Annotated in this window: 49 protein-coding genes; 20 read left to right on the top strand and 29 right to left on the bottom strand. The window is 59.8% G+C overall.

Annotation, left to right across the window (positions count from 1 at the left end; genetic code table 11):
- Positions 1 to 61 precede the first annotated feature (61 nt).
- Positions 62 to 1,015: a chemotaxis protein gene (locus F8N36_RS10270; RefSeq protein WP_291332719.1), complete on the bottom strand. Its 954-nt coding sequence runs from the start codon at positions 1,013 to 1,015 to the stop codon at positions 62 to 64.
- Positions 1,016 to 1,138: 123 nt separating this feature from the next.
- On the bottom strand, positions 1,139 to 1,816 hold the full coding sequence (nth, locus tag F8N36_RS10265) for an endonuclease III (protein ID WP_291332718.1): 678 nt from the start codon (positions 1,814 to 1,816) through the stop codon (positions 1,139 to 1,141).
- A gap of 118 nt (positions 1,817 to 1,934) precedes the next feature.
- Here nth and cutA point away from each other — a divergent pair, with 118 nt between their 5' ends.
- From cutA to F8N36_RS10240, 5 genes are read left to right on the top strand one after another with little or no spacing between them, the layout of a single operon-like run.
- Positions 1,935 to 2,279 (top strand): divalent-cation tolerance protein CutA, encoded by a 345-nt coding sequence (gene cutA / locus F8N36_RS10260; protein ID WP_291332717.1) that lies wholly within the window; start codon positions 1,935 to 1,937, stop codon positions 2,277 to 2,279.
- A 34-nt stretch (positions 2,280 to 2,313) separates the two neighbouring features.
- A complete protein-coding gene (locus tag F8N36_RS10255; RefSeq protein ID WP_291332716.1) occupies positions 2,314 to 3,264 on the top strand; it encodes a carbohydrate kinase family protein in 951 nt (316 codons plus the stop codon).
- A gap of 37 nt (positions 3,265 to 3,301) precedes the next feature.
- Positions 3,302 to 3,760, top strand: a complete 459-nt coding sequence (locus F8N36_RS10250) for a VOC family protein (RefSeq protein ID WP_291332715.1) — start codon at positions 3,302 to 3,304, stop codon at positions 3,758 to 3,760.
- Between the two features lie 14 nt (positions 3,761 to 3,774).
- Positions 3,775 to 4,203 carry a DMT family transporter gene (locus tag F8N36_RS10245; protein ID WP_291332714.1) on the top strand — a complete coding sequence of 143 codons (429 nt, stop codon included), beginning with the start codon at positions 3,775 to 3,777 and terminating at the stop codon, positions 4,201 to 4,203.
- 26 nt (positions 4,204 to 4,229) lie between these two features.
- Positions 4,230 to 4,700: a YbaK/EbsC family protein gene (locus F8N36_RS10240; RefSeq protein WP_291332713.1), complete on the top strand. Its 471-nt coding sequence runs from the start codon at positions 4,230 to 4,232 to the stop codon at positions 4,698 to 4,700.
- A gap of 133 nt (positions 4,701 to 4,833) precedes the next feature.
- Here F8N36_RS10240 and F8N36_RS10235 read toward each other — a convergent pair whose 3' ends face one another.
- Both F8N36_RS10235 and F8N36_RS10230 read right to left on the bottom strand, forming a co-directional pair.
- Entirely contained in the window at positions 4,834 to 5,217 is a 384-nt protein-coding gene (locus F8N36_RS10235; RefSeq protein WP_291332712.1) for a DUF134 domain-containing protein, read from the bottom strand.
- An 88-nt stretch (positions 5,218 to 5,305) separates the two neighbouring features.
- Positions 5,306 to 5,731: a hypothetical protein gene (locus F8N36_RS10230; RefSeq protein ID WP_291332711.1), complete on the bottom strand. Its 426-nt coding sequence runs from the start codon at positions 5,729 to 5,731 to the stop codon at positions 5,306 to 5,308.
- A 132-nt stretch (positions 5,732 to 5,863) separates the two neighbouring features.
- Here F8N36_RS10230 and F8N36_RS10225 point away from each other — a divergent pair, with 132 nt between their 5' ends.
- Positions 5,864 to 6,691 (top strand): Mrp/NBP35 family ATP-binding protein, encoded by an 828-nt coding sequence (locus F8N36_RS10225; RefSeq protein ID WP_291332710.1) that lies wholly within the window; start codon positions 5,864 to 5,866, stop codon positions 6,689 to 6,691.
- Between the two features lie 200 nt (positions 6,692 to 6,891).
- A complete protein-coding gene (gene aldA / locus F8N36_RS10220; RefSeq protein WP_291332709.1) occupies positions 6,892 to 8,325 on the top strand; it encodes an aldehyde dehydrogenase in 1,434 nt (477 codons plus the stop codon).
- Positions 8,326 to 8,406: 81 nt separating this feature from the next.
- Here aldA and F8N36_RS10215 read toward each other — a convergent pair whose 3' ends face one another.
- Both F8N36_RS10215 and F8N36_RS10210 read right to left on the bottom strand, forming a co-directional pair.
- Positions 8,407 to 8,754, bottom strand: coding sequence for a cupin domain-containing protein (locus F8N36_RS10215; RefSeq protein ID WP_291332708.1), 348 nt, complete (start codon positions 8,752 to 8,754; stop codon positions 8,407 to 8,409).
- A 135-nt stretch (positions 8,755 to 8,889) separates the two neighbouring features.
- A complete protein-coding gene (locus F8N36_RS10210; RefSeq protein WP_291332707.1) occupies positions 8,890 to 11,754 on the bottom strand; it encodes a mechanosensitive ion channel domain-containing protein in 2,865 nt (954 codons plus the stop codon).
- 132 nt (positions 11,755 to 11,886) lie between these two features.
- Between F8N36_RS10210 and F8N36_RS10205 the strand changes: the two genes are divergently transcribed.
- Both F8N36_RS10205 and thiE read left to right on the top strand, forming a co-directional pair.
- The gene (locus F8N36_RS10205; RefSeq protein WP_291332706.1) at positions 11,887 to 12,909 is read left to right on the top strand and encodes a DUF362 domain-containing protein; all 1,023 of its coding nucleotides are present in this window, start codon (positions 11,887 to 11,889) and stop codon (positions 12,907 to 12,909) included.
- 17 nt (positions 12,910 to 12,926) lie between these two features.
- Entirely contained in the window at positions 12,927 to 13,574 is a 648-nt protein-coding gene (gene thiE, locus F8N36_RS10200; RefSeq protein ID WP_291332705.1) for a thiamine phosphate synthase, read from the top strand.
- 98 nt (positions 13,575 to 13,672) lie between these two features.
- Here thiE and F8N36_RS10195 read toward each other — a convergent pair whose 3' ends face one another.
- From F8N36_RS10195 to F8N36_RS10170, 6 genes are all read right to left on the bottom strand, one after another.
- Positions 13,673 to 13,996 carry a hypothetical protein gene (locus F8N36_RS10195; RefSeq protein WP_291332704.1) on the bottom strand — a complete coding sequence of 108 codons (324 nt, stop codon included), beginning with the start codon at positions 13,994 to 13,996 and terminating at the stop codon, positions 13,673 to 13,675.
- Between the two features lie 16 nt (positions 13,997 to 14,012).
- The gene (locus F8N36_RS10190; RefSeq protein WP_291332703.1) at positions 14,013 to 14,618 is read right to left on the bottom strand and encodes a hypothetical protein; all 606 of its coding nucleotides are present in this window, start codon (positions 14,616 to 14,618) and stop codon (positions 14,013 to 14,015) included.
- A gap of 59 nt (positions 14,619 to 14,677) precedes the next feature.
- A complete protein-coding gene (locus tag F8N36_RS10185; RefSeq protein ID WP_291332702.1) occupies positions 14,678 to 16,411 on the bottom strand; it encodes a glycosyltransferase family 9 protein in 1,734 nt (577 codons plus the stop codon).
- A 12-nt stretch (positions 16,412 to 16,423) separates the two neighbouring features.
- Positions 16,424 to 17,551, bottom strand: coding sequence for a hypothetical protein (locus F8N36_RS10180; protein WP_291332701.1), 1,128 nt, complete (start codon positions 17,549 to 17,551; stop codon positions 16,424 to 16,426).
- A 201-nt stretch (positions 17,552 to 17,752) separates the two neighbouring features.
- Positions 17,753 to 18,400 carry a complement resistance protein TraT gene (gene traT / locus F8N36_RS10175; RefSeq protein WP_291332700.1) on the bottom strand — a complete coding sequence of 216 codons (648 nt, stop codon included), beginning with the start codon at positions 18,398 to 18,400 and terminating at the stop codon, positions 17,753 to 17,755.
- 117 nt (positions 18,401 to 18,517) lie between these two features.
- Positions 18,518 to 19,237 (bottom strand): hypothetical protein, encoded by a 720-nt coding sequence (locus tag F8N36_RS10170; RefSeq protein ID WP_291332699.1) that lies wholly within the window; start codon positions 19,235 to 19,237, stop codon positions 18,518 to 18,520.
- A 420-nt stretch (positions 19,238 to 19,657) separates the two neighbouring features.
- Between F8N36_RS10170 and topA the strand changes: the two genes are divergently transcribed.
- The 7 genes from topA to F8N36_RS10135 all read left to right on the top strand — a co-directional run bounded on the left by topA (position 19,658) and on the right by F8N36_RS10135 (position 30,919).
- The gene (topA, locus tag F8N36_RS10165; RefSeq protein ID WP_291332698.1) at positions 19,658 to 21,898 is read left to right on the top strand and encodes a type I DNA topoisomerase; all 2,241 of its coding nucleotides are present in this window, start codon (positions 19,658 to 19,660) and stop codon (positions 21,896 to 21,898) included.
- The gene (locus tag F8N36_RS10160; protein ID WP_291332697.1) at positions 21,891 to 23,066 is read left to right on the top strand and encodes an XdhC/CoxI family protein; all 1,176 of its coding nucleotides are present in this window, start codon (positions 21,891 to 21,893) and stop codon (positions 23,064 to 23,066) included. The genes topA and F8N36_RS10160 overlap by 8 nt, the downstream gene beginning before the upstream one ends.
- 142 nt (positions 23,067 to 23,208) lie before the next feature.
- Positions 23,209 to 23,850: a thioredoxin gene (locus F8N36_RS10155; RefSeq protein WP_291332696.1), complete on the top strand. Its 642-nt coding sequence runs from the start codon at positions 23,209 to 23,211 to the stop codon at positions 23,848 to 23,850.
- Positions 23,851 to 24,207: 357 nt separating this feature from the next.
- The gene (locus tag F8N36_RS10150) at positions 24,208 to 25,320 is read left to right on the top strand and encodes an efflux RND transporter periplasmic adaptor subunit (RefSeq protein ID WP_291332695.1); all 1,113 of its coding nucleotides are present in this window, start codon (positions 24,208 to 24,210) and stop codon (positions 25,318 to 25,320) included.
- A 7-nt stretch (positions 25,321 to 25,327) separates the two neighbouring features.
- Positions 25,328 to 28,534 (top strand): multidrug efflux RND transporter permease subunit, encoded by a 3,207-nt coding sequence (locus F8N36_RS10145; protein WP_291332694.1) that lies wholly within the window; start codon positions 25,328 to 25,330, stop codon positions 28,532 to 28,534.
- Positions 28,531 to 30,072: an efflux transporter outer membrane subunit gene (locus tag F8N36_RS10140; protein WP_291332693.1), complete on the top strand. Its 1,542-nt coding sequence runs from the start codon at positions 28,531 to 28,533 to the stop codon at positions 30,070 to 30,072. The genes F8N36_RS10145 and F8N36_RS10140 overlap by 4 nt, the downstream gene beginning before the upstream one ends.
- 175 nt (positions 30,073 to 30,247) lie before the next feature.
- Positions 30,248 to 30,919: a hypothetical protein gene (locus F8N36_RS10135; protein WP_291332692.1), complete on the top strand. Its 672-nt coding sequence runs from the start codon at positions 30,248 to 30,250 to the stop codon at positions 30,917 to 30,919.
- Between the two features lie 261 nt (positions 30,920 to 31,180).
- Here F8N36_RS10135 and F8N36_RS10130 read toward each other — a convergent pair whose 3' ends face one another.
- From F8N36_RS10130 to F8N36_RS10065, 14 genes are all read right to left on the bottom strand, one after another.
- Complete coding sequence (locus tag F8N36_RS10130; protein WP_291332691.1) at positions 31,181 to 31,606, bottom strand: hypothetical protein; 426 nt, start codon at positions 31,604 to 31,606, stop codon at positions 31,181 to 31,183.
- Positions 31,603 to 31,923, bottom strand: a complete 321-nt coding sequence (locus tag F8N36_RS10125; RefSeq protein ID WP_291332690.1) for a hypothetical protein — start codon at positions 31,921 to 31,923, stop codon at positions 31,603 to 31,605. Before F8N36_RS10125 ends, F8N36_RS10130 begins: the two co-directional genes overlap by 4 nt.
- 119 nt (positions 31,924 to 32,042) lie before the next feature.
- A complete protein-coding gene (locus tag F8N36_RS10120; protein ID WP_291332689.1) occupies positions 32,043 to 32,708 on the bottom strand; it encodes a flagellar basal body-associated FliL family protein in 666 nt (221 codons plus the stop codon).
- Between the two features lie 256 nt (positions 32,709 to 32,964).
- On the bottom strand, positions 32,965 to 33,345 hold the full coding sequence (locus F8N36_RS10115) for a chemotaxis response regulator CheY (RefSeq protein WP_022657629.1): 381 nt from the start codon (positions 33,343 to 33,345) through the stop codon (positions 32,965 to 32,967).
- Between the two features lie 77 nt (positions 33,346 to 33,422).
- Positions 33,423 to 34,205, bottom strand: a complete 783-nt coding sequence (locus F8N36_RS10110) for a FliA/WhiG family RNA polymerase sigma factor (RefSeq protein ID WP_291332688.1) — start codon at positions 34,203 to 34,205, stop codon at positions 33,423 to 33,425.
- A gap of 159 nt (positions 34,206 to 34,364) precedes the next feature.
- Positions 34,365 to 35,177 carry a MinD/ParA family protein gene (locus F8N36_RS10105; protein WP_291332687.1) on the bottom strand — a complete coding sequence of 271 codons (813 nt, stop codon included), beginning with the start codon at positions 35,175 to 35,177 and terminating at the stop codon, positions 34,365 to 34,367.
- A gap of 32 nt (positions 35,178 to 35,209) precedes the next feature.
- Complete coding sequence (locus F8N36_RS10100) at positions 35,210 to 36,253, bottom strand: flagellar biosynthesis protein FlhF (protein WP_291332686.1); 1,044 nt, start codon at positions 36,251 to 36,253, stop codon at positions 35,210 to 35,212.
- A 260-nt stretch (positions 36,254 to 36,513) separates the two neighbouring features.
- Positions 36,514 to 38,619, bottom strand: coding sequence for a flagellar biosynthesis protein FlhA (gene flhA / locus F8N36_RS10095; protein ID WP_291332685.1), 2,106 nt, complete (start codon positions 38,617 to 38,619; stop codon positions 36,514 to 36,516).
- 83 nt (positions 38,620 to 38,702) lie between these two features.
- Positions 38,703 to 39,782 carry a flagellar biosynthesis protein FlhB gene (gene flhB, locus F8N36_RS10090; RefSeq protein WP_291332684.1) on the bottom strand — a complete coding sequence of 360 codons (1,080 nt, stop codon included), beginning with the start codon at positions 39,780 to 39,782 and terminating at the stop codon, positions 38,703 to 38,705.
- A gap of 186 nt (positions 39,783 to 39,968) precedes the next feature.
- Positions 39,969 to 40,700, bottom strand: coding sequence for a prephenate dehydrogenase/arogenate dehydrogenase family protein (locus tag F8N36_RS10085; RefSeq protein WP_291332750.1), 732 nt, complete (start codon positions 40,698 to 40,700; stop codon positions 39,969 to 39,971).
- A 137-nt stretch (positions 40,701 to 40,837) separates the two neighbouring features.
- Complete coding sequence (locus tag F8N36_RS10080; protein WP_291332683.1) at positions 40,838 to 42,274, bottom strand: 3-phosphoshikimate 1-carboxyvinyltransferase; 1,437 nt, start codon at positions 42,272 to 42,274, stop codon at positions 40,838 to 40,840.
- Positions 42,271 to 43,497, bottom strand: a complete 1,227-nt coding sequence (gene pheA / locus F8N36_RS10075) for a prephenate dehydratase (RefSeq protein ID WP_291332682.1) — start codon at positions 43,495 to 43,497, stop codon at positions 42,271 to 42,273. Before pheA ends, F8N36_RS10080 begins: the two co-directional genes overlap by 4 nt.
- Position 43,498: 1 nt before the next feature.
- A complete protein-coding gene (locus F8N36_RS10070) occupies positions 43,499 to 44,482 on the bottom strand; it encodes a 3-dehydroquinate synthase II family protein (protein WP_291332681.1) in 984 nt (327 codons plus the stop codon).
- A gap of 5 nt (positions 44,483 to 44,487) precedes the next feature.
- A complete protein-coding gene (locus F8N36_RS10065) occupies positions 44,488 to 45,285 on the bottom strand; it encodes a 2-amino-3,7-dideoxy-D-threo-hept-6-ulosonate synthase (RefSeq protein WP_291332680.1) in 798 nt (265 codons plus the stop codon).
- 41 nt (positions 45,286 to 45,326) lie between these two features.
- Here F8N36_RS10065 and F8N36_RS10060 point away from each other — a divergent pair, with 41 nt between their 5' ends.
- Positions 45,327 to 45,608: a hypothetical protein gene (locus tag F8N36_RS10060; RefSeq protein ID WP_291332679.1), complete on the top strand. Its 282-nt coding sequence runs from the start codon at positions 45,327 to 45,329 to the stop codon at positions 45,606 to 45,608.
- A gap of 15 nt (positions 45,609 to 45,623) precedes the next feature.
- Here F8N36_RS10060 and F8N36_RS10055 read toward each other — a convergent pair whose 3' ends face one another.
- From F8N36_RS10055 to F8N36_RS10045, 3 genes are read right to left on the bottom strand one after another with little or no spacing between them, the layout of a single operon-like run.
- On the bottom strand, positions 45,624 to 46,685 hold the full coding sequence (locus F8N36_RS10055; RefSeq protein WP_291332678.1) for a phosphoesterase: 1,062 nt from the start codon (positions 46,683 to 46,685) through the stop codon (positions 45,624 to 45,626).
- Between the two features lie 15 nt (positions 46,686 to 46,700).
- Complete coding sequence (gene cbiR, locus F8N36_RS10050; protein WP_291332677.1) at positions 46,701 to 47,576, bottom strand: cobamide remodeling phosphodiesterase CbiR; 876 nt, start codon at positions 47,574 to 47,576, stop codon at positions 46,701 to 46,703.
- A 34-nt stretch (positions 47,577 to 47,610) separates the two neighbouring features.
- Positions 47,611 to 50,523: an insulinase family protein gene (locus F8N36_RS10045; protein ID WP_291332676.1), complete on the bottom strand. Its 2,913-nt coding sequence runs from the start codon at positions 50,521 to 50,523 to the stop codon at positions 47,611 to 47,613.
- A gap of 242 nt (positions 50,524 to 50,765) precedes the next feature.
- Here F8N36_RS10045 and F8N36_RS10040 point away from each other — a divergent pair, with 242 nt between their 5' ends.
- From F8N36_RS10040 to tsf, 3 genes are all read left to right on the top strand, one after another.
- Positions 50,766 to 52,295 carry a DUF2079 domain-containing protein gene (locus F8N36_RS10040; protein WP_291332675.1) on the top strand — a complete coding sequence of 510 codons (1,530 nt, stop codon included), beginning with the start codon at positions 50,766 to 50,768 and terminating at the stop codon, positions 52,293 to 52,295.
- Positions 52,296 to 52,524: 229 nt separating this feature from the next.
- Positions 52,525 to 53,298, top strand: coding sequence for a 30S ribosomal protein S2 (rpsB, locus tag F8N36_RS10035; protein ID WP_291332674.1), 774 nt, complete (start codon positions 52,525 to 52,527; stop codon positions 53,296 to 53,298).
- Between the two features lie 168 nt (positions 53,299 to 53,466).
- Positions 53,467 to 54,324 carry a translation elongation factor Ts gene (tsf, locus tag F8N36_RS10030; protein WP_291332673.1) on the top strand — a complete coding sequence of 286 codons (858 nt, stop codon included), beginning with the start codon at positions 53,467 to 53,469 and terminating at the stop codon, positions 54,322 to 54,324.
- Positions 54,325 to 54,454: the final 130 nt, after the last annotated feature.

The raw sequence follows: 54,454 nt of genomic DNA, 5'->3' as shown, positions 1-54,454 counted from the left end.
CCCATCCCACTGGGGGGTTGGGGCATGCCCCACCGCCGCTGAAATCTGTTGCGCCGTTTTTTTACTTGTGCAGCTTTTCAGCTATGACTTCGCGGATGATCTTGTTCAGGCCCGGAAGGTCGGGCTTGGAAACCTGCCTGTCCGCGCCCATTTTGACGCCCTTTTCGTACAGCGCGTCTGTAATGAGCGAAGAGAACAGAATGACCGGCAGGGTGCTGAGGCCGGGGGTTTCGCGAATTTTTGCCGTCAGCATGTGTCCGTCCATTTCCGGCATTTCAATGTCGGAAATGATCAGGTGCAGCACGTCGGTAAGTTCTTTGCCCTTGGCTTGGGCTTCCTCACGCGTGCGCATCAAAAATTCCCATGCGGCACGGCCACTGCCCACGGCAGTAACCTGAAAACCCGATTTTTCGAGCGACGACTGCATAACGTTGCGCAGCGAGCTCGAGTCGTCCGCCACCAGCAGGTGGAACTGGCCCGCGCCTTCAACCGGGCTGGTGTCTACCTCAACCTGCGACATGTCGAGCGTGCTGTCGAGGCTGGCGAGGATTTTTTCCATGTCCAGAATAAAGAGCACGCGGTCCTGAATGCGCAGCACGCCGGTGATGGTCTCGCGCGAGTATGTCTGCACGTACTGGTTCGGCGGTTCAATGCGGTCCCAGGTCATGCGGTGGATGCTCGTGACGGCAGAAACCATAAAGGCAGCCTGCACGCCGCTGAACTCGGTAACAATGACCTTGGTGTTTTCTTCCGTTGCCATTTCCTTGCCCAGCCATGCGGCCAGGTTGAGGATGGGCAGCACCTTGCCGCGCAGGTTGAACGTGCCAAGCACGGAAGGGTCGCACTTGCTGGGCACACTGGTGATGTTGGGCAGGCGGATGATTTCAAGCACCTTGGCTACGTTGATGCCGTAATGCCCGCTGTAGACCTTGCCGTCTGGCTGCTTCTCGTCGATAATGAATTCAATGATTTCAAGTTCGTTATTGCTAACGTTCAGCAAGCTGTTTTGCGACATGGCGTTCCATCCTGTGCTGCGAAAGGCGTGGCTTTCCACCGAGATCGGGTGTTCCGGTTACGGGAACTGCTGCCTAGATGTATCGGCTGAATATATATTCTCTTAAGGCTTCTGCTCAAAAACCTATTTGCGGCGGGCTGCAGCCTTTACCGCCCTGGGCGGTTCGCGGCGGGGGCAGAATGGCCGCATTTCGCATACATCGCACAGTGGTTTGCGGGCATCGCACACCTCGCGTCCAAACCAGACCATGCGATGGTTGACGTCGCCCCATTCCTCGCGCGGAAAAAGCTTCATGAGGTCGCGCTCAATGGGCACGGGGTCGGTTTCGTCGGTCAGGCCCAGCCGGTAGGCAATGCGTTTTACATGGGTGTCGACCGCCAGCCCCTCGTTGATGCCGTATGCGCCAAACAGCACCACATTGGCCGTTTTGCGAGCAACACCGGGTATGGTGACGAGGTCTTCAATGCTTTTGGGAATCTGCCCGTCAAAAACATCGCGCACACGTCGTGCAGCGCCCAGCAGGTTTTTTGCCTTGCTGTGGAAAAATCCCGTGGGGCGGATGACGCCCTCAAGTTCTTCAATCGGAGCCTCTGCCAGTGCGGCAGGCGTGGGCCAGCGGCGAAAAAGCTCTGGCGTGACTGTGTTGACCCGCGCGTCTGTGCACTGGGCTGCAAGTACGGTGGCCACCAGCAGTTCCCATGCGTTCTGGGCATCCAGATGGGTTCGCGGGTGGGGGTAACGCTGTTGCAGGGCCGCAAGCACCTGCCTGGCAGTTGCCTCTGGTGAAGATTTAACGCTCATGCCTCTTTATGCCACAGGCCGGGCAGCCTCGCAAGCCAAGGCCGGGGCGTTGGCTCGTACCGCCCTTTTCAGCTTTGGGGCTCTTTGTTTTTTGGGCAGCAGGGTGTATGCTGTCTCAATGGAACAAAATGAAACCCACAGGGTTTTTCTGGTCTATATGACCGCGCCCACAGAGCAGGAGGCCCTGCATCTGGCACGCGAGCTGGTGCGTTTGCGGCTGGCCGCCGGGGTCAACATGATGCCCGGTGCCCGCTCGGTGTATCGCTGGCAGGGGCAGGTGCACGAAGCGGGCGAATGCCTGCTGCTGGCCCAGGTCAGCGAGGCGGCCCTGCCCGAATTTCTGGAAAAGGCGCGCGCCTTGCACAGTTACGAGGTTCCCTGCGTGGTTGCCATGCCCATTGCGGCTGGCCATCAGCCCTTTTTGCAATGGATCGCTGAAAACAGTCTGCCGCACCCGGCCTGACCAACCCTCATACGCACGTCACCAAGAGGAAGTTATGTCCATCTACGTTTCTGGATCGTTGGCATTTGACCGCATCATGACCTTTCCCGGCAGCTTTCAGGATCATATCCTCATGGACAAGCTGCACATGATCAACGTGAGCTTCATGGTGGACGGCATGGACGAACGGCGCGGGGGCTGCGCGGGTAACATTGCCTATTCGCTTGGTCTGCTGGGCGAAAAGCCCACCATCGTGGCCGCTGCCGGGCGCGATTTTGGCCCCTATGCCATTGTGCTGGAAAACATGGGCCTGCCGCTGGATGGCATTCGCCGTGCGGAAGATATCTTTACTGCCCTGTGCTATATCACCACCGACCTCAACAGCAACCAGATCACCGGTTTCTATCCCGGGGCCATGAGCCTGCCCGCGGATTATGACTTTCCCGCCATTGATGCGGAAAAGGACATTGCCATCATCTCGCCCGGCAACGTTGACGACATGCGTCGTCTGCCCGGCTTTTATCGCGAAAAAGGCGTGCCCTACATCTTCGATCCCGGCCAGCAGCTGCCCGTGCTGACCGGCAACGAGCTGCTGGCGGCCATTGAAGGCTCTTTTGCCTGCATTACCAACGACTACGAACTCAACATGATCTGCAAGGCCACGGGCAAGAGCGAAGACGAGCTGGTAGGCCGCACCCTGTGGCTTGTGACCACCCTTGGCGCAGACGGTGCCCTGATTCGCGGTGCAGACGGCACGGAAACGCGCATTCCCGCGGTGCCGCCCCGTCAGGTTCTCGATCCCACCGGCGCGGGCGACGCACACCGTGCTGGCCTGCTCAAGGGCCTGCTGAGCGGGTTGAGCATGCCCGAAGCAGCCAAGCTTGGCTCGGTGAGCGCCAGCTTCTGCCTTGAAAAGATGGGCACGCAGGAACACGAATTCACGCCCGAGGTGTTCCGTCAGCGTTACGAGGCCACCTTTGGCTCCATGCCTGAGATCCTGGGCTAGATTGCACACCACCAAGGCCTGAAACCGGGAGCACAACATGCAGACCAGTCTTCCTGAAGGTATCCGTGTTCTGTTTGTAGCCGGTTTCGGGCCTGTGGTGGCCGACCGGGAAAAGAGCGACAAGCTTTATAGAAAGGTTCTGGCGCTGCCCCTGCGGCACGAGGATGGCTACGAGGGCTACTGGCATTCGCAGTGCCTTGAGGGCGTAAAGCATTTTGCCCTCTGGCCGCTGGACAAGGCCGCTCTCTCGTGTTTTGGCGAGGCAGTCTGGCCCGCCCATCTGCCCGTGCCACAGGCCTGGCTTGAGCTGGATGTGGAAGATATCGCCTCGGCCACGCGTATTCTTGAACAGAACGGCTACGCGCTGCTCACCCGGCTTAAGGAAGAACCCTGGGGGCAGACCGTGACCCGCTTTCTGAGCCCCGAGGGCATTTTGACGGCCATCACCCACACGCCTTTTTTGCGCGAAGCGGCATCGGCGGAGGAAACAGCCTAGAGCACGGAGGCAGCATGTTCTACATTGCGCTGGTGGTCTTTGCTGGCTGCGTGGTGGCCCTGCAACCGCCCATTAACGCGGCGCTGGGCCGTACGGTTGGCCTGCTTGAAAGCGGGCTGGTTTCGTTTGCCGTGGGTACGCTGTTTCTTGCAATGGCGGTGTTGCTCACCGGGCGGGGCAGTGTGCTGCGCGTGACGGAAATTCCGCTCTGGCAACTGGCGGGCGGGGTGCTGGGCGCGTTTATGGTGGTAACAACCACCATGGCCGCACCGCGCATCGGCGTGCTGAGCACGCTGGTGGCCATGATTTTTGGCAATCTGGTCATGGGGGCCATTATCGATCACAAAGGCTGGTTTGGCCTGACGGCCATACCCTTTGACTGGCGCAGAATGCTGGGGCTGGCCATGGTGCTGGCGGGCATTGCTCTGGTGGCCCGCCGCTGAATGTATATGAAAACGAAGGGAATGACATGCGTGTTGATGCAGTGCGGGGCTTTCTGGCCCGCCATGGTCTGGAACAAGCCTACAGCGAATTTGATGTTTCGAGCGCCACGGTAGATCTGGCCGCACAGGCCATAGGATGCGAGCCGGGGCGTATTGCCAAGAGCCTTTCCATCAGCGTGAACGACACGCCCATGGTGCTGGTTGTGATGGGCACGGCCCGTCTGGACAACCGCAAATTCAAGGATGCCTTTCACTCCAAGGCCCGCTTTATCAAACCGGAAGATCTTGAAGCCCAGGTGGGGCATCCCATGGGCGGCGTTTGCCCCTTTGCCCTGCCAGAGGGCGTTGCCGTGTATCTGGACACGAGCCTCAGGCAGTATGACCCCGTGTATCCGGCAGCGGGCGCGCCCAACAATGCCGTGCGGCTGACGCTCGAAGAACTGGAGCAAGTGACCGGCGGCACGTGGGTCGACGTGTGCAAGAGCGGCGAAGCCTGATTCCCGTCTGATTTTGCACGATATTCGCTTGTTGCCCGCGTAATGGCCGCCGGACATTCTGGCGAACCTTGCGCGGTATCACAGCATTTTTGCCGTGTGGACAGGCCGTTTGCGCCTGTCCGCATGGGGCTGGTTACAGCCCAAAACCTCCGCCACCGCGCCGTCTGTGGCATACACCCATGCCGCAACGCGAACCGCGCCCGTCGCACAGTTCATAATCGCCGCCTTCTATACGCAGCAGCTTGCCGTTGACCAGCGAATCGGCCAGTTTTTTGCGCGCCTCTGCATAGATGCTCTGCACGGTGGTGCGGGCAATGCGCATTTTTTCGGCGCAGGCCTCCTGATTCATTCCCTCAAGGTCAATGAGGCGCACGGCCTCGTATTCATCCACGGTCATGGTGACGCATTGTCCGGCTTCCCCTGCATTGCCGGGGGCCTGTCCGCAGCCCGGCAGGGGGCCGAAACTGGCATTTTCCGGCAGGCTACAGACTTTTCGCCATTTTTTTGGTCTTGGCATGCAACCCTCTTTGGGGGCCGTCCGGCGGCGGTGCGCACAACATGCGCTCGGGGCCCGGGCGGCCCTTTTTCATTCATGTGCTGGTACTTTAGCTGTTATTGTTTGCCCCGTCACTGCCAGCCCCGGAGCCTGCCCCAGAGGCTGCTGCAGAACCTGCGGCAGGTCCTGTGCCGCAGCTCCGGGGCTGACCGACGGTGCAGTTGCCCTGCCGCCTGTTCTGATTCATGGCCCGATTCATTCCGTACCCCATGCCCTTGCCCATTCCAGCGTTTTCACCGTTCATGTCGCAGTTGCGGGGCATGTTGTTATGCCTTTGGCCGTGGCGGCAGCAGCGGCCTTGGCCCACGTTTTGGCCCATGCCCTGGCCCATTCCCGGTTCTGAACCCTGCGCCGGATCGGCAGCGCTGTTCAGGCCGCGTTGCGAACCTTGGCGCATGCCGCCCCTGCAATTGCCCCTGCCGCGCCCAGAGCGCGCACCCATGCCGTTGGGTCCTGTATGATCGAGATCAGGCATGTGAAGCTCCTTGCGTTGATGTTATTGACATATGTCAGTTATGGGCTTATGTGTGTTTCTGTCATATGTCAATAACGCGGGCCGGGAAATTCTCCTGTTCCGCACGCAGAAAACTTTCGAAAGGTGCGTAAAATGAGTGATTGCAACCATCAGTGTGGAAGCTGTGGTGAAAGTTGCGGCGATCGCAACGAACCTCAGCAGGATTTCAGGGTAAAACCGCATGCGCAAAGTCGCATCGGCAAGGTCATAGGTGTTGTGAGCGGCAAGGGTGGGGTAGGCAAATCTCTGGTTACCTCGTTGCTGGCTGTGGCCTTGACCCGGCAGGGCAAGCACTGCGCCATTCTTGACGCCGACATTACAGGCCCTTCCATTCCCCGTGTGTTTGGCCTCACGGGCAAGGCCCATGTGGAAGGAGACGGCCTCGTGCCCGAGCGCAGCAAGGGCGGAGTGGATATCATGTCCATGAATCTGCTGCTGCACGGCGATTCGGATGCAGTGCTGTGGCGCGGCCCCATCATTGCCGGTGCGGTCAAGCAGTTCTGGTCGGACGTGGTCTGGCGCGATGTGGACTATATGTTTGTGGACATGCCTCCCGGAACGGGCGACGTGCCGCTGACAGTTTTTCAGTCCCTGCCGGTGGACGGCATTGTGATTGTGACCTCGCCGCAGGAACTGGTGAGCATGATCGTGCAAAAGGCCATTGATATGGCCCGGCAGATGGATGTTCCCATTCTTGGGCTGGTCGAAAATTATTCGTACTTCAAATGCCCGGACAACAACAAGGAATACAAGATTTTTGGCGAAAGCCACATCGACGCCGTGGCGCAGCGGCACGGCCTCAAGGTGCTTGCCCGCCTGCCCATTGATCCCGCGCTGGCAAATGCGTGCGATACGGGAACCATTGAAGACGTGAGCGAGCACTTTATGGACGGCGCGCTGGCAGTGATCAGGCTCATGTGATTGGCCTCACGTGACCGACTGCTGATTTCACAGTGAATGCGGGGTGGGAGCCAGTGCGGCTGCCGCCCCGTTTTTGCGCCATTTTTTGCAGCAACCCGTGTGTCGCTGCACTGTGCGTGTGGTACCGTTTCTGCAAAAAAGGGAGTGTCTTTACCTTTGGCAGCATGTGTGACTATGGTTGCCCAAACCAAGGAGCAACCATGCGTACCTATCAACAGTTCATCAACGGCAAATTGGTTTCACCCACTGGCTTTGCAGTTATTGAGGTAGAGAACCCCTCTACCGGCGAAATAATGGCCCAGACCCCCAATGGCGGCAAGGAGGACGGGCTGGCCGCCCTGGCCGCGGCCCACAAGTCCCAGACGGCCTGGGCAGCGCTACCGGCGGTTGCGCGGGCCGGGTATCTGAAAAAAATGGCCGACCTGATCCGCAAGCACCGGCTTGAACTTGGCCGTATTCTTGCCGAGGAGCAGGCCAAAACCCATCCCCTCGCCCAGATCGAGATTGACCTGACGGCCGAGTATTTTGACTACTACGCTGGCTGGGCGCGCATTTACGAGGGCGAGATCATCCAGAGCGACCGCCCGCGCGAAAACATACTGCTCTACCGCAGGCCCATCGGCGTTGTGGTGGGCATATGCCCGTGGAATTTCCCCTTCTTTGTCATGGCACGCAAGGTCGCGCCCTCGCTGCTGGTGGGCTGCACCTCGGTCATCAAACCCAGCAGTCTGGCTCCGGCCACGGTTATGCACTTCGCCAGCCTACTGCGCGAAATCGACCTGCCCGCTGGCGTGGTGAACTTTGTGACCGGCGGCGGCAGCACGCTGGGCGAAACGCTGGCCTCCAGCTCCATGACCGACATGGTCAGTCTGACCGGCAGCGTGGAGGCCGGGCAGCGCATCATCTCCGCAGGCGCGCACAATATCACCAAGGTATCGCTGGAGCTGGGCGGCAAGGCCCCGGCCATTGTCTGCGCCGATGCCGACATGGATCTGGCCGTCAAGGCCGTAACAGCCTCGCGCACGGTATTCAGCGGGCAGGTGTGCAACTGCGCCGAACGCCTCTATGTGCACGAAAGCGTGGCCGACGCCTTTGCCGAGAAGCTGTCTGCGGCCTTTGAGGCCGTGCGGCTGGGCAATCCCTTTGACGACCCGGCACCAGACATGTGCAGCCAGATCAGCGCCGACCATCTTGGCAAGATCGACGGCATGGTCAGACGCGCAAAAGAGCAGGGCGCGGAAGTTGTTACCGGCGGCGCGCCCGCCGAACGAGGCAGCGGCTACTTCTACAAGCCGACCCTGCTGCGCAGCTGCCAGCAACATATGGAAATCGTGCGCAACGAGGTTTTTGGCCCGGTGCTGCCCATGCTGACCTATCGCGATCTGGACGAGGCCATTGAACTGGCCAACGACTGCGATTACGGCCTCACATCGTCCATCTACACCACCAGTATTTCCACGGCCATGGAAGCGGTGAACCGCCTGAAGTTTGGCGAAACCTACGTAAACCGAGAGAACTTCGAGGCCATGCAGGGCTTCCACGCCGGGTGGCGCAAGTCGGGCATCGGCGGTGCGGACGGCAAGCACGGGCTCATGGAATACCTGCAGACACAGGTGGCCTATATCCAGTACTAGCGGGTTCATTCAGCCCCCAGAGCACAAAAAACAAGGCCCCTCATGGAGGGGCCTTGCTGCATTCTATCGCTGGGGCACCGCTTACTTGGTAAACAGAATAAGGGCCACCATCTTGAGGTCTGTGGAACCGGTATTGAGCAGGCCGTGGCTTTCGCCATCGTTGCAGACGGTCACGTCGCCAGCCTTGACGGTGGCTTCCACGCCGTTGTCGTTGTACAGGCCTTCGCCCTCAAGAATGTAATATATTTCCATTTCGCCGTTGTGCTTGTGGTTGCCCACGGCACAGCCGGGCTTGAGGGTGCCGATGTTGAACAGGCGACCTTTGTCGGCAAGGCCCTTTTCGTTAACTATCTTGGTAAAATGGACTGCGCCCGGCCCACCGAAAAGTTCCTTTTCAAAGCATTCCAGAGCGTCTGCGCGATTGATCATGGTGGTCTCCTGTGGTTCAGGCGCGTCTGCGCCGGTTAGAGCTGTGTTGCGGAGAAGTCTCCGTGGTAATGCCCGCCCGGCAATCCCCGCGCCATAACCGGGCATTGCTGCGGCGATTACCGGCGCGTAGGGCGCTTAACTGTTGTTTTCGTCGTCATCCCCGTCGTCGGGGGTGGCAGTTGTTTTATTTCCCGGCTTCACGCCCTTGGCTCCAGCGGGCAAAACCCTGCGGGGGCGGCGCGGTGCGCGGCGCTTGCTGACGCGGGGCTCTGCCGAGGGCCGGGGAGCCTTTACGCGCGGGGGCAGTTCCTTGATGTTTATATCAAGCTGCGGGAAGGCAATCTCGATACGCTGCTCGCGGAACTCCCTTTCTATTTCAACCCGGATATCAGAGGCTGTGGAAACCGCCACGTCATAATCGCGCACCCAGAATCTCAGGCTGAAATCGAGCGTGCTGGCGCCAAATTCCACAAAGGCCACGGTTGGCGGGGGATATTTGAGCACGTTGCTGTTGGCGTTGGCCGTGGCCAGCAGAATCTTCATGACCTGATCTGCGTCAGTGCCGTAGGCCACGCCCACCTTGATCTCCCTGCGCACGGTGCGGCTGTTGCGCGTCCAGTTGATGAGGCGGCTGGCCACAAATTCAGAGTTGGGGACAATGATCAGGGCATTGTCAAAGGTTTCCACCATGGTGGCGCGCACGCTGATCTTGCGCACACGGCCCTGGGTGCCGCCCACTTCCACCACGTCACCCGCCTGAAGGGTACGGCTGAAGATAAGTATCAGACCCGAGAGGAAGTTGTTGACGATGGTCTGCATGCCAAAACCGATACCGACGGAAAGACCACCGGCTACCATGGCAAGGTTGCTGAGTTCCATGCCCACGGCACGCAGGGCAAACAGGCCAAAGCAGCACCAAAGCGCGTAGGTAAAGGCCGTCTGCATGGGCGGAATGAGCGTGGCGTCAATGGCAACGCCCTGCTTGGGCAGGCGGGCCAGAAAACGCGAGCCCATGCCCACGGCTGTGCGGGTAAGAAAGAACATGGTGATGATGAGCAGCAGGTGCACCACATTGAACTGTGTGGCGCCCACGTTTACGCCGCGCATCACGTAGTGTTGCAGCAGGTACATGCCGCCGGGCAGCGTGCCCACCCACTGCGAAACGCCCACAAAGGCCGCCACCAGCACCACAGGGGCAGAAAGGGCCACGGCAAGGTGAGCCAGTGCGGCGCGCACTCCTTCCTGAGGAATTCTGTCATTAAGCGTACTGACCAGAGCCATGCCGCCAAGGCAGAGTTGCAGGGCCAGCGAGCAGGAGACAAAGAGCAGGTACAGCACCATGCTGTAAATGTGCAACCCGGCCAGGGTCAGCACAAGACAGATCCACAGCACGAGAGGTTCGCATTCAAGCACGCTGGTTTCCGCATGCATGGGGCCAAGATCAAGCTTGGGTCTGCGGTGCTGGCGCACGAGGGAAACAATGACAATACCAAGCCAGATAACCAGCACCAGCGGCTGGGTAAGCGGCAGGTAGAGCAGCACATACGAACACAGGGTTGGCTGGATGAGTGTCCAGAAAGGCGGTTTCTGCTGCTGTACCTCTGGGTATTTCAGCAGGCGCAGGTCCCAGGCCAGATGGATCTGGGCCACAATGAGGCACAGGTTGCCAACAGCCAGAAACAGGCGGAAGAACTCGCCCGTCGAAGATACGGAACTGCCCAGCAGGGCCAGCCCCACGCACAGCCAGGGCAGACTGACACGAAAAATGTGCCGCACTGTGGTGTTGGTTTCGTGCGCGGCCCAGCGGCGGTACAGCAGGGTGGTGAGCACGCCTGTGAACAGCAGGCATACCACAAAACGCAGCACCGCCGTGCCCCAGCGCTGTACGGTGACAGGTATTTCAACCGGCAAGCGCAGAATCATGCCCTGGGCCGAGTAGTGCATCTGCCGGCCAAAGTCGGCCCAGGCATCCGGGCTGAGCCACGGCACGGGGCTTTGCAGGTAATAGTTTTTCCACAGAACAGGAATCTGCGCGTTGATTTCTTCCTGCATTTTTTCCAGCCGCTTGATGAGGGCCAGGGCAGGAGCAAGGGCAGAATCGTACTGCGCCATCACGGCGGTGAGCCGCAGACGGGTGAGTACGATGGTTTTGGCGTATTCCTGCATTTCAGGGCTCAGGCTGCCGTCGTGCAGGTCTTCGGGCATGCTGTCGGCCAGATAGCCAACGCGTTCAAGCAGGGCCTGTACTTCTGTGCGCGCGCCCATGACGGGGTCGATGACCTTGCGCAGGTCAAGCACGGTGGAGGTGATGCGTCGGCCCACGGCCTCAACAGGGTTGGGCCAGTTTTTATAGGTATTGAGCAGCACCAGAAGACGCCGCGCTTCTTCCATGAAGGGCTGCACCTTTTCGCTCAGGTTGTTCGAGCGCTGGGCAAACGAATCGCCCATGGCGGCGGCCTTCTGGGTGATTTCGTCGAGCATGGCCTTCTGGCCGCTCCAGACCATTTCCCACGGGTCGCGCAGGGGCAGGGTGGGGATGGGTGCTTCGCCCTCCTTGGAGTCCGCTGGCTTGTCGTCTGCTTTGGCATCGGCCTTGGCATCGGCCTTGCCGTCAGCCTTGGCATCGGATTTTGCGTCAGCCTTGGCGGCGGGCTTGTCCTGCTTGTCTGACTTGGACGAATCCTTTTTGCCGGAATCGGCAGATTTGCCAGAATCTCCCTTGCCGGAATCAACCTTGGCCGAGTCGGCTTTGCCAGAATCCTGCTTTGGAGCGTCTGGCTTGGCTGCGTCCTGCTTGGGAGCATCGGCTTTTGCGGCATCGGCCTTGCCTGTATCGGGCTTGGCTGCGTCTGGCTTGGATGCATCGGGTTTGGCGGCATCCGTTTTGGGAGCGTCCTGCTTGGTGGCGGGGGTCGTTTCCGCCGCATGGGCGACGGGAGAGGCCAGGGCACAGCACAGGGCCAGGAAAAAGGCAATAAGCAGCTGTTTGGGTGCGTGCATGGAATCCTCAGATTACAGTCTGTTGTCTTGGAACGGTAGCAGCCCTTCCATACGTCAAGACGGTCCGTTTGAAAAGAGCGCGCCCTTTACAATGCGGCGGGCGGACGGCATAATTCTGGCATGAAAACAGGCATGAATCCTCCAGATTGCGACTTGCAAAACACCCAGTGCAACCCCGGCAACTCGTTGCCCGTGGCCCTTTTGCGCCACGACACCTACACCGCGCCCGCCCTGCGCACGGCAGTGGGGCAGGTGATGGACGCAGCCCGGCTGGCGGAATATTACCCCCTGCGCGCAGGCACACGCGTGCTGGTCAAGCCCAACCTGCTCATGGCAAAGCACCTTGCCTGCACCTCGCCCGAGGTGGTGGCGGCTGTGTGCGCGTGGATTATGGACCACGGCGCACAGGTGCGCGTGGCCGATTCGCCGGGTTTTGGCCGGGCTGTTACGGTGGCCCGAGCCGTGGGGCTTGATGAAGCCCTGCGCCCCCTTGGGCTCGAGGTGGAAGAAATCGGCCCTGCTGTGCCCCTGCCCCTGCCTCTTGAGGGCGATGCGGCGCAAAAGGCGGGTTTTCAAGCGGGCGGTTCGCGCTTTCATGTGGCGCGGCTGGCCATGGAAAGCGATCTGATCGTTTCCGTGCCACGGGTAAAGGCCCACGCCCAGATGCTCACAACGCTCTCTGTCAAAAACTGTTTTGGCTGCGTGCGCGGTCTGCACAAGGCCGTGGCCCATGCGCGCGAAGGGCGTGACCCCCGGTTTTTTGCCGATTGCCTTGCCGCCCTGTGGGCCACCTTGCCCCCTGTGGCAGCGGTGGCCGACGGCATTACGGCCATGCACATAACCGGGCCGAGCAACGGCAAACCCTTTGCATTGGGCCTGCTTGGGGCCAGCGCCTCTGCCGTTGCGCTTGACGAAGCCGTGTACGCCGTGCTGGGCCTGAACCCGCAGGATGTGCCGCTGGGAGCGGCCCTGAGCCGCCGCAAGGCTTGGGGCAGCGGTGCGGCTGGCTCGCAGGTGATATTTCCGCTCAACACCCCGGCAGATTTTTGCGCCGCCGGTTTTCAGTTGCCTGTCGAGCTTTCGCACACGTCATTTCATCCGGCCCGTTTTGTTCAGAGCTGTTTTCGCCGTATTTTTGCGGCGTTTAAAAAATAAGAGCCAAGGAGCCTGTTATGGCCAAGATTCTCCCCGGAGAAACCGATATCTACGCCATCACCGATGCTGGCCTTTCGCTGGGCAGACCTCTGGAAGAGGTCGTCACAGCCCTGCTGGGCGCTGGTGTGCGCATTCTGCAATACCGCGAAAAAAAGCTGAAGGCCGGAGCCATGCTTGAAGAATGCCGCATGTTGCGGCGGCTTACCGCCGAGGCCGGAGCCTGCTTTATCGTCAACGACCACATTGATATTGCCATGCTGGTAAAGGCCGACGGTGTGCACGTGGGGCAGGAGGATCTGCCCGTGCCCGAGGTGCGCAGTCTTGTGGGGCCGGGCATGATCATTGGCCTGTCCACCCACATGCCCGAACAGGCCCGCGAGGCCCGTAGCCTTGGGGCGGACTACATTGGCGTGGGGCCCATTTTTGCCACCAAGACCAAGGAAGACGTGGTAGCCCCCGTGGGGTATGACTACCTGGACTGGGTGAGCCACCATGCCGACCTGCCCTTTGTGGCCATTGGCGGCATCAAGCAGCACAATATCGCTGAGGTGGCGCGCCACGGCGCGCGTTGCTGCTCACTGGTAAGCGAGCTTGTGGGAGCGCCCGACATTCGCGCCAGGGTGGAATCGGTACGCAATGCCATGCGAGAGGGTATGGTGGGCTGATAAAACCCTCGTACTTAGTCTTGTGCAATAAAAAGGGCATCACACGCCTGTGGCGTATGATGCCCTTAACTATCTCATTTTGCAGGATCGCTGGCTGGTTACTGCAGCGCCTGTCCCACGGCCCTGTGGTAGCCGCGCATGCGCTGGCTTTCAAGGCGGGAACGTTGCAACTGCGACCTGATGTCACTGTGCGCCTTTGTGGCAAGTTCCGTAAGGTGATCCTGCATGCGGGCCAGCTCAATCAGGTGCGCACGGTACTCATCGGCCTGGCTGTCGTCCAGCATATGCCAGGCCATGCTGGTAATTTCACCCCGCCTTTCAGCGAGTTCAACAGCCCTGTCATACGCGCCGTCCTCAAGGGCCGCCATTTCCAGGCGGGCAAGATTGAGCGCTTCATCCAAAAGGCATACGCCCTGACTCATATCTGCTCCTGATGCCCTACTGGGCCATATGTTCAACAACCTGTTTGTGCAGCGTTTCGCTGGTTTCGCGCCAGTCGTTGCACAGGGGAATGAATTCGTATTCAAGCAGGTCGGCCAGCAGAATCCAGTCTTCGTTTTCCAGCACGTCGCCCATCTCAGAGAGCATGCTGGAGAATTTTTCTGTCTTCTGGGCAAAGTCGGGCACTGCGCCGTTGGTATAGCGCGTACGCAGTTCGCCAAGCATACCCATGAAATCACGGGTCACGTCCAGCAGATCCTGGAAAAGTTCGAGTGCGTCGGTGTCGGAGGCGGCACGGAACAGCCGGGCCACTTCGCGCGCGCCGTGGCTCATCATCTGCGCCACCTTGCCCATTTCAGCCGACATTTCCACGGCCATTTCGGCCATAGGCACGGAACGCACCTCGATGGAAGAAATATCAGTGCAGGCAATGTCTTCGGCCTGATGCGGGTAGATTTCGGAAAAGGCCTCGTTGTTGACCAGAACGTCCGTCACTACGCGATTGACCATCTTGTCGTCCTGAATAACGTCCTTGAGCAGTTCCTCAAGGTTGGCAAAGGCAGTAATGCTTTTTTCGCTTTGTGCGCCGTCGATGATAATCATTCCAGTTCCCCTCCTCTCCCCCTCAGGGAAGATTTTACCGTAATGTGGTATGCCGATAATTAAGCAAATGACGTGCCATTTACGTATTTATTACGCCAATCAAGTACTTGCGCACCAAGATGGGTAGTAAGTGCCAGCAGGTCGTCCAGGTGTTCCGCTCGCTCCTGGCGCAGCTCGCGCCAGAACGCGCCCAGCGAGCGCAGCTCGGGGCAGGCATCAAGCACCGCCTGAAGTCGCTCGCAATTGCGCAAAAAGAGTTGTCCCGCCATGGGGGCTCTGCCCAGGATCTGCCCCTGTTGTGCAAGAATATCGAAAAGTTGTACGGCCTGATTCAGGGTTTCGAACAGACGCTGCGCAAACTGGGGCGAAAAATTGCCGTCGGGTACACCGGTGGGGCGGGTTCCGTTTTGGGGCGGATGCACCTGACCGAACTGCCCCGCGCATGCCGTAGCGGCTGTGAGGGCCGGGTTTTCAAGGTCGTCAAGTATCTGACGCCAGAAGATTCTCTGCTGCGCTAGCCACTGGCTGCGGTCATCGGCCGCGTGTGATGAGAGGCAGCGCACGGTGATAAAGCTCTGGTCGTCCAGTTCTGTCTGCCATACGCGGGCCTCGCGCCCAACTGTTTCCAGCGGCGCGGCTTCCCATCGGCCTGTGTCGAGCCATGCGAGCGCAAGCGAGGCCACGCTCTGCGGCCGGATATGGGTCACACAGGCCAGATTGTTGGGGCAGGGCTGGCTGAAGGGGCAGGGGTGGCAGGACAGGGCAGGCTCCAGGCAGCAGCAGCCCGGCAGGTAGGGGCCGGTGTCGCAGGGTTGGGCCGTCGCCAGAAAAATGGCCAGACACGTAACCCCAAGGCCAGCGGCAAGATGCATGGTGCCCGTGTCGTTGGTGAGCAGCATGCGCGAGCGGCTGAGCAGTGCCGCAAGCTGGGTGAGGTCTGTTTTGCCCACGGCGTCCACAAAGGGACCTGCGGCCTGCTGGGCATAGGCTTCGGCCAGCGGTCTTTCGGCTGGCGAACCCAGCAGAATCGGGCAGAGCCTGCGCTCGCGCCACAGGCTGTCACCCACGGCGGCAAAATACTGCGCGGGCCACTGACGCCGCTGCTCACTGGCTCCCAGCTGCATGGTCACAAAACCTGCGGTTTCCGGCGGGGCTGCAGCCAGCAGGGCATCCGCCCCCTCAAGGGCCTGTTGCGAAGGCCGGGCAAGGCGCAGGCGCGGCTGCAGGTCTGTTTCGCCGTGTTCAGAGCCACCAACCATGCGGAACATATCCACAAGGTTGAATGGCGCGCTCTGGCGGTTGACCGTGGCGCTGTTCAGAAATGTGGCCCAGATGCCTTTGTTTTGACCAAACCCGTGGGCATCAAGGGCAAAGCCGCGCATTTCGGCGGTACCCCCCGCCACAAGCCCCGCCAGCAGACGGGCGGGCAGGGTGGTGGTGAGATTCACCACGCAGTTTGGGGACGCACCGGCGCGAATGGCGCGGGCGTATTCGATCAGTCTGGCAGCGGCGCTGCGCCAGTCCTTGTCAATGTCGGCCATGAGACGTGCGCCGGGCAGGGGCCAGGCGCGTTCCACATGGCGCATCAGGGGCAGGGCGCTGGAAAAGTTGTCCAGGCATACCAGATGCACCCGGTTGCCCTGCCGGTGCAGGTCTTCGATAAGGGGCTGGCATTGCAACAGGTCGCCAAACCGCGTCAGGTTGATGACAACGGTGCAGCCTGCACTGTTCTGTGGGCTGCTCTGGGCGCTGCCCGGTTGTGCCTCTTCCCCCGCAGGGCTCGTGGTGTCCATGGGTCAGCAGTCCTACGCCAGCGAGGAGTTTTTGCCGCCGTTCAGCATGTTCAGGGCAAGGGCTTTTTCCTGCTTGAAGCGGTTGGCCACAGCTGCCTGAATGTTGCTGTCCGACGAGCCAAACTGGCCCACGCGAATGTTGTACACATTGTTGATGAGGTTGCGCTCGTAAGAAGGATCTGACGGGCTGCCGCTCATGCCGTGGGCGCGCTCAAAGATGCGGGCCGCACCGGCTGGGCCGTGCTGCACGGATGTGCTCCAGATAACCTCGCGCATGGCCGTGGATATTTTATCCGGGTTAAGGCCGGTGCGCTGGGCAATGGAATCCAGAGCCGGTTTGTAGTGGCTCTGGCGTACAAAGGCTTCCTGCAGGTCCTCAAAGCGATCTGGCTGCTCGTTGGCGATGGCGCGCCATGTGTCAGGCATGGCCCCCTTGCGACTGCCTGTGTTGCCGGGGCCAGAGGCGCGCAGCCGGTTCGAAAGGTCGGGCGCTTCGGTATCCAGAAAATCCAGAAAATCCTTCAGGCTGCCCGCGCGCGACGAGACCTGGTATTTGCCGTATGACGTGCCGCCCACGCGGTCGTAGCCAACGGCTGCGATGCCGTCGCTGCCCGATTCAAACTTGGCGGAAAGCTGGCCCAGCTCAACGTCTTCAACCTTGTGCGAGGGCTTGGTGCGGCTTTGAACCGGCGGGCGGGAGTGTACAAAATCACCCATGCTCAGGCCCTTGATGCGGCTGTCCATGGCGCTGGTCATTGAACGCAGATGTCTGGCCGTGCCCATGCTGCGGGCAAGGTCAAGGGTTGAATTGCCGCCAGAAACAGTCTGCATGAGGCTGTCGATGGCCTTGGTCTGGCGCATGTCGGTTTCTGCTTTGGTGAAAACCTGGGTGCGCATGAGATCGCTGGGTGAGCGCCCGGCCAGAACCATGCCTTGCTGCCCCCCAATGCCGCCGATGGGCATGCCCGTTCGCTGAACTTCCGGGGCGCTGGCGGTTTCCGCATTGGTGGTCTGACCGTTCATGATACTGGCGAATGACGCAGAATTTCCGGTCTGCGTGCTCGCCTGACGGCGCGGCATGGCCCCCTGGGCCGGTTGCGCGTCTGATGGTGGGCGGATCAGAAAATTGGAAAGTGCCATGTGTTCCTCCTGCGGGGGCTGCTGCCGCCGCGCAGAGGAAAAAGCAAGTACAGTGCCAATTTTTGATATGCGCGGTAATACGCCAGTTTATGCCGCTGCCTTTACGGGGCCGCCGGAATGCTGACACCTGCGGCCATAAAAAAGGGCCGCCCAACCATGGACGGCCCAAGCCTGTGACAGGCCCACAGCGGGGGCCCTTCGTCAAAACTGTTGTTGCTGGGGGGGGGCTGGCGGGGTTGGCGCATCCTGCCCGGCAGCGCCGTGGATGTGCGCAGCCAGCTCTTTGCCCATGGTTTCGGCGAACACCGGCGGCACACCAGATCCCTTGAATTCCTGTTGGGCCAGCAGTCCTATGCGCATCTGGCTGTTGGCAACGGCATTGCGCTTTGAGATGCTTTTGAGTTTTGAGTTGCTGGGCTGTTTGGCACTGGGCACATGGCGCTGCACCAGCAGCACGTCGGCCACAAGGGATGTGCTGCCCCTGCCGCTGAGCTGCGAAGGCGCGTCATAGCCTGCGGCCACCATCTGGCGCACGCTCTCGGGCGCGGCAATCCCGGCGGCCAGCACTACCACCTGAAGGATATAGCCCGCCTCGCTGGGGTTGGGCACAATAATGTAGCCCTGACGTTGCAGCCACGCTTCGGTCTGGGCGCGCAGGCCAATAATTCTGTTTGTATTGTCGCGCACGTTTACATAAACAGCCGGGTGGATGTTTGCGTCGCTTTCCGGTTGCTCCAGCTGTCCCTGTCGCAGCACTTCCATGCGCGCGGCATCGGCTGGCTGGCGCACGCAACCACACAGGGTCGCGAAAGTCACGCAGAGCAACAGAATATAACGGATAAAGGACATAAGGCTCCTCACATGGGCCGCAGCCAGACTGGCGCGGAAGGTTTTATCGGGGGAAATTATGGATACTTGCCGGCAGCGCAGGGCGCGGGCCGGTTTGTGGGTAGTGTTGGCGCAGAATCAGAAGCGCAGTGAGTCCAGAATCTTGCGGCTCATGGTGTCTTCGAGGGCGGGGGCTATTTCTTCCTTGCCCATGTTGGCCCCCTCTGCGCGCACAGTGGTGCGGTGCATGTCGGATTCCGCCGGTTCGCGTCCGTTGCGGCCTATGCCCACCAGAGCCTTCATGCCCCACACCTTGCTTTTGCCAGAGCTGTCGAGCAACGCAACGCCAAGGCCAAGTGCCGCGCCAGCGCTGGCTCCCCAGGCCAGGCCGCCTCTGCCGCCGGTTGCGCCGCCGAGCAGGGCGCCCAACATTGCTCCGGTGGCTGTGCTGCCCAGTGCGTGCCCTGCGTTGACGGGCGCGTTGCGCGAGCCAAGCGGGTAGATGTCTTCAATCTTCACGCGTATGAGCAGGTCGGCCTTCTTGGGAGAATCGGCGGGGGTAAGGTCTTTTTCGCTTTGCAGGTAGCCTGTGAGCATGGATTCCATGTCAGCGTTAAAGGCAGAGTCGCCGCCGGTAACGGCGACATGCACGGTCTGCCCCTTGCGTACCTGTACGCTTTGCAGGGGTGTGTCTGCCATGTCGCTGTTGCCCCCGCCATCGCCTCTGGCAGGCGTCTCGGCACCGGGCGCGCCATCGGTAGCACCGGGGCCCACGGGCTGATCCTGCTGCGCGGCACAACCCGCGCCAAGGGCGCACAGGGCAAGCATGCACAGTATGGCAGCGAGCTTGAGTGGCATATGACAGACGCGCATACGTTTCCTTGCAAAATTAAACAACACTATCATTAATAGCGCAGATCGGCCAAGCTGTCCAGTTTTGCCTACTTGTGTCCTGTTCTGGCGGCATGGAAGAATGGAAAGCTCATGGGCCGGGACTTGACAAATGCTTCGTACTTGACGCTATTGGTTGTGTCGCGCGTTGCCCCCAGGGGGGTGTGATGGCGTTGCAGTGGGTTCCGGCCAGATAAACGGCGGGCGCTCTGGCTTATTGCGTGTGGTGCGCATGCTGGTTTGCACACCGCCGCAAGGCTGCGTTTTAGCCGCGCAAAAGAGACTGTGGGTTGTGGCTTGGGGCCGCAGCTGCAGCGCATACCGCGCGTGCGGTACACTGGGCCGGGCCTTTTATGCCGGCAAGCACGAGATAATCCGAGGGGCAGCATGGGCAAACAGCTTATTATTGTGGAATCACCCGCCAAGGTGAAAACCATCAAGAAGTTTTTGGGGCCGCAGTACATGGTGCAGGCCAGTGTGGGCCATGTGCGCGACCTGCCGTCCAGCTCGCTTGGCGTGGACGAGGCCAACGATTTTGCGCCGCACTATGAGGTTATCGACAACAAGAAGAACGTTGTCAGTGAACTGCGCGCTGCGGCATCCAAGGCCGACACCGTCTACCTTGCCCCCGACCCCGACCGCGAGGGAGAGGCCATTGCCTGGCATGTGGCGGAACTGATCCGCGACAAGGCCAAGGACATTAAGCGGATTCAGTTCAACGAAATTACGGCCAAGGCCGTCAAGGAAGCGCTGGCCAATCCGCGTGAACTCAACGGGCACCTTTTTGACGCGCAGCAGGCGCGGCGCGTGCTGGACAGGCTGGTGGGCTACAAGATTTCGCCCCTGCTGTGGAAGTCCATCAAGCGTGGCATTTCTGCCGGGCGCGTGCAGTCTGTTGCCCTGCGCCTCATTGTTGAGCGCGAGGAGGCCCGCGAGGTCTTCAAGCCCGAAGAATACTGGCTGTTCAAGGCCCTGCTGGCCGCCGACGTGCCGCCGCCCTTCAAGGCCGAGCTTGCCAAGGTCGGCGGCAAAAAGGCTGTTGTCAGCAATGCCGCCCAGGCGCAGGACATTGAGGACGCCATGGCTGGCAAGCCCTTTGTGGTGGAAAGCGTGGAAGAAAAGGAGCGTGAACGCGCGCCGCAGCCGCCCTTTATCACCTCTACCCTGCAGCAGGCTGCCAACCAGCGTCTTTCGTACACGGCCAAGCGCACCATGAATATTGCCCAGCGCCTTTACGAAGGCGTGGAAATAGGCGACAGGGGCCTCACCGCTCTCATCACCTACATGCGTACCGACTCCACGCGTATTGCCGACGAGGCGCGCGACGCGGCCAAGGCCTTTATTGAAGGCAACTTTGGCAAGGATTATCTGCCCAAGCGGGCCAGGGTCTACAAGGCCAAGGGCGGTGCGCAGGACGCGCATGAAGCCATTCGCCCCGTTGACGTCAATATAACCCCCGACGAGGTGAAGACCCACCTGCCGCCAGAGCAGTACAACTTGTACAGGCTCATCTGGGCGCGTTTTGTGGCCTCACAGATGGCTGGCGCGCGTTTTCACGATACCACGGCCACCATTTCGTGCGCACACACACAGTGGAAGGCCAAGGGCGAGCGCCTGCTTTTTGCCGGTTTTCTGGCGGCCATGCCGCGCGGCAAGGACGAAACCGACGCCGAACTGCCTCCGCTGACCGCTGGCCAGACCCTCAAGCTTGAAAAGCTCGACAAGGAACAGAAGTTCACCCAGCCCCCGGCGCGCTTCAGCGAAGCAAGCCTTGTGCGTGAGCTGGAAGAACTGGGTATCGGGCGTCCTTCAACCTACGCGGCCATCATTTCGACCTTGCAGGACAGGGAATACGTGAGCCTCAAGGAGCGCCACTTTGTGCCCACCGATCTTGGGCGCGTAGTGTGTACCCAGCTTGTGGAGCACTTTGGCAAGCTGATGGACGTGGGCTTTACCGCCCAGATGGAAGAAAACCTAGACAAGGTCGCCGATGGTCAGGAGCAGTGGGTTGAGCTGCTGCGCCGTTTTTCGGAAGACTTCAATCCCACGCTTGCGGCTGCTTCCAAAAACATGAAGAGCCTCAAGGGCGGCATGCCCGCCAACCTTCCCTGTCCGGAATGCGGCAAGGATCTGCTTATCAAGTTTGGCAAGGCCGGGGCCTTTCTGGCCTGTTCCGGCTACCCCGAATGCCGCTACACCAGCAATTTTGAGCGCCTCGAAGACGGCACCGTTGAAGCCGTCGCGCAGGAAAAGCCCCAGTACGAAAAAGTGGGCGAATGCCCGCTGTGCGGCAAGGATCTTGTGATCAAAAAATCCCGCACTGGCAGCAGCTTTATTGCCTGCACCGGCTACCCGGACTGCAAACACGCTGCGCCCCTTTCCACAGGCGTGCCGTGCCCGCGTTGCGGCAAGGGTTCGCTGGTGGAAAAAAGCACCAAGCGCGGCAAGATATTCTACTCCTGCGACCAGTACCCCCAGTGCGACTTTGCCCTGTGGGACAAGCCCGTTCCAGGCCCCTGCCCGCGCTGCAATTCGCCCTATCTGGTGGAAAAGAAAAGCCGCGAGGGCACCAAGGTGATTTGCCCGGTCAAGGGCTGCGGCTATGTGAAGGAGGATGGGGATGGCTAAAAAAGACGATGGCGACAACAGCGCCTTAACCCCCCCCGGTGCTGTCGCGGCTGGCACGCCAGAAGCCCTGGTGACCACGCCGTGGGCAGATACCCTTGAATCCCGTGTGGCAGACCTGCTGCAGGCTGGCGAGCCCGCCGTGCTGGTCACGGTGGTCAGCCGCACAGGCTCGGCCCCGCGTGACGCCGGAACCCGCGCCCTGCAGACCCGTAACGGATTTGAGGGAACCGTGGGCGGCGGCCTGCTTGAAGCGCGTGCCATGGAAGCCGCGCGCGGCAGCCTGGCCAGTGCTGTCTCTACCCGTGTTTCTGTTGACATGACTGGTTTTTCGCCCAACAGCGACATGATCTGTGGCGGCAGCATGGAAGTGCTCTGCGAGGTGCTTTCTCCGCGTCAGGCCGATATTTTTGCCTTCTCGGCCCAGGTGCTGCGTCAGGGCGGCAAAGGCGTGTGGATTGTGGAGCTGCGCGACGACGGTGTTTCGCTGCACGGCGAGGTGGAAACCCCCTTGCGCCACCTCTATATCGACAGCCTGCCCGACGCCGTGACCGAAGAGTCCCTGCCTGCGGGAGTAGGTCTGGGGCTCGATGGCTTGCAGCCCCTGCTTGATGCCCGCAAGAACAGGCCGGGGCTGGTGGAGCATGAAGGGCATCTTTTTTATGTGGAGCCTCTGGCCGCACCGCCAGTGCTGCTTTTGTGCGGCGGCGGGCATGTTTCGCTTGAGGTTGCGCGTCTGGCCCATGCATGCGACTTTGTGGTGGACGTGGTGGACGACCGGGAGGAATTTTCCAATGCCGTGCGTTTTCCCATGGCGAGGCAATGCCTGGTGCTGCCGGAATACGAAAATCTTGTGCAGAACTGCGGCATAGGGCGCAGGCACTACGTGGCCATCATCACGCGCGGGCACAGCTTCGACCGCGAGGTTCTGGCCCAGGCGCTGACAAGCCATGCTCAGTATGTGGGCATGATCGGCAGTAAAACCAAGCGCGAGCAGGTGTATGCGACCCTGCGCAAGCAGGGTGTGCCGGATGCGGAATTGGCGGCCGTGTGCTGCCCAATCGGGCTTTCCATTGAGGCGGAAACACCGCAGCAGATAGCAGTTTCCATCGTTGCCGAGTTGCTGGCCGCCCGCGCCGGAACCCTGGTGCGCCTGCGCTTCGACGATTAGTCCCGGCCCCAGCCACACCCTCCCCGGTATGGCGCGGCTGGTACGTCGGGCCGTCCGGGCAACTGGTCTTCAGGTCTGACAACCCGTATTGCCCATGCATGCGGGCCCTCGCATACCACCCTAACCATTCAAGGCGCATTGCATGACCCTTTCGATTGTGGCCCTGCTGTTTCTTGTGCTGGTTGGCATTTATCTGAATGCCAGGATGCGCGCGGCACGCCATTTGCGCATCATTGCAGAAGAAAAGGGCGACATCGCCAGATCATCGGGCATGACCGCCAGCATTGGCGTGTTTTACCCGGACGTGAACGCTACGGTCATTGTGGGTGTTTCTGAAGAAATAGGGGCCTGCTACTACCGGGTGCTGCGCGATGCCAAGATCATCAACCGCAGCCGTATCAATCTGGCCAACATTCGCCGCGTAGAACTGCTCGTAAACGGCGAACCGCGAGAGGTGGGCATTTCTTCCGCCCAGGGCACCAGTTTTCTGAAAGCCACGGATGTGGCGGGCAGGATACTTTCCCGCTACTCGCCTGCCGATCTGCGCCTCATGCAGCGCGCGGGGCTGCGCATTACCTTTGTGAGCGATACGGGTGACGACAGGCAGCTGGAAATAACCGTGCTGCGCATGAACGACGAGCGCCACAAGTTCAAACGTATGGAACTTTTCAAGGATGCTGTGTGGTGGACCATCTTTTTGGGCAGCGCCAGCGACAATGCAAGACGCATAAAAGAGTATTTTGAAAACAGCGAAACCCCTGATTCTGATGGGGAATTTGCCTAAAAAATTTATCAAGCAATTTCAGGTAGTTACATAAAAATACCACGATAGAATAACTTGCTGAAATTATTGATTTTATTCTTTATAAGCTTCGGCCGTATGAAACACCCCGCGCATTGCTTTTTGGCGTGAACTGTGCTTTTTAAAGGGGTGGTTTACCGCTTTTTTCGATGTGTTGTCAGGCTGGGGCCGAATGACGCCCCCACGTGCGTCATGGGGCGCCTGTGCGCGCCCTATCTTACATGCTGATCCCCCCAGAAACCAGGTTTATTGATGACCCGTCTCGGTGGTAATTTAAACCGCCGCCGTTTCGCCGTGCGTGTTTTGAGCGCCGTGCGCCACGCCCATATGGAGTTATTCATGAGTATCAGACCATTTGCAAAAATTTCAGTTGTATTGGGGCTTTGCCTTGCCCTTGTCGCCTGCGAAAGCGATAAAAAAGGTGCCCCCGACATGCGCCTGCCCGTTTCTGCCGTTGAGGTGACCGTGGCCGACGCCCCGTGGCCCAGCCAGTTTCAGGCCCAGGCTACGGGTTCACGCTCGGTTGAAGTTCGCGCACGCGTGCAGGGCATCATTGAAAAACGCCTTTATAACGAAGGCGACTTTGTAAAGGCCGGGCAACAGCTGTTCCAGCTTGAGCGCGACCAGTACGAAGCGCAGATGCAGCAGGCGCAGGCCCAGTACGTGAATGCAGACCGCGAATGGAAGCGTATTCGCCCGTTGTACGAAAAGAACGCCGTTTCGCAGAAAGACCGCGATTCGGCCCTTGCCGCATACGACAGCGCCAAGGCCGCCCTGCGTCAGGCCAAGATCAATCTGGATTACTGCCAGGTGGTTGCCCCTGTTTCCGGCTACAGCAGCAAGGAAAACTACACCCCTGGCAACCTGGTGAGCAACAATTCGCTGCTCACCTACGTGAACCAGACCGACCCCATGTACATTGACTTTTCCATCGCCGCGCCCGAGCGCATGATGCGTCAGCAGCTTGTTAACAGCGGCGTGCTCCAGTTCCCGCAGGGCAACCGCTACAAGGCCAAGCTGCGTCTGCTTGATGGAACCATGTACGACACAGAGGGCGAGGTTACCTTTATCGACAGCCAGGTGCAGCCCACGACCGGCGTTATCAAGGCCCGCGCGGTGTTCCCCAATGCCGACGGCCACATAATGCCCGGCCAGTATGTGCGCCTGTTTGTTGAAGGCGACGTTCTCAAGAACGCCATTCTCATCCCGCAGAAGTGCGTGGTCATGACCCAGAAGGGCGCCGTTGTCATGGGACTGGACAAGGACGACAAGGTCTATCCTATCCCCATTACGGTTACAGTGGCTGTGGGTGACAAATATCTGGTGGGTTCGGGCCTCAAGGGTGGCGAACGCATCATCAGCGAAGGCATCATCAAGGCCCGCCCCGGGACCCAAGTGCGCGTGCAGCAGGCCGGTGGGCAGCAGCCCCAGGACGCCGCGCCCAAGAAGTAGGTAGCATATGGCTGTTTCTACAAAGCCGAATTTCTTTTTGCGCCGGCCGGTACTTTCGGCCGTCATATCCATTGTCATAACCCTGGTGGGCGCACTGGCCATGAATGCCTTGCCCATCGCCCAATACCCCGATCTCGTGCCGCCCACGGTCAACGTGAGCGTGTCGTATCCCGGTGCTTCGGCGGAAACCATCTCCTCTACGGTTCTGGCTCCCCTTGAAGTGAACATCAACGGTGTGGAAAACATGCTCTACATGACTTCCACAGCCGCATCGGGTTCCGGTTCGGGCAGCATCAACGTTTACTTCAAGTTGGGCAGCGACGCCAACATGGCGCTGGTCAACGTGAACAACAAGGTTAACCTGGCTCAGGCCACACTGCCTGAAGACGTGCGCCGTCAGGGCGTAACCGTCGTCAAGCGTTCGCCCGCCATGTTGCAGGTTTTCTGCTTCTATTCTCCCGACGCGCGTTATGACGGCGTGTTTATCCACAACTGGGCGCAGGTCAACGTGGTTGACGAGCTCAAGCGCGTCAGCGGCGTGGGCGACTGTTCGCTGTTCGGCAGCATGGACTACTCCATGCGCGTGTGGCTGTACCCCGACAAACTGGCAAAGTACGGCCTCACCGCCAAGCAGGTCAGCTCGGCCATTCAGGAGCAGAACTCGCAGTACGCTCCTGGCCGGTTGGGCGACATGCCCACCCCCAACACCACCGAGCTCACCTGGCAGATCGATACCCAGGGCCGCCTGGTGACGCCTGAAGAATTTGGCGAAATCATCATCCGCACCGGACCCGACAGCGCCATGCTGCGCCTCAAGGACGTGGCCCGGGTGGAATTGGGCGGCAAGGACTACAGCGTTCTCTCCAGCTACAACGGCATGGAAGCCCGCATGGGCGCCGTGTACCTGCTGCCGGGCGCCAACGCCATCGCCACGGGCGACCTCGTCAAGGCCAAGCTGGATGAAATATCCAAGCGTATGCCCGACGGCCTCGCCTACACCCTGCTGGTGGACAACAACGACTTCGTTATCGAATCCATCAAGGAAGTGGTGAGTACCCTGGTCGAAGCCATGATCCTGGTGTTCATCGTTGTTTACGTGTTTCTGCAAAACTGGCGTGCCACGCTTATTCCCTGCATTGCCGTGCCAGTGTCTATCATCGGCACGTTTGCGGGTCTGTTTGCCTTTGGCTACACCATCAACACGCTCACGCTGTTTGCTCTGGTGCTTGCCATTGGTATCGTGGTGGACGACGCCATCGTCGTGCTTGAAAACGTCGAACGTATCATGAGTTCGGAGCATCTGCCGCCCAAGGAGGCGACAGCCAAGGCCATGAACGAAGTTACGGCACCGGTTATTGCCATCGTGCTGGTGCTGTGCGCCGTGTTTATTCCTGTTTCGTTCATGGGCGGTCTTGCGGGGCAGATGTACAAACAGTTTGCCATCACCATTTCGGTGTCGGTTGTGCTCTCGGGTATTGTGGCTCTTACACTTACCCCGGCGCTCTGCGCACTGCTGCTCAAGCCGCACGAACACGACAGACAGCCTGCCAAGGCCTTTGTGTGGTTCAACTATGTGTTTGGCCGCATTACCCGCCGCTATGTAAACGCGGTGCGCTTTATCAAGGCATCTGCCTGGCGGGCGCTGGCTCTTTGCGCTATCATGTTTTTGTGCATCGCGTGGCTGTTCCGGGTTGTGCCTGGCGGCCTTGTGCCCAACGAAGACCAAGGTTACCTGCTGGGTCTCGCCATTCTTGACGATGGCGCCGCCCAGCCCCGTACAGCCGCGGTAAACAAGGTGCTCAACGACTTTATGCTCAAAAACCCTGCGGTATTGAGCATGGGTACTCTTTCTGGTCTGGATATCACCTCCATGGCCGCCAAGAGCAACTACGGCACCTTCTTCGCCCTGCTCAAGCCGTGGGGCGAACGCAAGGATCCCAAGCAATCTGCCGACGCCATCGTTGGCACCGTGGGTGCGGTTACCGTCATGCAGCCCGAGGCCTTTATTCTGGGCTTCTCGCCGCCGCCCATCAGCGGCATGAGTACCACGGGCGGCTTTGAAGGCTATGTGCAGATGCGCGGCAGCGGCAGCCTCAAGGATATGGAAGACGCCGCCAACAAGCTGGTGGCAGAGGTTACCTCCAAAAATGCCGACGGTACGCCCAAGTATCCGTCCATCGGCATGGTGCGCAACCTGTTCTCTACCGGTTCGCCTCAGCTGTACGCCAACCTTGACCGCGAACGCTGCAAGGACATGGGCATCAGCATTGCCGACGTGTATTCGGCCATGAGCGCCACCTTTGGTAGCTCGTACGTCAACGACTTCAACATGATGGGCCGTACCTTCCAGGTGCGTATGCAGGCCGAGGCCGACACCCGCATTCTGCCCGAAAGCCTTAACGACATATACGTGCCCAACAGCGCGGGCGAAATGCTGCCGCTGACGTCTGTCATGACCCTTGAACGCCGCACTGCCCCGCAGGTGGTGGAACGCTACAACGTGTTCCCCGCGGCGCATATCATGGGTTCGCCCAACCTTGGCTATTCTTCCGGTCAGGCTCTTGCCGACATGGAAAAGGCCGCGGCTGCGGTGCTTTCGTCCGACTACCAGCTTGGCTGGGTTGGTTCGGCCCTTCAGGAAAAGATGGCCAGCGCCGACACCACAATCATCTTTGTGCTTGCTCTGGTCATGGTCTTCCTGATCCTTGCCGCGCAGTACGAATCGTGGTCGTTGCCTCTTTCGGTTCTCACCGCAGTGCCTTTCGGCGTGTTTGGTGCGCTGGTGGCAACCTGGGGCCGTGGGCTTTCCAACGACATCTACTTCCAGGTGGCGCTGGTTACCCTGGTTGGTCTGGCGGCCAAAAACGCCATTCTTATTGTTGAATTCGCCGTTGAGGCCTGGCGCGCCGGGCGCAGCCTTGATGCGGCGGCTATACATGCTTCGAAACTGCGTTTCCGGCCCATCGTGATGACCTCGCTTGCCTTTATTCTGGGCTGCGTGCCTTTGGCCATCAGCTCTGGCGCAGGCGCCAACAGCCGCCACGCCATCGGCACGGCGGTTATTGGCGGCATGCTGGCAGCAACGTGCATAGCCACGCTGTTTGTGCCGTTCTTCTTCAAGGCCATCATGCAACTCTCACTGAAAATCCAGGGTAAAACCGACCCCAACGCGGGCAAGGATCGCCTTGCGGAAGACCAGGAGGACGACATATGACCGCTTCCGGCAAGACAGCAGGCATGATGATTAAAGCACCGGCTCTGGTGTTGACGCTGACGGTACTGCTCTCCGCATGCTCGTTTGCGCCGCGCTATGAAAGGCCGGAACAGGAAATGCCCAAGCAGTGGCGGGCCGTGGACATGGGTTCTGCCCCCCTGCACACTGACTGGTGGAACAGGTTCAATGACCCTGTTCTGTCTGAACTGGTTGAAGAAGCGCTGAAGAACAACCAGGATCTGGCCCAGTCCATGGCCAAGATCGAATCTGCCGCGGCCCAGGTGGGCGTGGGTACGGCCGCCCTTGCGCCCGCCGTTTCGGGCACGGGTTCGGCCACAGCGCAGGGCGCTTCGGAAAAGACCGCCAATACGGTGCCCTTTGACCAGAGCAAGCTCTCGCGTTCAACCACCTCTTATCAGGGTGCCCTGAGCGCCTCGTGGGAGCTGGATTTCTGGGGCAAGGTGCGCAACCAGTACACCATGCTGAGCGATGTGCTCATGAGCACGGTGATCGGGCACGAAGCCCTGCGCCTTTCTGTGGCCGGGCAGACCGCTCAGGGCTACTTTGCCCTGCTTGCGCAGGACATGCAGCTTGATACTTCCCGCCGCACCCTTAAATCGCGCGAAGAATCCTTTCGCATTTACACTGCCCGCTACAAGCAGGGCGACATAACCGAACTTGACTGGCAGCGTGCCCGTGCCGAGGTGGAAACCGCCCGCGCCCAGGTTCATACCAGCACCATAGCCGTGGACAAGGCGGAAGCCGGTCTGGCAGTACTGCTTGGCCGTTCGCCCCGCGACATCATGGACCGCGCCATGAAGCGTGGTCAGGGCATCAACATGTTGCCCGCACCGCCCGTGCTGCCCGCCGGTCTGCCTTCAGACCTGCTGGAACGCCGGCCCGACGTACGTGCGGCCGAGTTCACCATCATGGCCTACAACGCCAATATCGGCGTGGCCCGCGCCCAGTTCTTCCCCTCCATTTCCCTTACGGGCATGCTGGGTACGCTGAGCGCCTCGGTGGGCAATCTCTTTACCGGCCCTGCGGGCGCGTGGAGCTACGGTGTGACCGGCTCTGTGCCCCTGCTGGATTTTGGCCGCAACTGGTATAACCTCAAGGACGCCGAAGCCCAGAAAAAGTCTGCCATTGCCGTGTACCGCAAAACCGTGCAGACGGCCTTTGAGGACATTCGTACGTCGCTCACCTCCCAGCGTGAAGCTGACCACATCGTGCGCAGCATGCAGGTTCAGGTTGAAAGCCTGCGCCGTGCCGTGCAGATTGCCAGCCTGCAGTACTCCAACGGCTACACCGACTACCTGACGGTGCTGGACGCCGAACGGCAGCTGTTTGCAGCCGAGCTGCAGCTGGCCACCGCCCTGCGTGACAGGCTCAACAGCGTAGTGAGCGTGTGTATGGCCCTTGGCGGCGGCTGGCAGGATGCGGGTACCAGCCCCAGCTTCCCCGTTGTGAATACGGAAAAGCTGTTGCAGGAACAGACCAGCGTCAAAAAGGCTGCTCCCGCGAGCAAGTCGGAATAACAGCCAATTGTGGCGGCAGTATTGCCGCCCTATAGATAACACGGCGGGGAAAGCGTTACTGCGCTTTCCCCGCCGTGCTTTTGGCGATGGGTATCCAACGTCCGAACTGAAAATCGGTTTGTGTGTAAAAACTGCAGACTTTACAGAGGTGCCCTGCCTGTCGTAAAGGGAAAACATGGACAAAAGATTGCCCTGGCTTTTCCTTGTACTTTTTGTTGCGCTGCAGGTGCTATACGCACCTATGCTGGCGTGCGCCCAAGAGCCGGCGGCCAGCCCGGTTGCAGCACCCGCCGCAGACACGGGAAAAACCAAGGCCCGCAAGCAGGGCACCCGTAACGACACGCCCTCCAAGTCAAGGCGGGTAACGGGCAAGAAAAAAAACTCGGCGGGATCGGGCATCCATGCGCCAGCCTGGGCCTTTGATGACGGTACCCACAGCCGTGAAGCCTGGCGGGAAGGTAAAAGCACCAGTGACCTGCAAAAGAGCGCAGTGGGTGAAGAAGCCGCCAAGGAAAATTCCGTCAATACGGCCTCTGGCATCAATTCGGCCCTGAAATCGGCGGACAGAAAGGCCGAGCCCAAGAACGGCCTGGCAGTGAGCGTGGGGCAGGATGAATCGGCGTGGCGCAAGAAGAGCCAGCTGGAGCCAGAAGGCGCTGACGAGAATATTCCCATGCAGAGCCGCCACGTGGTGCGCGCCTATGCCGATGTGGACGCGGGAGACAACCTGAATATCCGCGTGGGGCCAGAGCTGATTCTCAAGGACGAACAGCGCGAACGCACCTCGGCCAACAAGCAGCCGGAATCTGCCCTGGGTATGGGCATGCAGTTCAAGCTGGGTTTCTAGCCCGCCCGCATTCGAGGCCCAATACCAGGGCCATAATCACGTCATAAATTCCGCAGCCCTTGCTGCCAGGCAGAACCTGCTGACCGTGCAGCCCTGGGGTCTGCTGCCTTTTGGTGCGCGCAGTAACTGGCTGTGGCGTGCAGCTACAGAGCGACAGCTGATGGCTGGACTGGCGTGAAGGCCGGTCGCAGGAGTGGTGTGTCGTGGTGCGCACGCGCTGTGGGAAAAAGAAAGGGAAGGGCGAGAAAACGGGGAGGCTGGCTACTCTGTTTCCTGTGCGAGGATGAGATCAACCTCATCAACGCTGAGCCCAGCGTTCTTGGCTATCTGGCGGCTGTTCAGACCCTTGCGGCGTCCGTTCAGGATCAGCTCGCGCAGAAACTGGGGAGACCGGCTGATGCCCTCTGCCTGCTCAAGCAAACGTCGCAGTTCGTGCGTGCGTTCCTCAAGCTTTTCGTCCAGATTGCGCAATTCAGCCTGCCGCTGGGCAAAGGTGGCAACAATTTCCTTTTCGAGCCGGGCGTTCATCTCTATGCGGGCGAGCAGGCTTTCCTGATTGCCCTGCAAGGCGTTGAGCAGGGCTTCAGAGCGACGCAGGCGCATATAAAAGACAAACACGCCGCCAAGAATGGCAAGCTCAAACAGCGAAAAAAGCGCGATCAGTGCAAACAGCAGGGTGTCGTTCATACTTTTATGTTCAACAGGTTGCCCACCAGAGGCGGCGCCAATTCTCCGGTTGTTTCGGGTTCTGGCTTGGGTGGGGGTCTTTTTCTTCTGCGACTGCCAAACTGGGGCGTTCCGCGTTTGTCCGCATCGGGGGTAAGAGTTGCCTGGTGGCCCGGTTCAGTCTGCGCCACCTGCTGCTGTTCCTGCTTGGCCATTGCCGCCGCAAGCACGCGCGACATGGCAACCGATGCCTGCGGGGCAACCGCAGTGGCATTGCTCACGTTGGCTGCAAGATTTGTCTGGGCATACAGCACGGCCATTGTGGCGTCAACGCTCATGGCGGCCTCCTGTTGCCGGCTTGCTGCGCGGCCGGGCCTGAAAGGCTGAGGCATCTCCCGGCGCGCATGGCAACATTTGCATGCCCAGCCCACAGGGGGCTGCTGCGTGAGGGCGTAGCCTATTCGTTCAGATAGCTTTCAAACAGAATATCATCAATACGCCCCTGCGTAAGGTAGTCGTTGAGCACGCCGCCAAGGTCTTTCTTGATGGTGGCTGCGTTGGCAGGGTCGAGCAAAAATTCGTCCGTCTTGCTGCTCAGGTAATAGTACAGGGCATCGCGCAGGGGAATGAGCTTCTGGTCAATTTCCATACCTACCCGTGGGCTCTGGCTGACCGTAGAAAACTTGCAGATGAGAAAACGCGCGCCCTTGGCGGTTTGCCGGGGTATGACAAAGGGCGCCAGTTCCTTGACGCTGTCTGCCTTGGCCGTGGGTGTTTTGGGTGTGGGAACCACAATCACCTCTGGCTTGATGGGGTCCGGCGGGGGCGGCGGAGGAGTGCGCAGCACAAACCACCATACTGCTGCAGCCGCAACCAGCACCACAACCAGTGCCGCAGCGGCTGCAATGATAAGCAGCTTTTTCTTCTTGTTGGGCGGGGGGGCGTCTTCAGCAACCTGAAGGGGAGCGCCTTCCTTTACAGCCGGTGGCGGCGGATCCTGCTCCTTGAGAAAAGGCGCATCGTCAAGATCAAGCTCCACTTTACGCAGGCTCGTGTCAGGGCTTACTGCAACCTGCAGTTCGTCCTTGGCGGGGGCTTCTTTAATATCCTGTTTTTCAGCCACGCGTCACTCCTGACGGCCACGCCCGATACGTAAAGTCACACGGTCTCATACGTACTGCCGGTACATGCGGCCACCGCTGGCCGCGCCGGTCTGGTTGATACGCTCAAACCTGCTGTTTACCGAGGCCCTGCCTGCACCGCTTGCCATGCAGTTGCAGTTGCCCTGCAAAAAAAGCCCGCCCCAACCAGGTTGCGCTGTGTGGCGCTAACCCCGGCCAGGAGCGGGCCGTCTAAGCCAGGGAAGTTTGCTGCAAAGCCTAGGGGAAAATCTTGTCGATCTTCTGCTTCATGGTGTCTGCAGTGAACGGTTTGACAATGTAGTTGGAAACCTTGGCTTGCACCGCTTCGATGATGTTTTCCTGCTGGGCCTCGGCCGTGACCATGAGAAAAGGAATGTTGGCAAACTGCTCGCTGGCGCGAACCTTGCGCAAAAGGTCGATGCCGGTCATCTGGGGCATGTTCCAGTCAGAAACAATAAAGTCGATTTTTTCGCGGTTCAGAACTTCCCATGCACTGGTGCCGTCGTCAGCCTCAACCACGTTCTGAAAGCCAAGCTGGCGCAGAATGTTGCGCACGATACGACGCATGGTGGAGAAATCGTCAACCACAAGAACACGCATATTCGGATTGTAAGGCATGAGAGAATCTCCTTGAAGCGCCGTCTGTATCGGTTTGCAACAGACGTTGCAGCCGTGCGCCACTGTCTGTTGTAAGCTTATATTTCGGAACCTTCGCCATAGAGGTTATGAAACTCTTTGCGAAGTCGGGTCAGGGCCTGTGAGTGCAATTGCGATACGCGGCCTTCGGTAATTCCCATTACTTCGGCTGTTTCACGCATGTTAAGCTCATCAGTGTAATACAGGGACAGTACCAATTTTTCCCTTGGCGTCAAGCGGTCGATCAGCGGGGCAACGCGTTCCACAAGCTCTTGCAGGGCAGTGTTGCGGAAGGGCTCGCCGCCACCTTCCGGGCCCTCGCCCGAAAGCGTGTCCTGAATGGCATCAAGCGAAATCCAGAGCTGGTTTTGCAGAGCCTCGAGGCCTTGGCGCACATCGCGCAGGTCGAGGCCGGTGATTTTTTGCAGTTCGTCTTCCGTGGCCTGTCTGCCGTGCTCGTGCTCGACCTTGCGCATGGCTTCATCGAGTACCCGAACACGCTGGCGCAACGAACGTGGAAACCAGTCAAGGCGGCGCAATTCATCGAGCATGGCTCCCTTGATACGGCTCTCGGCATAGGTTTCAAAACGTATGCCCAGCTGTGGCCTGAATTTGCCAAGAGCTTCCATGAGCCCAAGCGTGCCAGAGCTGATCAGCTCGCCAAGCTCGACGCTGCGCGGCAGCTTGGCTTTTAGCCGTAAGGCAAGAAAGCGGATCTTGGGCGCATAATGCCGCACCACAGATTCCTGCTCTGCCGGTGAAAAGCTCTCCCAAGGGGTTGCCCCGGTTTCGAGCGCTTCCCAGGGGCAGGGAGCTTGCGCTTGCGCTGTGCCGGTCTTCATAGTGGTTTCCTTCGGATTTGCCTCTTCTACCCCGTGGCATGTACATGCCTGTTATGCTGCGCCCCACCTGCCCGCCAAGGCCGGTTGCGCCGCGTTTGCAACACGTTGAGGTTAAAATTCGTTGTTCTTGCCGGTGGCAGCGCTCGGCTGCCATTACGCCTAGCGGAAAAGCAGTTTCTTCCAGAAAAATTTGATGTTGCCGTCCAGATTCTCGGGGGCTTCCCAGGCGCTGATGTTCTTGGCCAGCGTCATGGTGGCCTTGGCGGCAGGGCTTTGCGGTTCGCTTATGCAGTAGGGCAACTGCTGCACCACGGCCTTGCGCACGCCTGTATCACGCGGCACAACACCCACAAGTTCCAGCGATACGCCGCTCAGAAAATGGTCGCATGCCTGATGCAGGCGTACAAACATGTCCTTGGCCGTTTTCAGGTCGGGGGCCATGTTTACGCACACCTTGAAGCGCTCAACACCGTGGTTGTTTTTGAGCACCTTGATGAGCGCGTAAGCGTCGGTAAGCGAGGTGGGCTCAGGGGTGAGCACCACCAGCCGTTCCTGCGCGGCCATATTGAAATAGAGCACGTTGTCACTGATGCCTGCGCCCGTATCAACAATCAGGTAGTCCAGGCCGTCTTCCATTTCATCCACGGCTTCCAGCAGTTCCAGTTTCTGTCCCGTTGAGAGGGTGAGCATTTCGCTCATGCCTGACGAAGCGGGCAGTATGGAAAAGCCGTAAGGCGTGGGAAAGAGAATATCGTTTATGGTGGCGCCTTCGTGGAACAGGTGGAAAATATTTTTCTGCGGAGTAAGCCCAAGCACCACGTCCACGTTGGCCAAGCCAAGGTCGGCATCAATGAGCACTACCTGCTTGCCCAGCTGGGCAAGACAGATGGCAAGATTGACCGAAATATTGGTCTTGCCGACGCCGCCCTTGCCTGAAGTGACGGAAAAAACCAGAGGGAAAGTGCCGCTCATCTGTCTGCTCCACATGTTAAGGTCGAACCGCGCTAGGCGGCCTGACCAGGAAGTTGCCTTTTGAAAATGAGACGCCAGACCAGCGGCTCAGTGGCCGGGGCAAGGCTTTCCTTGAGTTCCGCGCCGAAAGACAGGGCTGAAACCGGCAGGCCCGCCTGGCAGGCCACATTAACTATATTGCCAAAGCTGACGGCTTCGTCCAGCTTGGTCCAGACTATGGAACCTGGCCCGTCTGTTTTGTAACGCTGCAAAAATGCCTGGGTTTGCAGGGCGTCAAAAAAAGGCGAAAGTGTAAGATGCGTGGCCGCTTCCACCGTGTCGAGCCCCATGTCGGCTTTCCAGCTGGCAAGGCTGCCATTGCGGTCAAGGCCGGGGACATCGATAAATACTGCGCTGGCTTCGCGCGTGGCGGCAAGAGCGTGTTCCATGGAGGCCTTGTCGGGCGCTTCCATATACGAAAAATTGGAAAGCTCGGCCCAGTGGCGCAAAATCAGCCTGCCGTTGCCGCGCAGGCAATCGGCGTTGATAAAGGCAATGCGCGCTTCCGGGTCGTTTCTGCGCAGATGCAGGGCAAAGCGCAGGGCCGTGGTGGTTTTACCCAGGCCAAAAGGCCCGGCCATCAGGTGTATGCGCTGCCGCCAGTGCTCTGCGCCCCATGTTTTTACGGGCACCATATCGCACAGGCATTCAAGCACCGATGCGCCCGGTTCTGCCAGCAGTCGCTTGTACAGGTCAACTGCCACGGAGTCCGAAACGCCCTCGCGTTGCAAATATTCAAGTGCCACGCGCTGACGGGGGGTGAGGCGCTCAAGCTGGATGGCGGGCTTCATCAGCGCAAAAATCTGATCTTTCAGCTGCATCCAGTCCTTGTGCCATTCTCCCCAGCCTGCGGGTGCGCCAGCGCCCGATGCCGCTTCAGTCTTGGGGCGCTCTATACCGGCAGTTATTTCGTGGCAGACCGCTCCGTTTTTACGGTAGGTGCGGTTGCCCAGGATAACGGCGTCAGACCCCATCTCGGCCTTGATTCTGGCCAGAATTTCCTGTGATGTGGTCCCTGTGAACGTCTTTACCTGCATGGCCCATTCCTTTGCCTGACGGTTCAATATCGCCAAACGGCTTGTGTGTGCCGTTTGTTTGACGACATCAGGGTAATTGCAAAATCGGGGCCAACTGTAAGGTATTATTTTTCCTCAAGGGGCAAATTGCCGCAGGGGTTTTTCCCCATATCGACAATAGCCGCTACAGGGCCAAAATGCAATTTGCGCGGGAGCGCGACACAAAAAAACGGCGCTGCTGGCCTTAAGCCCTCAGCGCCGCGCATGCATATGTGATTGTGTTATTCGGCGTCCACCGTGCCCACCGACTGCAGGCGGATATCAGGCGGAATCTCTGCCTGCGAGATAACCGGAACCGTGGGCAGAAAGCGCGTGATGATCTGGGCCAGATGCGGGCGAATGAGAGGCGTGACCAGCAGCACGGGCTGGGCCTCGGCATTGACCGCATTGTCGGCGGCAGTGCTGATGTTGTTGACAAGCCGCTGCGCCACCGCCGGGTTCATGGAAAGGAAGGTAACGCCGTTGTCGGCATGGCGAACACCTTCCTGCACCAGTCTTTCGGCATTGGGGGAAAGGGTAAGCACCGAAAGCGTGCCCGAGCTGTCCAGGTAGGGCCGCACGATGGCCCGCGAAAGTTTTTCGCGCACGTACTCGCCGAGGGTCTCCGGATTTTTGACGCCCCCACCAAAGTCGCCCAGCGTTTCCACGATGGTCAGCATGTCGCGCACGCTGACGTTTTCGCGTACCAGAAGCTGCAGCACCTTTTGCACCACGCCCAGAGGCAGCACGTTGGGAACCAGGTCTTCCACCGCCTTGGGCGCATGTTTGGCCACGGTATCCAGCAGACCCTGAACCGCCTGGCGGTCAAGGAAGTCGCCCAGATGCCGCTTGAACACTTCTGTCAAATGTGTGGCGATAACCGTGGCCGGGTCAACCACCGTGTAGCCCGCCAGCATGGCTTCTTCACGCTGGCTGTCGGGAATCCACAGCGCGGGCAGGTTAAAGGCCGGTTCGCGCGTTTCAATACCACTGATCTTGGTGGTCACGTTGCCGGGGTCCATGGCCAGAAAATGGTCAACCAGAATTTCCGCCGAGGCCACCTGATTACCCTTGATAAGAAGGGAATACTGGCCGGGCTTGAGCTGCAGGTTGTCGCGCAGGTGCAGCGAGGGAATGACCACGCCCATGTCCAGTGCAAACTGTCGGCGGATGGAGCGGATGCGGGCCAGCAGGTTGCCGCTCTGTTCCTCGTCCACCAGGGGGATGAGGCCGTAGCCCACCTCAAGTTCAAGCGTATCGAGCGGCAGCAGGGCCTGCACTTCTTCTGGCGTGTCTGCCGTGCCCGAGCCGCTGTTCTTCTTTTTCTTTTCTTCAGCCTTGGCCTTGTTGGCGGCTTCCTGATCCTTGTTTTCGCTGAGCCTGCTCACGGTAAAGATCAGGGCGGATATTATCAGAAAAGGGATTGTGGGCAGGCCGGGCACAAGGGCAAACAGCAGCAGCACGGCTGAAACCATTTTGAGCGCCTTGCTGTTGAAGGTAAGCTGGGCCAGAAATTCTTCGCCCATCTTGGCTTCGGAAGCGGCGCGCGAAACAAGCAGACCCGTGCCCGTAGAAACAATGATGGAGGGAATGGTGGAAACCAGACCGTCACCAATGGTCAGCAGCGAGTAAGTGGTGAGGGCCGTGTTCCAGTCCATGTCCTTTTGAGCCATGCCAATGATGATACCGCCGATCAGGTTCACCAGGGTGATGAACATGCCCGCGTTTACGTCACCCGAAACAAACTTGCACGCACCGTCCATGGCACCGTAAAAGTCGGCTTCCTTGCGCAGGCCTGCACGGCGGGCATTGGCCTGTTCTTCGTCAATCAGGCCCGCGTTGAGGTCGGCTTCAATGGCCATCTGTTTGCCGGGCATGGCGTCAAGGGTAAAGCGGGCTGCCACTTCTGCGATACGTGAAGTACCAGAGGTAATAACAACCTTGTTGAGAATGAACAGGATCATGAAGATAACGCCGCCCACCACATAACTGCCGCCCACCACAAACTGCCCAAATGCGCGGATAACCTCGCCTGCGGCGTTTGCACCCATGTTGCCGTTGAGCAATATAAGACGGGTGGAGGCCACGTTGAGTGCCAGCCGCAGCAGGGTTGTGACCAGCAGCAGCGACGGAAAGATGGTAAATTCCAGCGGGCTCGTCATGAACATGGTGGTGATGAGCACCAGCAGCGAGATGGAAATACTCACGCAGAGCAGTATATCAAGAAAAAATGTGGGCAGCGGAACCAGCATGACGAACAGGATGGTCACCACGCCGGCAGCCAGGAACAGTTCGCCGTTTTTGGAGTACCGGCTGTAATCAATCTGAGGAAGTACTGCGGCAGCCATTTTTATGACACCTCTCTGCGTTGGTTCCGTATGCGGGTTCGTACCTTAAAAAGTTGGCCTGTGTGACAAAATACCTTGTCTTTTTAGGGCCTTCCCGTCTTGGGCTTGAGCTTCCAGATGCTGGCCAACACTGCGGCCACAGCCTTGTAAAGCTCCTCTGGAATCATGTCGCCCACTTCCGTGGACTTATACAAAGCCCGTGCCAGAGGCACATTTTCGCGAATGGGAATACGGTTTTCGCGGGCTACTTCCTTAATTTTTTCGGCCAGGTGGTCTGCGCCCTTGGCCAGCACGATGGGGGCCGGGGCCTCGGACGAATTGTAGCTGAGCGCCACGGCAATATGGGTAGGGTTGGTAATCACCACGTCGGCCTTGGGCACGTCGGCCAGCATACGCTTGCTCATGACTTCCATCATTTTTTTGCGCTGTTGCCCCTTGACCACCGGGTCACCGTCGGCCTGCTTCTGTTCGTCCTTCACTTCCGACTTGGTCATTTTCATGCCTTCGTTGTAGGCAAAGCGCGTCTGCCATACGTCAAAAATGGCAATGGCCATGATGGGCATGAGGGCATAGCAGGCCAGGCGAAAGGCCATATGCAGCATGTAGGCGGCCACCCCCTCTGTGGTGGCGTAGTACATGGGCAGAAAGTTGTGATATTCCTTATAGATGATCCAGCCGGGGATAAGGCCGAGAATCAGTGAGAAAAGCAGGCTCTTGATGGTGCGCAAAATGGTCTGCGGCGAAAGCAGCATCTGCTTGAGTCCGTTGATAATATTGAAACGCTGAAACTTGGGGCGCAGCACCTTTGTTGTCCAGAGTTTGCCAACCTGCAGCCGCTGGGCCAGAAAGGCCAGAAAGCCAAGGGTCAGCAGAATGGGCAGGATCATGCGGGCCACTTCAAGGGTAAGTTCGATGCTGAGGTTGTAGACGTTTTCTGGGTTGGGATCGAATTCCCACGAATGGCTCAGAAAATGCCGGAACAGGCGCTTGATGTTGTCGGCCATGGGACCGATCCAGGCATACAGAATGGCAACGCCGCCCAGCAGGCTCACAGCCTTGCCAAGCTCTGGCGCTTTGGGAACGTTGCCTTCCTCGCGCTGCTTGCTGACGCGTTTGGGAGACGCTTTTTCTGTTCTGCTTGGATCTTTCTGCGCACCGAACATGCTGTTACCCCGCTGCTTTGTTGGCGCTGCCCGCGCCTGAACCGGGGATAAGCAAAAAATATGCCCGTCAGGGAACTGGCGGGCATGGTGGAGAAATATGGTCTAGACCGGTGGAACAGGAACATATGGCAGGGACAGGCCGGGGCAAAAATCCGAAGACCTGAGCCGGGCTGTAACCGCAGAATATTATGCTTTTTCGAGCTTGGCATCATCCTGCCACCACCAGCGGGCGCGCTGGCACAGCAGGTCTATGTCGCCAGCTGCGGCAAGGTTAAGCATTTGCCGGTACTGACGAACCGCTTCATAACTGTAGGGGTTGGCCTCAAACAGACCAGCAAACATGCTCGCGTCTTCGGTAAGCATTTTGCGGGCCGCGTTCTGGCGGCGCAAGAACGAGGGTGTCACAAAAGGCAGCAGCTCGTCCTGTCCGGCCAGCAGGGCAAAATAGGCCAGACTGGTGATGAAATTCATGTTCTGGATGCGGGCCATGGCCTTGTCGTGCTTTTCAGCGGTGGTGCCGAACACCCGGCAGCCCAGCGCGGTAAAAAAGCCCGCTGTCAGTTCCACATGCAGCTGCGCGGCGTTTGCACCGGGCACGATGGCCACGGGCTGATCGGCCTCCGGGTCGGGCTGGGGGCCAAACAGGGGGTGTGTGCCCACCACGGGACCCGTCCAGGCCTTTTGCATCTGTTGCAAGGGTATTTCCTTCACCGAGGTTATGTCTGCCAGCACGGCCGTAGGGGGCAGATGGGGGCAAACGGTGGCAATGACCTCGCTGAAGACGGCGGCTGGTACGCAGATGATGGCCAGGTCTGCTCCGGCGCAGGCGGGGGCCAGGGTTTCGGGCGTCAGGGGAACGTCCACGCCTTCTACCGTAAGGCCCTCCGCACAGGCGCGGGCAAGCAGCATTGCGCCCATGCGGCCTGTGGAGCCGACAATAACGGTTTTTATGGGATTACGCGGGCTAAAACCGGTAAAACCGTCAAATCCATCCTCCGCTGCAGATTCTCCGCCGCTCTGGGCAGCGGGGCTGCCACCCCTGTTTTCGTTGCCGTTCATGCCAGGTGCTCCCAGATATTCCAGAATTGCGGAAACGACTTGCGCACAACCATGGGGTCGTCCAGCAGGCCGCGAACATTTACCTTGGGCTGGCGCAAGCCCAGCAAGGCCAGCGACATGGCGATGCGGTGGTCGTTGTGGGCCGAAAGGGCCGTACCTTCGGGCAGGCGCGGGCAATCGGGCTTGCCGTTGCCGCGGCCTGCAAGGCCGTGGATAAGCATGCCGTCTGAAAGCTGGTCGATGACCACGCCCGCCTTGGCCAGCTCCTGCGCCGGGGCACTTATGCGGTCTGACTCCTTGTAGCGCAGGTGAGCCACGTTGCTGACGCGCGTGGACCCCTGGGCAAAGGCCGCCAGTACGGCCACGGTGGGCACGAGGTCGGGGCAGTCGCCCATGTCGAGCTCCACACCGTGCAGGGCCGAGGGGTACACGGTGACCGAATCGGGCGTAAGTCTGATGCGCGCGCCCATGCGCTGCAAAATATCCAGCATGGCGCGGTCGCCCTGTAGCGAATCGGTACGCAGGCCCTCAACGCGCACGGGGCGCAGGCCCAGAGCTCCAGCAGCCAGAAGGTAGGAAGCGCCAGACCAGTCCCCTTCAACAGTATAGTCACCTGCCCGATACGCACCGGGGTGCACGGTTACGCGCAGGCATCCAGGGTTGGCCGCCTTGAGTTCACGCCACGCGCCGGGGGGCAAAAGTTCCCACGCTGCGTCGGCCTGAGCGCGGGTTTCCACTTCAAAGCGGATACCGTAATCGGTCAGGCACTGCAGGGTCAGGCCCACATAGGGCCAAGAAACAGCTTTCTGCCCGCTGAGCACCACAGCAAGGGGCGCTGGCCCCATGGGGGCCGCCAGCAGAAGGCCAGAAAAGTACTGGCTGGAGATGTCCATGCCCAGCGCCACTTCGCCGCCGCACAGGGCGGGGTTGAGCCCCCTGGCGTGCAGCACCAGGGGCGGACAGTCTGGCTTGCCCTCAAAGGTGGCGGTAAGCCCCAGATTTTTCAGCGCGTCGGTGAGTTCGCCGATGGGTCGCTCGTGCATGCGCGGCGCACCGTGGATGCGAAACTCGCCCTCACCGGCGGCCAGTACGGCCGTAAGCAGCCTGCACGTGGTGCCGGATTCTTCCACATCGCACGAAAGGGGAGCCTGGGCAGTGCCACCGCGCGGCTTGCCGCCCATGCCGGTCACACGCCATGCGCCAGAGGCCGGGGTGCTTTCGGGCAGGGTTTCCATAATGGCCCCAGCGCCGCAAAGGATGGCCCGCGTGCGTTCGAGGTCGCGGCTTTCAAGGGTATGACGTACCGTGGACACGCCCTGCGCAAGGGCCGCGCCAATGAGGTAGCGGTGCGAAACCGATTTGGATGCGGGCGCGGTGACGCTCACCGTGGCCTGTTCTTCAGCCGCAGTAACGGCAAGGGTGCTCTGGCTCATGAGGCAAGGTGCTCCGATGTTTCCGAGTGGAGGTCAAGACGGTCCAGTTGCGGTCCTGTGGGGTAGCTGCCCAGAATGCGGAAGCTTGTGCAGACTTCGTGCAGCTTTTCCAGCAGGGGTGCGTAGCGCGGATCTTCAAGATCGCTTTCCACGTCGGCAAAGAAAACGTATTTCCAGCGCTGGCCGCGCAGGGGGCGCGATTCCAGCTTGCGCATGTTGATGCCGTTGGCGGCCAGCAGGTCAAGCACACTTGAAAGCGCACCGGCCTTGTCGGCAGTGGTGAACAGCAGCGAGGTCTTGTCCGCCCCGTTGTGGCCGGGCTGCGGACCGCCCGTGCGGCTGCCCGAGCGGGCATCGCCGGGACCGATGATCACAAAGCGCGTCCAGTTGCCGGGCTCGTCCTCAATGCGGCGGGCCAGTACGCCAATGCCCATAAGGTCGGCCAGCTTGCCGTGGCCGATGGCGGCGGCGTCTTCCTTGCCAGCTGCGTACTGGGCTGCTGCCGCGGTAGATTCCACCGGCACAAGCCCTGCGCCGGGCAGATGGGCGCGCAGCCACGCGCCGCACTGGGCCAGCGGCTGTGGGTGCGAATATACGGTACGCACGGCGGCCAGCGAGGGCGCGTTGCTCAGCAGGCAGTGCGAAATACGCGAAAACAGTTCGGCCTGAATGTGCACGTCGTACTTCAAAAACAGGTCAAAGCTCACGCCCACGGTGCCCTGCAGGGAGTTTTCGAGCGGCACAACGCCCAGTTCACACTGGCCCGATGCCACTTCCTGAAACACCTGGGTGATGTCACTGCACGGCCTGAACTGGGCCGCATGCCCAAGATATTCCACACCCGCAAAATATGAGAATGTGCCCTCGGGGCCGAGATAGGCCACATTCTGCGGCCGCTGCAACGAACGCGAGGACGAAAATATTTCGCGCCAGATGGCTCGCAGGTGTTCGTCGGGCAGAGGGCCGGGGTTGCGGACCACCAGGCTGTCGAGCACTTCCTTTTCGCGCAGGGGCTTGAAGATGATGCCCGGCACATTGGCCTTGATGCGTCCCACCTCAAGGCTCAGGGCGGCGCGCTGGTTAAAGATCGCCAGCAGGTCCTGATCCACTGCGTCAATCTCGTGGCGTATGGCGGCAAGGCGAGCACCTGCCTCATCGGGAGTGGCCGCGGGAGTCTGGGCATCTGTCTGGTTCTTGGGCCAGTGGCTGTTGCTGTCGTCCATGCTAGATCTCCCGGATGTCTTCGCTGATGCGCATGCCAAAATGGCGGCCCGCTTCATCCAGACGGCATAGCACCGTGTCGCCGGGTTTCAGGCCCACCACGCTCACCGGCTCGCCACCGGGGGTGGTCAGACGGATGGTTTCGGCATTCTGCAAAAACACCGCGCCGGTCTTCACGCCGTCTTCGGTTTTCACCTGGGCTTCGATCAGCAGCATGGGGCGCACTTCAATCTTGACCCGGCCAAGGGTGGCAAGGCTGGTTTCACCGTTGGCGTCCACGATCAGCACTTCCTGTCCGGCCTTGAACTCGCCCAGATAGGTGGTTTTGTCGCCGGGCAGGCGCACATAGGCGTGCACTGCCCCCGCATTAACCCTGAAAGGGCGGGCGGCCACGTATTCGTTACGCTCGGTTTCGGCATGAACAAGAAAGGTAAAGGCGCTGGAATTGCCCACCAGCATGCCCTGCCCCTTGCGCAGGATGGAGAGCGTGTCGGCGCACACACGGTGCCCAAGGCCCACGGATTCCACGCGGGTAATGACGCCGGGCAGCAGCTCTTCGCGTCCCTGGGCCATCTTGCACTGGGCAATAATGGTCTTGAGATCGGCGACCGCTTCTCTGGATACAATAATGCCCGCCACACCGCGTTCCAGAATTCCTGCGGCAAGGCGGGCCTCGTCCAGCGTTGCGGCTTCTGCCAGAACGCTGTCGCTCTGGGCCAGAAGGTTTTCTACCGGTATAACCTCCCAGCCGCGAGCCAGTACCACACGCTCGCCTTTATGCAGGCGTTCGAGCACGGCCTCTTCATCGGCCTTGACGTTGAGGGCCATGGTGGCGACATCTTCGGCGGCCCACACAGGGCAGCGCGAAAGACCAGCCACCTGATCCACATATTCGCGGGGCACAATAACACCGTCCACGCCAGATTCCAGCGCCAGGGTCACATCTCCCTTGTCAAAGGGAACGCAGTTGAAATAGATGCGGGACATTGGAATTATTCTCCTACGATTTCCATGGCCTGATCCACGGAAACGTTTTCGTGTACGATGGCGCGCAGGGCCTTGACCAGGGCAACGCGGTTGGGATGCTGGAACACGTTGCGGCCCACGGAAATGCCAGCGCCGCCCGCATCAAGCGAATCCTTGACCATCTGGAGAATCTGGCGGGTGGAATCCATGCGTTCGCCACCGGCAATGACCACGGGCACGCAACAGGCGGCCACCACATCAGAGAAGCTTTCCACATCGCCGGTGTAGGGAACCTTGACGATATCCGCGCCCAGTTCCACACCCACACGGGCACAGTGGGCCACCACGTCCTTGGCGTAACCGTTCTGGATCTGCGGACCGCGGGCGTACATCATGGCAAGCAGCGGAATGCCCCAGTTGTCGCACGATTCAGCGACGCGGCCCAGGTCTGCCAGCATGAGGCGTTCGTTGGGGTCGCCCAGGTTGACGTGTACCGAAACACAGTCTGCGCCGTGCTTGATGGCTTCTTCAACCGTGCCCACCAGGGTTTTGGTATTGCCGTGGGGAGAAAGGGCGGTGGAGGCAGAAAGATGGAGGATCAGGCCAATGTCGCTGCCAGCGTTGCGGTGACCGCAGCGCACAAGACCCTTGTGCATGAGAACGGCGTCTGCGCCGCCTACCGCCATGTCGTTGACGGTGTCGCGCATGTCCACCAGGCCTTCAACTGCGCCAATGGTTACGCCGTGGTCCATGGGAACAATGATGGTACGACCGTTGGTGCGGTTGATGATACGTTCCAGGCGGATTTTTTTGCCAAGGTACATGGGTTCTCTCCTTCAGTCTGCTGCTTTGAGGTGACCCGCATGTGGCGGGGTTTGCCGCTTCTTTTCCGGCGACCCATACAAAAAAAGGGCCGCTGGCTTGTTGCCTGCGGCCCGTTGAACTTTCTAACTTTTTTGCGTCAGCAAAGCTCCCGACCACAGGCTCCGGTAAAATACGCAAAAAAATACCAGCTAAAGATGCCGGCGGCGTAGGAGGAGGTGTGGTTGGAAGAAATGCGCTGCATGGAAATATCCTTAAAAATTTTCTGATCAAAGGCTACGCGGCATCCAAAACCCTGTCAACAGGAAAATGGATTTTGGCATGAATTTTATTGCCGAAGTCAGGCAGCGCCCCGTTCTGCGGAGTCTGCGGGATTTTCATCGCCCTTGGTCCTGGGTCTGAGCTTGCGGGTTTCAAGCCGCTTGAGCACAAATTCGCCGGGCTTGACGCCCTCGGGTACGGCAGAAAGCGGAAACTCTGCCCGGGCAAGGTTGCGGTGGCCGCCCGCCACGCCCACATCGTGAAAACAGGCGTCTGCAAGCCTGCCAATGTCGCGCCCCCCGTCACCACGAAAAATCACGATAACGGTCTTGTCCACCACGCCGCTTACGGCAATCCAGCGCAGGCCGTGCACCCGCGTAAAAAAGTCTGCCACGGCCACCAGCAGGTCGGCACTGTTGATCTCGTTGAGTGAGGCAAAGGCCCCCCCGCCGCGGCAGTCGGCCAGCGAACGGAAAGCGCGCGAAAACAGCGGCAGCCACTCGCGCAGGTATTCACTGCGCAGGATGCGGCGCAGCAGGCTGTTGTCCGCATGGCGCGAAAGCCACTGGTAGGCGCGAAAATCGTCCTCGCCGCCGGAGCGTTCAAAGGCTGCTGTGTCGGTGCGAATGCCGTACAGCAGGGCCGTGGCCAGGCGCGGCCCGGGCCGCATGTGCAAGGCCTTGAGGTAGCGGGCCATCATGGTGCTGGTTGCCCCCATGCCGGGGCGAATGTCACGAAAAACCACAGGACCGGCAATGGCACAGGCCGTGATATTGGGTACGGAGCGGGGCAGGGGGTGATGGTCTATGATGCAGTCAAAATGCAGACCCTGAAAGGCCTTGCTATGGTGCGGCTGCGAATCAACCATGGCATAGCGGGTGTACTGCTCGGCATTTTCGGGCTTCCACGCGACTACGGGAATATTGAGGTAGCGGATCATGGCCAGATTGTCGGGCCTGGTTACCTCATTGATGCGGGCAATATCAACGCTGTGCACCTTGTGAATCATAATGCGCTTGAGAGCCAGCGCCGATGCCAGGGCATCGGGGTCGGCATTGATGAGGATGCACCAGCGGTCATCCTTGCAAAGACCTGCCCGCCATTTTTGCAGCAGGGCGATGTGGTCTGTAGCGCCAGCCATGATTCTCCTTGTGGCTCATCGGGCAGGGGTGGGTTGCGAAAGCGCTTCCAGTACCGGCAGCGACTCAGCCAGACCCTGCCATCTGAATATCTCTGCCATGTGCACCGCCGTGGCGGAAAAACGCGCCATCAGGTCGGTTGCTGTCTGCATTTGCGGTCCGGTGAAAGCTGTGAGGGGCAGATGCCGGTCGCCATCGCCGGGCGCACTCCAGTGTACAAGGCTTGCCTGCTCTGGAAGGGCCGAAAACAAAAGATTTTTTTGACCATATCCCAGTAGATGCCCTACGTCCAGACACAGGCCAAGGTCGTGATCCTGCAAAAAACCTTGCCCAAGGCCCCATATGTCGCTGTGGGCCACGTTTTCGAGCAACAGTGGAACATGACAGTATTTTTGCCAATGGTGCGCAAATCCTGCCAGCAGGCGGCGCTGTCTGCTCGGCGTACCCTTGGGCGGGTGCAGCACAGCGCAGCGGGGGGAAAGGAAGGCGGTTTTTTCCAGCACCTGTCTGGCCAGTGCGGCAGCTGTGCGGGCAGGGTGTGCGGCGCCGCTCTTTACCGGCCAGGGCAGGTCCACCGGCAGGTGGGCGTGCCAGCGCAGGGGCAGGCTGGCGAGGTCTGGCGGCAGGTCTCGCTGGCCGTAGTTGAGGCAGGCGCGGGTTTCAAACAGACACAGGCCCACCTCGTCCACCCTGTTGGCCAGAAACCGTGCGTTTTCGGCCACACCGGCGGGAATCACAAAGGAGGGCGCGGCCAGACGCCCAGCCAGACGGCCCGCAATGCTTGCGGGACGTTGGCAGGGCTGGTTGTCAAAATCATGAACCATGCAAAAATCCTTGAACAGCCGTGCGGCGCTGCCTGCGGCAAAATGCAGAAAGGGGGAGATTTTTGGCAAATCTCCCCCTTTGTTATTATGCAGTTCTACGCTGTTAAACCAGTTTTGTGCTGCTCCAGCCCAGTTTGCTGGCGGCGGCTTCGGTCTTGGGGCCGCCCAGCACGCATGTGGCACCGGTGCGGGCAACCTCGGCCAGCACCTCGGCAAACTCGCGGAAGTGCTTTTCGGTGGTAGAGAGTATTTCTTCGCGCATGAGGGCGCGGGCGGCTTCGTTGTCGTCCGTGAGCCAGCGCGAGAGGGACTGTGCGCCCTTGGCGTCGGGCAGCAGGTAGCTGTCGATGTCACCAATGGCACCCACAATGGCCTGGGTGAGCTGGGCCTTGTCGGGACTGAAGCCGCGCAGGTATTCGGCCATGCCGTCAAAGGCGGCCAGGGTGTCTTCCACGTTGGGATCGCGGTACGAGGCGCACACAAGGGTGCCGCCCAGACGGTCGAGATTGCAGAAGGCCCCGTAAGCACCGCCGCGTACACGCACACGCTCCCACAGGTAACCCATGCGCAGGTAGCGCAGGATTACGCTGGCCGAACCGTGGTATACGTAGCCCTGATCGTAGATGTTGGCTGCCTTGCCCACATAGTTGATCTGGGCAGGGGCGATGAAGGCCTCACCCTGGGGCAGATCGAGGGGGGCGCTGCCGAAACCCGATTCCGAGCCAGCCCGTGCGGGGGCAAGGGCGCGCAGCAGCTGGCGGGCCTCTGCCTCAACCATGGTGAGACCCTGTGCCTCGGCCGTGCAGTCAAAGATTGCGCCAGGGCGGGCGATGATGCGTGTACGCAGTTCTTCAAGGTCATCAAGAATGGACTGTGCGTCCTTTTCCATGCGGTCTATCAGGCCGCGCACGCTTTCAAGGTAGCTCAGGCCCGTGGTGCGTTCGCCCAGGGCGCTTGCGCCGTTAAAATGCGCCCGCAGGCGTGAGCTTACCGCCGCATGGCCCGCGGACTGCAAGCCGTGCTCAAGGCGCGCCTTGGCCTCAAGCAGCATCTGCCCGAGTCTTTCACGCAGCTCGTCCGCATCCTTGATGGGTTCAAGCAATATTTCGCGGGTCAGGGCAAAGAGATCTGGCAGTTTGTCGTATACCGCCTTGCCCGCCACACTGAGATAACCGATGGTTTTGCGGCTGCCGCGCACAAGGCCCAGCAGCGGGTCTGCGCCAAGACCGCCGGTTTTGGCGGCCATGAGCGCACCCAGCTCGGTAAAGTCGCGCCGGGCGGTACCCGTGTCGGTGAGGGAACGGGCAAAGAGCGGCAGCAGGGGCACAAGCCTGTCGGGCACGTTGGAGAGCGGCAACAGCAGGGCTGTGTAGGCAATGCCCTGGGTGGGCAGCTCGTGGGTGAGGAAGGTTTCCGGCAGCTCTGCCATGGCACGCGGAATGGTGGCGTTTTCAAGCGGCAGGTCTTCCAGCCCAAGAGCCGGAATGGTTGCAAGAGCCTCGGGGCTGTCCGGGGCTTCCTGCGCTTCCATGAGGCGGGCGGTTTCCTCCACCATGAGGGCGCGCTCTTCGGGGCTGGCCGCAGTCTGCACGGCGTCCACGCGGGCTTTTTCCGCATCATCGCGCAACTGGCCAAGCTTGGCATCGGGCATCAGGATGACAGTTGCGCGGTGCTCGTTGTTGAGGAACCAGTCCCGGATGGCCTGTTCGAACACGGGTTCGCCCGCCTCGATGCGGGCCTTGAGCGCGTTGAGCGGCGCTTCCCATGCCAGCGCAGCCAGCGGGTCGCCGTCGTACAGCCATGTGGTGAGCGACTGCACCATGGCCGAAAGCCCACGGGGGAAGCGGCCGGAATTGTTTTCGCGATATGCGAATTCCACGCTGTTGACGGCGGCTTCTACCGCTGAGCGGGGAATACCCTCTTCGGCCAGCTGGGCCAGGGTGTCAAAAATGAGCAGTTCTGCCTGCTGCACGTCGCGCGGGGCCACGCCCTTGAGACCGGTGGAGTAGTACATCTGGCGCAGGTCGGTTTCGAGTCCGCAGCCGGTGGTGTCTTCGCCCAGGCCAGAGGCAATGAGCGCCTTGCGCAGGGGCGAGCCGGGCAGGCCTTCAAGGATATGCTCAAGCATTTCCATCAGCAGGGCCTGATTGACGTCGCCGCGTTCGCCCAGCAGCCAGTTGACCGTGAACAGTGCGCGTTTTTCGCCCTTGGAGGCCGCGTAGGCCACTTCTATCTGGCGCGGGGTTTCGATGCGCGGTTGCAGCGGCACGGCAGAATTGACCGGACGTGCAGTGTAGCCTTTGAGAGCGGCGGCGGTCAGGCGCAGGCGCTCGTCTTCCGGGTCGTCGCCCCAGAAAAAAAAGCGGGCATTGCTGGGGTGGTAGTAGCTGCTGTGAAAATCGCGGAAGGCCTCGTAGGTGAGGTCGGGGATGTTCTCGGGATTGCCGCCGGAATCGAGGCTGTACAGCGTGTCGGGAAACAGCGCCTGCTGGCTCTGTTCCGAAAGTACGGAATCGGGCGAGGAATAGACGCCCTTCATTTCATTATAGACCACGCCCTTGTACGACCAGGGGCCGTCGGCGGATTCCGTCTCCACGTGCCAGCCTTCCTGACGGAAAATGTCTTCGGTGATGCGCGGGTGGAACACGGCATCAATGTACACATCTATAAGATTGTAAAAATCGCGCAGGTTGCAGCTGGCGATGGGGTAGCAGGTCTTGTCGGGATAGGTGAAGGCATTGAGGAATGTGTTGAGCGACCCCTTGAGCAGCTCAACAAAGGGTTCCTTGACCGGGTACTTGTCTGACCCGCAGAGCACCGAATGCTCCAGAATATGGGCAACGCCGGTAGAGTCGGCGGGCGGCGTGCGAAAGCTCACGCCAAAGCATTTGTTTTCGTCGGTATTGATGACGGAAAGCATCTGCGCGCCGGTGACATCGTGCTGCCACAACCGGGCTGTGCCGTCCACTTCGTGCAGATATTGTTCGGTAAGAAGAGTAAAACCGTGCTTGTTCATGGTGAATCCTGAGGAGTTGATGTGCTGCGGCCCGCATGGGGGCAGCGTGAAAAAGAACTATAAGTATTGAGGGGCAATTTGAAAAGGGGCGTGCCATGGTCCCGGACGGGCGCTGTACAATATGCGAGAGCGCGGAATATGGGCACGATGTCTGCTTGTGGAGGCGTTGTCTCCATGCTAGAAAGCCGCCTACGCGCCGTGCCGTGCCGCACGCGCTTATCACTCAGCGAGTAAGTGAGATCATGATCCAAGAAGTTCCTGCAAACAGACATTCCGCTACAGAAAAGCTGGTGCTCTGGTACATTCCCCTGGCCTTTGCCGTCTTTTTTATATGGGGAAGCGTGCTGCAGATGCGCAGTTTCGCCATCAACGACGCTGACTTCGGCTATTTCATAACTCAGATATGGAGAGTTTGGAACGGCTGGGACTGGCAGGCTCCGTTTTCAAACGTATACGAAGGCAAGCCCTTTTACGCCCACCATTGCACGCCACTTTCGGCTTTGCTGGCCCCCATTGTGGGCCCGTGGAAAAGCCCCTACCCCCTGTCCATTCTGCAGGGTACCGCTGCCGGGGCCATGGCCTTTATTCTGCCCCGGCTGGTGCGCGTTCTGCATGCCGAGGCCGAGGGAGACAATGCTTCGGGCAACTGGGTATGGACTGCGGCAGTGGTTCTTGTCCTTTTCTTTTTCTTTCGGCCCGTGCTCACGCCCTGGTCGCGGCAGGCTCATTACACAACGCTTGTAACCCCGGTACTCATGCTGGCAGTGTTGATGCTGCACAAGCGTCGCTGGTGGGCGCTTGCCGGATGCTGCTTTATTGTTTTGCTGGCGCAGGAGCGCGCAGCGCCGAGTATTTTCTGCCTTGGCATGTATGCCGTTTTGCTGTTGAGGCAGCGCCGCGTGGGAATGCTACTGTGCACGGTTTCCGGTGCCTGGTTCGTTACCGTCACAAAGGTGTGGCTGCCGTATATGCGCCAGCTTGCGGGTGCGGGCTCAGGTTACGCATTTGAGCAGTTTGTAAATCTTTCTGGCGGGTGGGACCACAAGCTGCAGTATTATCTGCGCCTGCTGGCTTACAGTTGGTTTTTGCCCCTGCTTGGCCGCAAGGCCCTGCTGTGCCTGCTGTGCACCCTGCCCTATCTGGGGATGGTGGCTCTTTCCGGTTACGGGCAGATGTGGGACATGGCCGGTCAGTACGAGGATTTGCCCGGTGTGTTTTTGATGCTCGCCATCTGCCATGCCTGCATGTGGGTGCAGGGCAGGCTAAGGCCCGAGCTGTGGAAAAAACTTTTGCCCGCCGCAGGCGTATTGATGGCAATTGTCATGATGGCGACCCAGACAGGGTGGTACAATCCTGCGGCCACCGTGGCGCGCCTGCTGCAACACCCCGATGCGCAGGCCCATGCCCGCCTGCGAGACACGCTGGGCAGCCTGCCGGATTTTCCTGCTTCGGTCAGGGTGTGGGCGCAGTCTGGTCTTGGGCCTCACGTTTTTTATCCATACCAGCGCTATATTGCAGACATCAATGAAATGGGCGGCCCGCTGGACGACAGCGTGGTAATTATTTCGCCCTATGCCGGAACCTATCATCTGGCCAACGGCAGCGGCGGGGTATCGCGAGAGGAATTTGAGCAGGCCAGAGCTTTTTTTGACGCGCATGCCAGTCTTGAATGCGTAAAGGACAACGGCGTTGCGGTCATTTATGTGGGCAAAAAATTGCGGGAGACACTGCCCGATCTTGTTCAGGCATTGCAACGACAGGCCGCGCGATAGCCTCCTTGCGGAAAATGCCGCATCAGTGCTTGCTATTCGCGAGTCATTGGTGTATTGACCACCTTTCCATCAAGCACACCCAAAGGCAGCGGCCCGGGGTGCCCGGTGGGACGGCGCGTGGTGCGTCGTCCATTTTTTGCGCCCAAGGCGGTTGGTCCGTCAGGAGGCGCACATCGGGTTGCAGGGTCAGGGCATGGGTGGAAGAAGTTAACCCTTTGGAGGAATCCCAATGGCTTATGTCAGCATGAAGCAAATGCTGGAAACCGGCGTGCATTTCGGTCACCAGACCCGCCGCTGGAACCCCAAGATGCGTCCTTACATCTTTGGCGCCCGCAACGGCATCCATATCATCGACCTGCAGCAGACCGTCAAGCTGTTCCGCGTCGCCTACGACAAAGTGGTCGACACTGTTGCCAAGGGCGGCAAGGTGCTGTTCATCGGTACCAAGCGCCAGGCTCAGGAAGCTGTGGCCGCCGAAGCTGGTCGCGCTGGTCAGTACCATGTGACCAACCGTTGGATGGGCGGTACGCTCACCAACTTTGTCACCATCCAGAAGAGCGTGGACCGTCTGAAGAAGCTCGAAGCCATGTTTGGCGACGGCACCATCAATCGCTACCAGAAGAAGGAAATCCTGCTTCTGGAACGCGAAATGAACAAGCTCGAGGAAACTCTGGGCGGTATCAAGAACATGGACCGTCTGCCCCAGCTTGCCTTCATCATCGACCCGCATCGTGAAGACATCGCCGTGAAGGAATGCCGCAAGCTCGGTATCCCGATCGTGGCCGTGACCGACACCAATTGCGACCCCGATGTCATTGATTTCATCATCCCCGGCAACGACGACGCCATCCGCGCCATCAAGTTGTTTGTGGCTGCTTTCGCCGAAGCCTGCATGGAAGGCGAAGCCATGAACAAGGATCGCAAGGGCGAAGTTGTGAACGCCGAAGAAGCCATGCAGAAGGCCGAAGCCGCCGCGCCCGCTCAGGAAGCCGCCGCCGAATAGCCTCTTCTGGCCTTTCCATATTCAGTATCCTGGGGGCGGCGCAACCTGTATGGGCTGCGCTGCCCCCGTCTGGATGAATGAGTGCGCGCCGCGCTTCGCGGAGGCCGCGCAACCCACTAGAAAGTTATGAAACTCCGGCTTGGGGCCGGACAGTGTGTGGAGTATACTATGGCTATCACTGCACAATTGGTTAAAGAACTGCGCGACATGACCGCTGCAGGCATGATGGACTGCAAGAAGGCTCTGGTTGAAGTGGAAGGCGACCTGGAAAAGGCCGTTGACTGGCTGCGCCAGAAGGGCATGGCCAAGGCTGCCAAAAAGTCTGGCCGCGCCACCAGCGAAGGCCTCGTGACCGTGGCCGCCAGCGCCGACGGCATGCACATCGCCATGGGTTCGCTGCTTTGCGAAACCGACTTCGTGGCCCGCGGCGAACAGTTCCAGGCCATGGCCACCCGCGTGACCCAGGTTATCCTTGATAAGGCCCCCGCTGACGCCGAAGCTCTTGAAGCCCTCCTGGGCGAAGAAGTGACCCAGCTCATCGCCTCTGTGGGCGAAAACATGCAGCTTGGCAAGTTTGCCCGCTTCAGCAAGAAGGGCGCCAACGATGTGGTGGGCCAGTACATCCACGCCAACAGCAAGATCGGCGTGCTCGTGTACCTCACCTGCGGCAAGGCCGAAAGCGCCACCAAGCCCGAAGTGATTGAACTGGCCAAGAACCTTGCCATGCAGGTTGCCGCCGCCAGCCCCCTGGCTCTCGACGCCGCCAGCCTTGATCAGGCCGCTGTGGAACGTGAACGCGAAGTTTACCGCCAGAAGGCCATTGAAGAAGGCAAGCCTGCCCAGATCGTGGACAAAATTGCCGATGGCGCCGTGAAGAAGTTCCAGAAGGAAGTGTGCCTCATGGAACAGCCCTTCATCCGCGACGACAAGAAGACCATCACCGACGTTGTGCGCGAAACGGGCAAGGCCATCGGCGACGAAATCACGGTCACCGGTTTCGAACGCATTCAGCTTGCTGCCGAATAGTAACAAGGCTGCGCCGGGCAACCGGCGGGCATTGGTGCACGCCTTCGGGTAAGCACATTTTTAGGGGGGCCTTTGGCTCCCCTTTGTTTTTCGGGGGCACCGCAGTACTCAGCTGGCCCGTCGGGGGCGC

Source organism: Desulfovibrio sp., from assembly GCF_009712225.1.
Lineage (GTDB): Bacteria > Desulfobacterota > Desulfovibrionia > Desulfovibrionales > Desulfovibrionaceae > Desulfovibrio.
The sequence above is the reverse complement of the archived record's forward strand: the minus strand, read 5'-3'. Positions and strand labels throughout refer to the sequence as shown.

Coding starts and splice junctions, on each gene's coding strand:
- F8N36_RS10100 (WP_291332686.1), bottom strand. CDS start 36,253: ATGCAGGTAAAGACGTTCACAGGGACCACATCACAGGAAATTCTGGCC.
- F8N36_RS10130 (WP_291332691.1), bottom strand. CDS start 31,606: ATGAACGACACCCTGCTGTTTGCACTGATCGCGCTTTTTTCGCTGTTT.
- F8N36_RS10180 (WP_291332701.1), bottom strand. CDS start 17,551: ATGGCACTTTCCAATTTTCTGATCCGCCCACCATCAGACGCGCAACCG.
- F8N36_RS10210 (WP_291332707.1), bottom strand. CDS start 11,754: ATGCACGCACCCAAACAGCTGCTTATTGCCTTTTTCCTGGCCCTGTGC.
- F8N36_RS10125 (WP_291332690.1), bottom strand. CDS start 31,923: ATGAGCGTTGACGCCACAATGGCCGTGCTGTATGCCCAGACAAATCTT.
- F8N36_RS10205 (WP_291332706.1), top strand. CDS start 11,887: ATGAATCCTCCAGATTGCGACTTGCAAAACACCCAGTGCAACCCCGGC.
- F8N36_RS10065 (WP_291332680.1), bottom strand. CDS start 45,285: ATGTACCTTGGCAAAAAAATCCGCCTGGAACGTATCATCAACCGCACC.
- F8N36_RS10040 (WP_291332675.1), top strand. CDS start 50,766: ATGATCCAAGAAGTTCCTGCAAACAGACATTCCGCTACAGAAAAGCTG.
- F8N36_RS10045 (WP_291332676.1), bottom strand. CDS start 50,523: ATGAACAAGCACGGTTTTACTCTTCTTACCGAACAATATCTGCACGAA.
- aldA (WP_291332709.1), top strand. CDS start 6,892: ATGCGTACCTATCAACAGTTCATCAACGGCAAATTGGTTTCACCCACT.
- F8N36_RS10105 (WP_291332687.1), bottom strand. CDS start 35,177: ATGAGCGGCACTTTCCCTCTGGTTTTTTCCGTCACTTCAGGCAAGGGC.
- F8N36_RS10245 (WP_291332714.1), top strand. CDS start 3,775: ATGTTCTACATTGCGCTGGTGGTCTTTGCTGGCTGCGTGGTGGCCCTG.
- F8N36_RS10255 (WP_291332716.1), top strand. CDS start 2,314: ATGTCCATCTACGTTTCTGGATCGTTGGCATTTGACCGCATCATGACC.
- F8N36_RS10235 (WP_291332712.1), bottom strand. CDS start 5,217: ATGCCAAGACCAAAAAAATGGCGAAAAGTCTGTAGCCTGCCGGAAAAT.
- F8N36_RS10115 (WP_022657629.1), bottom strand. CDS start 33,345: ATGCCTTACAATCCGAATATGCGTGTTCTTGTGGTTGACGATTTCTCC.
- thiE (WP_291332705.1), top strand. CDS start 12,927: ATGGCCAAGATTCTCCCCGGAGAAACCGATATCTACGCCATCACCGAT.
- F8N36_RS10215 (WP_291332708.1), bottom strand. CDS start 8,754: ATGATCAATCGCGCAGACGCTCTGGAATGCTTTGAAAAGGAACTTTTC.
- F8N36_RS10250 (WP_291332715.1), top strand. CDS start 3,302: ATGCAGACCAGTCTTCCTGAAGGTATCCGTGTTCTGTTTGTAGCCGGT.
- tsf (WP_291332673.1), top strand. CDS start 53,467: ATGGCTATCACTGCACAATTGGTTAAAGAACTGCGCGACATGACCGCT.
- F8N36_RS10155 (WP_291332696.1), top strand. CDS start 23,209: ATGACCCTTTCGATTGTGGCCCTGCTGTTTCTTGTGCTGGTTGGCATT.
- flhA (WP_291332685.1), bottom strand. CDS start 38,619: ATGGCTGCCGCAGTACTTCCTCAGATTGATTACAGCCGGTACTCCAAA.
- F8N36_RS10270 (WP_291332719.1), bottom strand. CDS start 1,015: ATGTCGCAAAACAGCTTGCTGAACGTTAGCAATAACGAACTTGAAATC.
- F8N36_RS10185 (WP_291332702.1), bottom strand. CDS start 16,411: ATGGACACCACGAGCCCTGCGGGGGAAGAGGCACAACCGGGCAGCGCC.
- F8N36_RS10140 (WP_291332693.1), top strand. CDS start 28,531: ATGACCGCTTCCGGCAAGACAGCAGGCATGATGATTAAAGCACCGGCT.
- F8N36_RS10135 (WP_291332692.1), top strand. CDS start 30,248: ATGGACAAAAGATTGCCCTGGCTTTTCCTTGTACTTTTTGTTGCGCTG.
- F8N36_RS10055 (WP_291332678.1), bottom strand. CDS start 46,685: ATGGCTGGCGCTACAGACCACATCGCCCTGCTGCAAAAATGGCGGGCA.
- F8N36_RS10080 (WP_291332683.1), bottom strand. CDS start 42,274: ATGAGCCAGAGCACCCTTGCCGTTACTGCGGCTGAAGAACAGGCCACG.
- cutA (WP_291332717.1), top strand. CDS start 1,935: ATGGAACAAAATGAAACCCACAGGGTTTTTCTGGTCTATATGACCGCG.
- nth (WP_291332718.1), bottom strand. CDS start 1,816: ATGAGCGTTAAATCTTCACCAGAGGCAACTGCCAGGCAGGTGCTTGCG.
- pheA (WP_291332682.1), bottom strand. CDS start 43,497: ATGGACGACAGCAACAGCCACTGGCCCAAGAACCAGACAGATGCCCAG.
- F8N36_RS10085 (WP_291332750.1), bottom strand. CDS start 40,700: ATGGGCGCAATGCTGCTTGCCCGCGCCTGTGCGGAGGGCCTTACGGTA.
- F8N36_RS10230 (WP_291332711.1), bottom strand. CDS start 5,731: ATGCCTGATCTCGATCATACAGGACCCAACGGCATGGGTGCGCGCTCT.
- F8N36_RS10190 (WP_291332703.1), bottom strand. CDS start 14,618: ATGATTATCATCGACGGCGCACAAAGCGAAAAAAGCATTACTGCCTTT.
- F8N36_RS10150 (WP_291332695.1), top strand. CDS start 24,208: ATGAGTATCAGACCATTTGCAAAAATTTCAGTTGTATTGGGGCTTTGC.
- F8N36_RS10225 (WP_291332710.1), top strand. CDS start 5,864: ATGAGTGATTGCAACCATCAGTGTGGAAGCTGTGGTGAAAGTTGCGGC.
- F8N36_RS10160 (WP_291332697.1), top strand. CDS start 21,891: ATGGCTAAAAAAGACGATGGCGACAACAGCGCCTTAACCCCCCCCGGT.
- topA (WP_291332698.1), top strand. CDS start 19,658: ATGGGCAAACAGCTTATTATTGTGGAATCACCCGCCAAGGTGAAAACC.
- F8N36_RS10145 (WP_291332694.1), top strand. CDS start 25,328: ATGGCTGTTTCTACAAAGCCGAATTTCTTTTTGCGCCGGCCGGTACTT.
- F8N36_RS10170 (WP_291332699.1), bottom strand. CDS start 19,237: ATGCCACTCAAGCTCGCTGCCATACTGTGCATGCTTGCCCTGTGCGCC.
- F8N36_RS10070 (WP_291332681.1), bottom strand. CDS start 44,482: ATGTCCCGCATCTATTTCAACTGCGTTCCCTTTGACAAGGGAGATGTG.
- flhB (WP_291332684.1), bottom strand. CDS start 39,782: ATGTTCGGTGCGCAGAAAGATCCAAGCAGAACAGAAAAAGCGTCTCCC.
- F8N36_RS10110 (WP_291332688.1), bottom strand. CDS start 34,205: ATGAAGACCGGCACAGCGCAAGCGCAAGCTCCCTGCCCCTGGGAAGCG.
- rpsB (WP_291332674.1), top strand. CDS start 52,525: ATGGCTTATGTCAGCATGAAGCAAATGCTGGAAACCGGCGTGCATTTC.
- F8N36_RS10240 (WP_291332713.1), top strand. CDS start 4,230: ATGCGTGTTGATGCAGTGCGGGGCTTTCTGGCCCGCCATGGTCTGGAA.
- F8N36_RS10195 (WP_291332704.1), bottom strand. CDS start 13,996: ATGAGTCAGGGCGTATGCCTTTTGGATGAAGCGCTCAATCTTGCCCGC.
- traT (WP_291332700.1), bottom strand. CDS start 18,400: ATGTCCTTTATCCGTTATATTCTGTTGCTCTGCGTGACTTTCGCGACC.